Source organism: Pseudomonas sp. Mb7 (assembly GCF_054790525.1).
The window spans coordinates 2,501-60,171 of sequence record NZ_CP186501.1; the positions used below are offsets into that span (position 1 = coordinate 2,501).

Annotated in this window: 42 protein-coding genes and 2 rRNA genes (1 of these 44 cut by a window edge); 36 read left to right on the forward strand and 8 right to left on the reverse strand. The window is 59.7% G+C overall.

The window, feature by feature from the left end; genetic code table 11:
• Window positions 1-6 precede the first annotated feature (6 nt).
• The 8 genes from ACOYXH_RS00020 (at window position 7) to ACOYXH_RS00055 (ending at window position 15,025) form a co-directional block, all read left to right on the forward strand.
• Window positions 7-2,900 (forward strand): 23S ribosomal RNA (locus tag ACOYXH_RS00020).
• A gap of 151 nt (window positions 2,901-3,051) precedes the next feature.
• Window positions 3,052-3,167, forward strand: a 5S ribosomal RNA gene (gene rrf / locus ACOYXH_RS00025).
• A gap of 154 nt (window positions 3,168-3,321) precedes the next feature.
• Window positions 3,322-6,774: an exodeoxyribonuclease V subunit gamma gene (gene recC / locus ACOYXH_RS00030; protein WP_460067044.1), complete on the forward strand. Its 3,453-nt coding sequence runs from the start codon at window positions 3,322-3,324 to the stop codon at window positions 6,772-6,774.
• Entirely contained in the window at window positions 6,771-10,460 is a 3,690-nt protein-coding gene (gene recB, locus ACOYXH_RS00035) for an exodeoxyribonuclease V subunit beta (RefSeq protein ID WP_460410155.1), read from the forward strand. The genes recC and recB overlap by 4 nt, the downstream gene beginning before the upstream one ends.
• A complete protein-coding gene (gene recD / locus ACOYXH_RS00040; protein ID WP_095126606.1) occupies window positions 10,457-12,565 on the forward strand; it encodes an exodeoxyribonuclease V subunit alpha in 2,109 nt (702 codons plus the stop codon). The genes recB and recD overlap by 4 nt, the downstream gene beginning before the upstream one ends.
• 119 nt (window positions 12,566-12,684) lie before the next feature.
• Entirely contained in the window at window positions 12,685-13,260 is a 576-nt protein-coding gene (locus tag ACOYXH_RS00045; protein WP_095051048.1) for a YfiR family protein, read from the forward strand.
• Window positions 13,257-14,525 carry a diguanylate cyclase domain-containing protein gene (locus ACOYXH_RS00050; protein ID WP_460410156.1) on the forward strand — a complete coding sequence of 423 codons (1,269 nt, stop codon included), beginning with the start codon at window positions 13,257-13,259 and terminating at the stop codon, window positions 14,523-14,525. Before ACOYXH_RS00045 ends, ACOYXH_RS00050 begins: the two co-directional genes overlap by 4 nt.
• 47 nt (window positions 14,526-14,572) lie before the next feature.
• Window positions 14,573-15,025 carry an OmpA family protein gene (locus tag ACOYXH_RS00055; protein ID WP_095051054.1) on the forward strand — a complete coding sequence of 151 codons (453 nt, stop codon included), beginning with the start codon at window positions 14,573-14,575 and terminating at the stop codon, window positions 15,023-15,025.
• On the opposite strand, the gene ACOYXH_RS00060 is transcribed toward ACOYXH_RS00055, so the two are convergent.
• A complete protein-coding gene (locus ACOYXH_RS00060; RefSeq protein ID WP_095126604.1) occupies window positions 15,022-15,969 on the reverse strand; it encodes a LysR family transcriptional regulator in 948 nt (315 codons plus the stop codon). The two genes, ACOYXH_RS00055 and ACOYXH_RS00060, sit on opposite strands and share 4 nt — an antisense overlap.
• A gap of 149 nt (window positions 15,970-16,118) precedes the next feature.
• On the opposite strand from ACOYXH_RS00060, the gene ACOYXH_RS00065 reads away from it, so the two are divergent.
• Window positions 16,119-17,645: a CoA-acylating methylmalonate-semialdehyde dehydrogenase gene (locus ACOYXH_RS00065; RefSeq protein ID WP_460410157.1), complete on the forward strand. Its 1,527-nt coding sequence runs from the start codon at window positions 16,119-16,121 to the stop codon at window positions 17,643-17,645.
• A 10-nt stretch (window positions 17,646-17,655) separates the two neighbouring features.
• Entirely contained in the window at window positions 17,656-18,558 is a 903-nt protein-coding gene (gene mmsB / locus ACOYXH_RS00070) for a 3-hydroxyisobutyrate dehydrogenase (protein WP_320413862.1), read from the forward strand.
• A 163-nt stretch (window positions 18,559-18,721) separates the two neighbouring features.
• Here the strand turns inward: mmsB and ACOYXH_RS00075 are convergent, their stop codons facing one another.
• Window positions 18,722-19,066 (reverse strand): cupin domain-containing protein, encoded by a 345-nt coding sequence (locus tag ACOYXH_RS00075; protein ID WP_003177747.1) that lies wholly within the window; start codon window positions 19,064-19,066, stop codon window positions 18,722-18,724.
• A gap of 511 nt (window positions 19,067-19,577) precedes the next feature.
• Between ACOYXH_RS00075 and ACOYXH_RS00080 the strand changes: the two genes are divergently transcribed.
• From ACOYXH_RS00080 to ACOYXH_RS00130, 11 genes are all read left to right on the forward strand, one after another.
• Window positions 19,578-20,147, forward strand: coding sequence for an acyl carrier protein (locus ACOYXH_RS00080; protein WP_095126602.1), 570 nt, complete (start codon window positions 19,578-19,580; stop codon window positions 20,145-20,147).
• Window positions 20,148-20,155: 8 nt separating this feature from the next.
• Entirely contained in the window at window positions 20,156-21,430 is a 1,275-nt protein-coding gene (locus ACOYXH_RS00085) for a beta-ketoacyl-[acyl-carrier-protein] synthase family protein (RefSeq protein WP_095051042.1), read from the forward strand.
• Window position 21,431: 1 nt separating this feature from the next.
• Entirely contained in the window at window positions 21,432-22,490 is a 1,059-nt protein-coding gene (locus tag ACOYXH_RS00090) for a beta-ketoacyl-[acyl-carrier-protein] synthase family protein (RefSeq protein WP_095051041.1), read from the forward strand.
• Window positions 22,487-23,782: a beta-ketoacyl-[acyl-carrier-protein] synthase family protein gene (locus tag ACOYXH_RS00095; protein ID WP_258709205.1), complete on the forward strand. Its 1,296-nt coding sequence runs from the start codon at window positions 22,487-22,489 to the stop codon at window positions 23,780-23,782. The genes ACOYXH_RS00090 and ACOYXH_RS00095 overlap by 4 nt, the downstream gene beginning before the upstream one ends.
• Window positions 23,779-24,987, forward strand: a complete 1,209-nt coding sequence (locus ACOYXH_RS00100; protein ID WP_320413863.1) for a beta-ketoacyl synthase N-terminal-like domain-containing protein — start codon at window positions 23,779-23,781, stop codon at window positions 24,985-24,987. Before ACOYXH_RS00095 ends, ACOYXH_RS00100 begins: the two co-directional genes overlap by 4 nt.
• Before the next feature lie 54 nt (window positions 24,988-25,041).
• A complete protein-coding gene (locus ACOYXH_RS00105) occupies window positions 25,042-27,912 on the forward strand; it encodes an aminotransferase class III-fold pyridoxal phosphate-dependent enzyme (protein WP_460410158.1) in 2,871 nt (956 codons plus the stop codon).
• 9 nt (window positions 27,913-27,921) lie between these two features.
• Complete coding sequence (locus ACOYXH_RS00110) at window positions 27,922-28,659, forward strand: 3-oxoacyl-ACP reductase family protein (RefSeq protein ID WP_258709207.1); 738 nt, start codon at window positions 27,922-27,924, stop codon at window positions 28,657-28,659.
• Complete coding sequence (locus tag ACOYXH_RS00115; RefSeq protein ID WP_095126599.1) at window positions 28,656-29,420, forward strand: SDR family NAD(P)-dependent oxidoreductase; 765 nt, start codon at window positions 28,656-28,658, stop codon at window positions 29,418-29,420. Before ACOYXH_RS00110 ends, ACOYXH_RS00115 begins: the two co-directional genes overlap by 4 nt.
• 68 nt (window positions 29,421-29,488) lie before the next feature.
• Window positions 29,489-30,721, forward strand: a complete 1,233-nt coding sequence (locus ACOYXH_RS00120; RefSeq protein ID WP_371857766.1) for a DUF1302 family protein — start codon at window positions 29,489-29,491, stop codon at window positions 30,719-30,721.
• 57 nt (window positions 30,722-30,778) lie between these two features.
• Window positions 30,779-31,615, forward strand: a complete 837-nt coding sequence (locus ACOYXH_RS00125; RefSeq protein ID WP_093442334.1) for an outer membrane lipoprotein-sorting protein — start codon at window positions 30,779-30,781, stop codon at window positions 31,613-31,615.
• A 33-nt stretch (window positions 31,616-31,648) separates the two neighbouring features.
• Window positions 31,649-34,264, forward strand: coding sequence for an efflux RND transporter permease subunit (locus tag ACOYXH_RS00130; RefSeq protein ID WP_220557625.1), 2,616 nt, complete (start codon window positions 31,649-31,651; stop codon window positions 34,262-34,264).
• Window positions 34,265-34,333: 69 nt separating this feature from the next.
• On the opposite strand, the gene ACOYXH_RS00135 is transcribed toward ACOYXH_RS00130, so the two are convergent.
• From ACOYXH_RS00135 to ACOYXH_RS00145, 3 genes are all read right to left on the reverse strand, one after another.
• Entirely contained in the window at window positions 34,334-34,744 is a 411-nt protein-coding gene (locus ACOYXH_RS00135) for a MerR family transcriptional regulator (protein WP_034154373.1), read from the reverse strand.
• A 198-nt stretch (window positions 34,745-34,942) separates the two neighbouring features.
• On the reverse strand, window positions 34,943-35,518 hold the full coding sequence (locus ACOYXH_RS00140) for an NAD(P)H-dependent oxidoreductase (protein WP_095051034.1): 576 nt from the start codon (window positions 35,516-35,518) through the stop codon (window positions 34,943-34,945).
• A 55-nt stretch (window positions 35,519-35,573) separates the two neighbouring features.
• Window positions 35,574-36,455 carry a LysR substrate-binding domain-containing protein gene (locus tag ACOYXH_RS00145; RefSeq protein WP_116256487.1) on the reverse strand — a complete coding sequence of 294 codons (882 nt, stop codon included), beginning with the start codon at window positions 36,453-36,455 and terminating at the stop codon, window positions 35,574-35,576.
• A gap of 233 nt (window positions 36,456-36,688) precedes the next feature.
• On the opposite strand from ACOYXH_RS00145, the gene ACOYXH_RS00150 reads away from it, so the two are divergent.
• A complete protein-coding gene (locus ACOYXH_RS00150) occupies window positions 36,689-37,453 on the forward strand; it encodes a sulfite exporter TauE/SafE family protein (protein ID WP_095126597.1) in 765 nt (254 codons plus the stop codon).
• On the opposite strand, the gene ACOYXH_RS00155 is transcribed toward ACOYXH_RS00150, so the two are convergent.
• On the reverse strand, window positions 37,443-37,757 hold the full coding sequence (locus ACOYXH_RS00155) for a putative quinol monooxygenase (protein ID WP_460410159.1): 315 nt from the start codon (window positions 37,755-37,757) through the stop codon (window positions 37,443-37,445). The genes ACOYXH_RS00150 and ACOYXH_RS00155 overlap by 11 nt on opposite strands.
• Window positions 37,758-37,941: 184 nt before the next feature.
• Between ACOYXH_RS00155 and ACOYXH_RS00160 the strand changes: the two genes are divergently transcribed.
• From ACOYXH_RS00160 to ACOYXH_RS00195, 8 genes are all read left to right on the forward strand, one after another.
• On the forward strand, window positions 37,942-38,532 hold the full coding sequence (locus ACOYXH_RS00160; protein WP_460410160.1) for an NAD(P)H-dependent oxidoreductase: 591 nt from the start codon (window positions 37,942-37,944) through the stop codon (window positions 38,530-38,532).
• 124 nt (window positions 38,533-38,656) lie between these two features.
• Window positions 38,657-39,568 carry a LysR family transcriptional regulator gene (locus ACOYXH_RS00165; RefSeq protein WP_095126595.1) on the forward strand — a complete coding sequence of 304 codons (912 nt, stop codon included), beginning with the start codon at window positions 38,657-38,659 and terminating at the stop codon, window positions 39,566-39,568.
• Between the two features lie 103 nt (window positions 39,569-39,671).
• The gene (locus ACOYXH_RS00170) at window positions 39,672-40,565 is read left to right on the forward strand and encodes an NAD-dependent epimerase/dehydratase family protein (protein ID WP_095051029.1); all 894 of its coding nucleotides are present in this window, start codon (window positions 39,672-39,674) and stop codon (window positions 40,563-40,565) included.
• A 140-nt stretch (window positions 40,566-40,705) separates the two neighbouring features.
• Window positions 40,706-41,323 (forward strand): Fic/DOC family protein, encoded by a 618-nt coding sequence (locus ACOYXH_RS00175; RefSeq protein WP_258709213.1) that lies wholly within the window; start codon window positions 40,706-40,708, stop codon window positions 41,321-41,323.
• Window positions 41,324-41,985: 662 nt separating this feature from the next.
• On the forward strand, window positions 41,986-43,335 hold the full coding sequence (locus tag ACOYXH_RS00180) for a GntP family permease (RefSeq protein WP_095051052.1): 1,350 nt from the start codon (window positions 41,986-41,988) through the stop codon (window positions 43,333-43,335).
• Between the two features lie 16 nt (window positions 43,336-43,351).
• The gene (locus tag ACOYXH_RS00185) at window positions 43,352-44,212 is read left to right on the forward strand and encodes a MurR/RpiR family transcriptional regulator (protein WP_093442302.1); all 861 of its coding nucleotides are present in this window, start codon (window positions 43,352-43,354) and stop codon (window positions 44,210-44,212) included.
• Between the two features lies 1 nt (window position 44,213).
• Entirely contained in the window at window positions 44,214-45,671 is a 1,458-nt protein-coding gene (locus ACOYXH_RS00190; protein ID WP_460410161.1) for an N-acyl-D-amino-acid deacylase family protein, read from the forward strand.
• 198 nt (window positions 45,672-45,869) lie between these two features.
• Window positions 45,870-46,238, forward strand: coding sequence for a glyoxalase superfamily protein (locus ACOYXH_RS00195; RefSeq protein WP_095051026.1), 369 nt, complete (start codon window positions 45,870-45,872; stop codon window positions 46,236-46,238).
• A gap of 540 nt (window positions 46,239-46,778) precedes the next feature.
• On the opposite strand, the gene ACOYXH_RS00200 is transcribed toward ACOYXH_RS00195, so the two are convergent.
• Window positions 46,779-47,144: a DUF6124 family protein gene (locus ACOYXH_RS00200; RefSeq protein WP_460410162.1), complete on the reverse strand. Its 366-nt coding sequence runs from the start codon at window positions 47,142-47,144 to the stop codon at window positions 46,779-46,781.
• A 584-nt stretch (window positions 47,145-47,728) separates the two neighbouring features.
• Window positions 47,729-48,745: an AraC family transcriptional regulator GliR gene (gene gliR, locus ACOYXH_RS00205; protein WP_095049682.1), complete on the reverse strand. Its 1,017-nt coding sequence runs from the start codon at window positions 48,743-48,745 to the stop codon at window positions 47,729-47,731.
• Window positions 48,746-48,956: 211 nt separating this feature from the next.
• On the opposite strand from gliR, the gene ACOYXH_RS00210 reads away from it, so the two are divergent.
• The 6 genes from ACOYXH_RS00210 to ACOYXH_RS00235 form a co-directional block, all read left to right on the forward strand.
• Window positions 48,957-50,552: an FAD-binding oxidoreductase gene (locus ACOYXH_RS00210; RefSeq protein ID WP_460410163.1), complete on the forward strand. Its 1,596-nt coding sequence runs from the start codon at window positions 48,957-48,959 to the stop codon at window positions 50,550-50,552.
• A gap of 5 nt (window positions 50,553-50,557) precedes the next feature.
• Window positions 50,558-52,153, forward strand: a complete 1,596-nt coding sequence (locus ACOYXH_RS00215) for a glycerol-3-phosphate dehydrogenase/oxidase (RefSeq protein WP_095126589.1) — start codon at window positions 50,558-50,560, stop codon at window positions 52,151-52,153.
• Window positions 52,154-52,173: 20 nt separating this feature from the next.
• Window positions 52,174-53,742 (forward strand): FGGY-family carbohydrate kinase, encoded by a 1,569-nt coding sequence (locus tag ACOYXH_RS00220; RefSeq protein WP_460410164.1) that lies wholly within the window; start codon window positions 52,174-52,176, stop codon window positions 53,740-53,742.
• Between the two features lie 240 nt (window positions 53,743-53,982).
• On the forward strand, window positions 53,983-55,272 hold the full coding sequence (locus ACOYXH_RS00225) for a phospholipase (protein ID WP_460067076.1): 1,290 nt from the start codon (window positions 53,983-53,985) through the stop codon (window positions 55,270-55,272).
• Between the two features lie 49 nt (window positions 55,273-55,321).
• Window positions 55,322-57,280 (forward strand): DUF1302 domain-containing protein, encoded by a 1,959-nt coding sequence (locus ACOYXH_RS00230; RefSeq protein ID WP_095049687.1) that lies wholly within the window; start codon window positions 55,322-55,324, stop codon window positions 57,278-57,280.
• 163 nt (window positions 57,281-57,443) lie between these two features.
• A protein-coding gene (locus ACOYXH_RS00235; RefSeq protein WP_095049688.1) for a DUF1329 domain-containing protein crosses the window boundary here: on the forward strand, window positions 57,444-57,671 show its start. Its footprint extends 1,146 nt past the window's final position; the window shows 228 of its 1,374 coding nt (coding positions 1-228); it begins with the start codon at window positions 57,444-57,446; its stop codon lies off the right edge, out of view.

Genomic DNA, 57,671 nt, shown 5'->3' on the forward strand with positions numbered 1-57,671 from the left:
TTATATGGTCAAGTGAAGAAGCGCATACGGTGGATGCCTTGGCAGTCAGAGGCGATGAAAGACGTGGTAGCCTGCGAAAAGCTTCGGGGAGTCGGCAAACAGACTTTGATCCGGAGATGTCTGAATGGGGGAACCCAGCCATCATAAGATGGTTATCTTGTACTGAATACATAGGTGCAAGAGGCGAACCAGGGGAACTGAAACATCTAAGTACCCTGAGGAAAAGAAATCAACCGAGATTCCCTTAGTAGTGGCGAGCGAACGGGGACTAGCCCTTAAGTGGCTTTGAGATTAGCGGAACGCTCTGGAAAGTGCGGCCATAGTGGGTGATAGCCCTGTACGCGAAAATCTCTTAGTCATGAAATCGAGTAGGACGGAGCACGAGAAACTTTGTCTGAATATGGGGGGACCATCCTCCAAGGCTAAATACTACTGACTGACCGATAGTGAACTAGTACCGTGAGGGAAAGGCGAAAAGAACCCCGGAGAGGGGAGTGAAATAGATCCTGAAACCGTATGCGTACAAGCAGTGGGAGCAGACTTTGTTCTGTGACTGCGTACCTTTTGTATAATGGGTCAGCGACTTATTTTCAGTGGCGAGCTTAACCGAATAGGGGAGGCGTAGCGAAAGCGAGTCTTAATAGGGCGTCTAGTCGCTGGGAATAGACCCGAAACCGGGCGATCTATCCATGGGCAGGTTGAAGGTTGGGTAACACTAACTGGAGGACCGAACCGACTACCGTTGAAAAGTTAGCGGATGACCTGTGGATCGGAGTGAAAGGCTAATCAAGCTCGGAGATAGCTGGTTCTCCTCGAAAGCTATTTAGGTAGCGCCTCATGTATCACTGTAGGGGGTAGAGCACTGTTTCGGCTAGGGGGTCATCCCGACTTACCAAACCGATGCAAACTCCGAATACCTACAAGTGCCGAGCATGGGAGACACACGGCGGGTGCTAACGTCCGTCGTGAAAAGGGAAACAACCCAGACCGTCAGCTAAGGTCCCAAAGTTATGGTTAAGTGGGAAACGATGTGGGAAGGCTTAGACAGCTAGGAGGTTGGCTTAGAAGCAGCCACCCTTTAAAGAAAGCGTAATAGCTCACTAGTCGAGTCGGCCTGCGCGGAAGATGTAACGGGGCTCAAACCATACACCGAAGCTACGGGTATCATCTTCGGATGATGCGGTAGAGGAGCGTTCTGTAAGCCTGTGAAGGTGAGTTGAGAAGCTTGCTGGAGGTATCAGAAGTGCGAATGCTGACATGAGTAACGACAATGGGTGTGAAAAACACCCACGCCGAAAGACCAAGGTTTCCTGCGCAACGTTAATCGACGCAGGGTTAGTCGGTCCCTAAGGCGAGGCTGAAAAGCGTAGTCGATGGAAAACAGGTTAATATTCCTGTACTTCTGGTTATTGCGATGGAGGGACGGAGAAGGCTAGGCCAGCTTGGCGTTGGTTGTCCAAGTTTAAGGTGGTAGGCTGAGATCTTAGGTAAATCCGGGATCTTAAGGCCGAGAGCTGATGACGAGTGTTCTTTTAGAACACGAAGTGGTTGATGCCATGCTTCCAAGAAAAGCTTCTAAGCTTCAGGTAACCAGGAACCGTACCCCAAACCGACACAGGTGGTTGGGTAGAGAATACCAAGGCGCTTGAGAGAACTCGGGTGAAGGAACTAGGCAAAATGGCACCGTAACTTCGGGAGAAGGTGCGCCGGTGAGGGTGAAGGACTTGCTCCGTAAGCTCATGCCGGTCGAAGATACCAGGCCGCTGCGACTGTTTATTAAAAACACAGCACTCTGCAAACACGAAAGTGGACGTATAGGGTGTGACGCCTGCCCGGTGCCGGAAGGTTAATTGATGGGGTTAGCTAACGCGAAGCTCTTGATCGAAGCCCCGGTAAACGGCGGCCGTAACTATAACGGTCCTAAGGTAGCGAAATTCCTTGTCGGGTAAGTTCCGACCTGCACGAATGGCGTAACGATGGCGGCGCTGTCTCCACCCGAGACTCAGTGAAATTGAAATCGCTGTGAAGATGCAGTGTATCCGCGGCTAGACGGAAAGACCCCGTGAACCTTTACTATAGCTTTGCACTGGACTTTGAATTTGCTTGTGTAGGATAGGTGGGAGGCTTTGAAGCGTGGACGCCAGTTCGCGTGGAGCCATCCTTGAAATACCACCCTGGCAACTTTGAGGTTCTAACTCAGGTCCGTTATCCGGATCGAGGACAGTGTATGGTGGGTAGTTTGACTGGGGCGGTCTCCTCCTAAAGAGTAACGGAGGAGTACGAAGGTGCGCTCAGACCGGTCGGAAATCGGTCGTAGAGTATAAAGGCAAAAGCGCGCTTGACTGCGAGACAGACACGTCGAGCAGGTACGAAAGTAGGTCTTAGTGATCCGGTGGTTCTGTATGGAAGGGCCATCGCTCAACGGATAAAAGGTACTCCGGGGATAACAGGCTGATACCGCCCAAGAGTTCATATCGACGGCGGTGTTTGGCACCTCGATGTCGGCTCATCACATCCTGGGGCTGAAGCCGGTCCCAAGGGTATGGCTGTTCGCCATTTAAAGTGGTACGCGAGCTGGGTTTAGAACGTCGTGAGACAGTTCGGTCCCTATCTGCCGTGGACGTTTGAGATTTGAGAGGGGCTGCTCCTAGTACGAGAGGACCGGAGTGGACGAACCTCTGGTGTTCCGGTTGTCACGCCAGTGGCATTGCCGGGTAGCTATGTTCGGGAAAGATAACCGCTGAAAGCATCTAAGCGGGAAACTTGCCTCAAGATGAGATCTCACTGGAACCTTGAGTTCCCTGAAGGGCCGTCGAAGACTACGACGTTGATAGGTTGGGTGTGTAAGCGCTGTGAGGCGTTGAGCTAACCAATACTAATTGCCCGTGAGGCTTGACCATATAACACCCAAGCAATTTGCGTCGAAGAGACCAGATTGCGGTGTGTGAAGACGAAACGAACCGAAAGTTCGATGTTCACAAACGCCGAAAGCTATCACATACCCAATTTGCTGAAGCGAGGCCACAAGGCCACGAGTCAGTACCCGAATTTCTTGACGACCATAGAGCGTTGGAACCACCTGATCCCATCCCGAACTCAGCAGTGAAACGATGCATCGCCGATGGTAGTGTGGGGTTTCCCCATGTGAGAGTAGGTCATCGTCAAGATTAAATTCCGAAACCCCAATTGCGAAAGCAGTTGGGGTTTTGTTTTGCCCGCGGGAAAGTTCGTACAGCATTCAAGGATGTCGTCCGGCTGTCATACCCTGTCGACAATGCTAAGGTTCTGCCCTGGCTTTTGTACTTCTCCAAGGAAACCCTTATGCCGGACTCCCAGTCCCTCAACGCTGCATTCATGGTGGTCCAGAGCAATAGTCTGGACGAACTGCGCAGCCTTGTGATCAGCATAATGCGGCGCTATCCACTGGCCCCGCTGGAAAACGAAATCGCTCTGGTGCAGAGCAACGGTATTGCGCAGTGGCTCAAACTGGCCTTGGCTGAAGATCCAGAGGACGACGACCTCGGAGGTTGCGGTATTGCTGCCGCGATAGATGTGCAACTGCCGGGCAGTTTCATGTGGCAGCTTTACCGCATGGTATTGGGTCGAGATGAAATTCCTCCCAAATCCCTGCTCGATAAGGCCCCGCTGACCTGGCGCCTTATGCGTCTGCTGCCACAGGTCATTGATCGCCCGCATTTCGAGCCGTTGCAACGCTTCCTTACCCATGACACCGACCTGCGCAAGCGCTATCAATTGTCCGAACGCTTGGCGGATCTGTTCGACCAATATCAGGTGTACCGGGCCGACTGGCTGGAAGACTGGGCCGAAGGCCGGCATCAATTGCGCACTGTCAGAGGTGAAGTAAAACCACTGCCCCCGACCAGTTGCTGGCAGGCAGAACTGTGGCGTGCGCTGCTGGATGACGTGGGTGAGCAAGGTATGGCGCAGAGTCGTGCCGGCGTTCATCAACGGTTTATTGAGCGCATCAACAACCTCAACGAAGCACCTGCGGGATTGCCTTCGCGAGTGATCGTTTTCGGGATTTCTTCGCTGCCAGCCCAAGTACTTGAAGCGCTGGCCGGGCTCGCGCGTTTCAGTCAGGTTCTGCTGTGTGTACACAACCCGTGCCGGCACCATTGGGCCGACATTGTCGCCGACAAGGATCTGCTGCGCCATCAATACAAACGGCAATCGCGCAAGACCGGAATGCCAGCAGTGCTGGATCCTGAAACACTGCATCAACACGCCCATCCACTATTGGCTGCGTGGGGCAAACAGGGCCGGGACTACATCAACCTGCTCGACAGTTATGACGATCCCAATAGCTATCGGGCGGCTTTTCGCGACGGCCGCATAGACCTGTTCAGCGAAACTCAGCCGCACAATCTGCTCAATCAACTCCAGGACGATATCCTGGAGTTGCGCCCACTCAACGAAACCCGTGAGCACTGGCCTGCTGTCGATCTGGCACAGGACGAGTCGATCCGCTTTCATATTGCCCACAGCGCACAACGTGAAGTCGAAATACTGCATGACCAGCTCCTGGCACGCTTCAGTGCCAACCCGGATCTGCGTCCGCGCGATGTGATCGTCATGGTGCCTGACGTCGATAGCTATGCCCCGCATATCCGCGCAGTATTTGGTCAGCTTGACCGGCATGATTCGCGGTTTATTCCCTTCACGTTGGCGGATCAGGGGCAACGTGGCCGTGATCCACTGCTGATCGCGGTCGAACACCTGCTCAAGCTTCCCGACAGTCGTTTCCCGGTCAGTGAAATTCTCGACCTGCTCGACGTTCCTGCACTCCGCGCTCGCTTTGGTGTAGAAGAGCGCGACCTGCCGACACTGCATCGCTGGATCGAAGGCGCGGGCGTGCGTTGGGGCATGAATGCCGAGCAGCGAGCGGGTCTGGGTTTACCCGACGAGCTTGAGCAAAACAGCTGGCATTTCGGTCTGCGTCGCATGCTTCTGGGCTACGCCGTCGGCAGTGCCAATGCATGCGAAGGGATTGAACCCTACGATGAGATCGGCGGACTCGACGCCGCACTGATCGGGCCGTTGGTGGCTCTGCTCGATGCGCTGGAACTGGCCCACCAGCAGCTCACCCAACCCGCTCAACCCAAGGAGTGGGGATACCGTTTGCAAGCGCTGATGCAACTGTTCTTCAAGGCCAGTAACGAGCATGACGACTACTTGTTGACCCAACTCGAAGAGCTGCGCGAAACCTGGCTGGAAACCTGTGAGGCTGTAGGTCTGGCGGATGAGCTACCACTGACCGTGGTTCGTGAAGCCTGGCTCGCCGGCCTGGACCAAGGGCGTTTGTCTCAGCGGTTTCTGGCCGGTGCCGTGAATTTTTGTACGCTGATGCCCATGCGCGCCATTCCATTCAAACTGGTCTGCCTGCTGGGGATGAACGACGGCGACTATCCCCGCGCGCAGCCGCCGCTGGACTTCGACCTCATGGGCAGCGACTACCGTCCGGGAGATCGCTCACGACGTGAAGATGACCGTTATCTTTTGCTTGAGGCGCTTTTGTCGGCGCGCAATCAGCTGTACATCAGTTGGGTGGGGCGCAGCATCCGCGACAACAGTGAACGACCGGCCTCCGTGTTGATTGGCCAACTGCGCGATCACCTCGCCAGCGGTTGGCGATTGCTCGACGAAAATCGCGATCTGTTGAGTGCCATGACGCAAGAGCACCCGCTGCAACCGTTCAGTGCGCGCTATTTTCATGAGGGCGACCAACTCTTCAGCTATGCCAGCGAATGGCAGGTTCTGCATCAACAGCATGAGCCTCAAAACGAAGCGCAGTTACTCACTCCTTATGTGCAAGAAGACCCGTTGAGCCTAGCGTTGTTGCAGGACTTTTTGCGCAACCCGGTCCGGCATTTTTTCACGCAACGCCTCAAGGTGTATTTCGAAGCGGCCGAAGCCCCCCTGGCCGATGAAGAACCCTTCGTGCTGGACGCATTGCAGCGTTACACGCTCAGCGACAGCCTGCTCGAAGCTGCTCTCAGGCAACCGGACAATGTCGAACAGGCGCTGACTGCCCAGGCACGACGTCTGCAAGACAGCGGTCTGTTGCCAATGGCCGGGTTTGGCGAGTGCCTGCAGCGAGAGCTGATCGAACCTCTGCCGGATCTACTGCAGCGTTATCAGCAACTGCTGACATTGTGGCCGACCCCGTTGAGCAGTGCCACGCCGGTCAACCTTGAATTGCAGGGCTTGCGACTCGAAGGCTGGCTCGCCGGTTTGCATCAGCGCGCCGACAGTGGCCTGTTGTCGGTCACGACCATTCCCAACAGCATTGGCTCGATCAAAAGCCGAAAATGGCATCGCCTGACCAAACCCTGGGTCAATCATCTGGTGGCCTGCGCCAGTGGACTTTCCCTGAGCACCGCATTGGTGGCCAGCGATGACACGCTGCTGCTTGAACCGATGGAGCCGGATCGAGCGGTACGTTTCCTCGGTGATTTGCTCCTCGCCTGGCAGGCCGGGATGCGTCAGCCACTGCCGATCGCGGTAAAAACTGCCTTCGCGTGGCTCGCTCAGAGCGACCCGCTGAAGGCCGAAGCGGCCGCGCGTAAAGCCTATGAAGGTGACGGGCAGACCAGCGAAGGCGAGCGCCGCGAGAGCCCGGCGTTGTCACGGCAATTTGCCGATTTTGAGGCATTGCTTGCCGATGAGACGTTCTCCGGTTGGTGTGACGCCTTGTATCGCCCGTTGTTTGAAGCGCCCTGGCGTTCGCTGTCCACCGAAGGGGCTCGCGCATGAGTACCAAGACACCCCTCGCACTGGCATTCCCGCTACAGGGCAGCCAGTTGATCGAAGCCAGTGCCGGTACCGGTAAAACCTTTACCATTTCGGCTTTGTATCTGCGGCTTATCCTCGGGCATGGTGACGAGGCGTGTGGATTCGGCCGAGAATTGTTGCCACCACAGATTCTGGTGGTGACCTTCACCGATGCCGCGACCAAGGAACTGCGGGAGCGCATACGCACGCGTCTGGCTGAGGCCGCTCGATTCTTTCGTGACGAAACGCCTGCGCCCGACGCGCTGATCGCCGAATTGCGTGATCAATTCGACTCCCCACAATGGCCCGGTTGCGCCAACCGCCTCGATGTCGCCGCGCAATGGATGGACGAGGCAGCTGTCTCGACGATCCACAGTTGGTGTCAGCGCATGCTGCGTGAGCATGCGTTCGACAGCGGCAGCTTGTTCACCCAATCCCTGGAAACCGATCACAGCGAGTTGCTCGGCGAAGTGCTGCGCGATTACTGGCGGCTGTTCTGTTACCCGATGCAGGGCGATGCCTTGAATTGGGTTCGCAGCAATTGGGGTGGGCCGGCGGCGTTGTTGCCTCGCGTGCGCGGCCTGTTCGCCAGCGAGCGTGACAGCGACGAGGGCAAGGCGCCTGCGGAGCTGATCGATGAATGTCTGCAAGAACGCCGTGCCGCGCTGATCGAGCTGAAAATGCCATGGCGTCAGTGGGCAGACGAATTGCTCGCCATCTGTCATCAAGGTGTTGCGAGCAAAACTGTCGACGGTCGCAAGATGCAGGCGCGTTACTTCGAACCGTGGTTCGAAAAGCTCAAGGCATGGGCCGAAGATGAGTCCCTGGAGCAACTGGATATCGGCACCGGTTTCACCCGACTGACTCCCGACGGGATGGCCGAAGCGTGGAAAGGCCAAGCTCCCAGTCACCCCGGCCTGGACGCGATGCCAAAGCTCAAGTCGAGCCTCGATGCATTGCCAACCCCTGATGCCGCAGTGTTGCAACATGCCGCCAAATGGGTAGGCGCGCGCTTTGAAGAAGAGAAGCGGCGTCGCGCCGAGATGGGCTTCGACGACATGTTGTTGCGCCTGGATGCCGCTCTGCAATCCGACGGAGGCGAACGTCTTGCGACGTTGATTCGCGAGCAGTTCCCGGTCGCGCTGATCGATGAGTTTCAGGACACCGACCCGGTGCAGTATCGAATCTTCGAAAGCATCTATCGCATCGAAGACAATAGTCCTGAAACCGGCCTGTTCCTGATTGGTGATCCGAAGCAGGCGATCTACGCTTTCCGCGGTGCAGACATCTATACCTACCTGCGTGCGCGTCAGGCCACCACTGGCCGGCTGCATACGCTGGGCACCAACTTCCGTTCCAGCCACGGCATGGTCAACGCGGTCAATCATGTTTTCGCACGCGCCGAGTCCCGAGAGCAGGGCCGCGGGGCGTTTTTGTTCCGCGAGAAAAACGGCGACAACCCGGTGCCGTTCCTCCCCGTCGAATCTCAAGGTCGCAAGGAACAGCTGCAAGTTGCCGGGCAAGCTGTCGCGGCGTTGAATGTCTGGCACTTGTCCACCGACCAGCCACTGTCGGGTGCGGTCTATCGTCAGCAGTTGGCGGCAGCGTGCGCCAGCGAAATCACCTCGCTGCTCAATGGTGGGCAAAACGCTAGCGCAGGGTTCATTCAGGACGGTAAAGATTTCAGAGGCCTGAGGCCGTCCGACATCGCGATTCTCGTGCGCGACGGCAAAGAAGCCCAGGCCGCGCGCGGAGAACTCGCCGCCCGTGGTGTGCGCAGCGTTTACCTGTCGGACAAGGATTCGGTATTCGCGGCACAAGAAGCCCACGACCTGTTGTCCTGGCTCAAGGCCTGTGCCGAGCCGGATGTCGAACGCTCCCTGAAAGCCGCATTGGCCTGCATCACCCTGAACCTGCCATTGGCTGAACTGGAACGTCTGAACCAGGACGAACTGGTCTGGGAAACCCGGGTCATGCAGTTCCGTGGCTATCGCGAGCTATGGCGCAAGCAAGGCGTGCTGCCGATGTTGCGCCGCCTGCTGCACGACTTCCATCTGCCGCAAACCTTGATGACACGCAGCGATGGCGAGCGTGTCCTGACCAACCTTTTGCACCTGTCGGAATTGATGCAGCAAGCAGCAGCGGAGCTGGACGGTGAACAAGCGCTGATTCGCCATCTGGCTGAACTGCTGGCAGTGTCTGGCCAGGCCGGCGAAGAGCAGATTCTGCGTCTGGAAAGTGATGAGCAATTGGTCAAGGTCGTGACCATCCACAAGTCCAAAGGCCTGGAATATCCATTGGTGTTCTTGCCGTTCATTTGTTCGGCAAAACCCGTGGATGGCAGTCGCCTGCCACTGCATTACCACGATGCAGAGGGCAAGGCTCAAGTGAGTTTGAAACCAACTGCCGAGTTGGTAGCGCAAGCGGACGATGAGCGTCTGGCCGAAGACTTGCGCTTGCTCTACGTTGCGTTGACTCGCGCACAACATGCCTGCTGGTTGGGCGTGACGGATCTCAAACGGGGCAATAACAACAGCTCGGTGCTGCACCTCTCGGCGCTGGGTTATCTGCTTGGTGGCGGCGCATCGCTTGGCGAGTCCAGCGAACTGAAACGCTGGCTGCAAGACCTGCAACTAGACTGCCCGGCTATCCATATCAATGAAATGCCCCAACCTACCGACGAGCATTACCAGCCGCCACGCAATGACGCCGTGCTGAGTGCCACACTGTTGCCCAAGCGCAAGGCCAGCGAGAACTGGTGGATCGCCTCCTACAGCGCTCTGCGCATCAGCGACGTGTTGAGTGGCGGCAGCGATGAAGCACCGGACAGCCCACAAGCGCAAAAGCTGTTTGATGACGAACGCCTCGACCCCGATGCGCCGCGGGAAATCATTGCCGGCGGCGCCGATATCCACCGCTTTCCGCGCGGTCCCAATCCGGGAACATTTCTCCACGGTTTGCTGGAATGGGCGGGAGATGACGGCTTTGCCGTTTCCCGCGAGGCGCTGGAGGATGCGATTGCCCGACGCTGCAACCTTCGCGGTTGGGAGGGTTGGATCACCACCTTGAGTGACTGGTTGCAGCATTTGCTCAAATCGCCACTACCGATTGCCGGCGGGCAGCCACCGGTTGTACTCGAACAGCTGAAGCAATATCGGGTCGAAATGGAATTCTGGTTCGCCAGCCATAAAGTCGATGTACTCAAACTCGACGAACTGGTGCGTCAGCATACGCATCGGGGCGTGGCCCGCGTGGCAGCCGAACCGGTGCAACTCAATGGCATGTTCAAAGGCTTCATCGACCTGACCTTTGAACACGATGGCCGTTATTACGTGGCGGACTACAAATCCAACTGGCTCGGTGTGGATGATCAGGCCTACACGGAGCAGGCCATGGAACAGTCGATCCTCGACAACCGCTATGACCTGCAATACGTGTTGTACCTGCTGGCGTTGCATCGCCAGCTCAAGGCGCGGCTGCCTGATTACGATTACGACCGACATGTCGGCGGCGCGTTGTATCTGTTCCTGCGTGGCACGCGTGCTGACAGTCGTGGTGTGTATTTCGCCCGTCCCCCTCGTGAACTGATCGAGCGTCTCGACCGTATGTTTCAAGGAAAACCCGAACCCAAGTCCGAACCCGCCTGGGAACAGGGAGTCCTGCTATGAGCCGCACCTTTGCCGATCTGCTACCCATACCGCTCGCAGCCGACAGCCTGTCGAGGCTTTCGCCGCTGACCAGCGCCGATGACCTGTTGATATTGCTGACTCGTTGGGTCGAGCGTGGCTGGCTGCGTGCGCTGGACAAAGCGTTCGTCGCGTTCCTGCACGAACTTGAGCGCGACACGGATCCGCTGGTGCTGTTGGCTGCCGCCCTGACCAGCCATCAACTGGGCCACGGTCATGTCTGTCTTGATCTGTACGAAACCCTTAAAGCTCCTGACTTCGCGCTGTCACTGCCCCCCGAAGGCGACGTGCAAGGCGGTGTGCTGTTGCTGCCGTCGCAATTGCTTGAGGCGCTCGACGGTGCTCATTGGTGCAGGGTGCTGGCGGGCAGCTCCTTGGTCGCGCTGGCGGCGGATTCCAGCGATTTCGCACAGCAACGCCCGCTGGTATTGTCGGGCAAACGTCTGTATCTGCGACGCTACTGGACCTACGAGCGGCGCATTGATACGGCGTTGCGCCAGCGCCTGGAGCAAGTCGAACCAACACCGGACGATCTGCCGCAGCGCTTGAACGAACTGTTCGGATCAGCCAGAACCGGCGAGGTAATCGACTGGCAGAAACTCGCCTGCGCCCTTGCCACTCGCGGTGCCTTCAGCATCGTCACCGGCGGTCCGGGTACCGGCAAAACCACCACGGTGGTGCGTTTGCTGGCCCTGCTTCAAGCGCCCGCAGTCGCTACCGGTCATCCGCTGCGGATTCGTCTGGCGGCACCGACAGGCAAGGCCGCGGCGCGGTTGACCGAGTCCATCAGCCAGCAGGTGCAGTCGCTGAAAGTTACCGAAGAGGTGCGGGCGAAGATTCCTTGTGACGTCACCACCGTGCATCGCTTGCTGGGCAGCCGTCCCGGCACCCGCCATTTCCGCCACCACGCCGGCAATCGCTTGCCACTGGATGTGCTGGTGGTCGACGAAGCCTCGATGATCGACCTGGAAATGATGGCCAATCTGCTCGATGCCTTGCCACCCCATGCACGCCTGGTTCTGTTGGGCGACAAGGACCAACTGGCCTCTGTGGAGGCCGGCGCTGTACTGGGGGATTTGTGCCGTGACGCCGAGGGTGGCTGGTACAGCCCGCAGACCCGACAGTGGCTGGAGTCGGTCAGCGGTGAGTCGTTGCAGGGCAGCGGCTTGCATGAAGACGTCGATGGCGCCCACCCGCTGGCCCAGCAGGTGGTCATGCTGCGCCACTCCCGGCGCTTCGGCGAGGGCAGCGGGATCGGTCAGCTCGCGCGTCGGGTCAATCAACAGTTGCCGGATGAAGCGCGTCAGTTGCTCACCGCCGGACACCATGACGATGTGTATTCGTTGCCACTCAAGGGTGAACACGATCACAAGCTGGAGCGCCTGCTGCTGGAAGGGCACGGCGACGGCCCGCAGGGTTACCGCCATTATCTGAGTGTGCTGCGTGATCAGCGCCCACCCTCGGCTCGGCCCCTCGAACATCCGGACTGGGTCGTTTGGGCCCGCGAGGTCTTGCAAGCTTTCGACACTTTCCAGTTGCTGTGCGCCGTGCGCAAAGGGCCATGGGGTGTCGAAGGTCTGAATCAACGAATCACCGCCGCATTGCTCAAAGCACGTCTGATTGAAAACGATCAGCAATGGTACGAAGGCCGTCCGGTTCTGATGACTCGCAACGATTACGGTCTGGGCTTGATGAACGGCGACATCGGGATCGCCCTCAAGCTGCCCGAGCGCGAAGGGCCGGACGCGGGCAAACCGGTGTTACGCGTGGCGTTCCCGCGCAACGATGGGCAGGGTGGCGTGCGTTTTGTATTGCCAAGCCGCCTCAACGACGTCGAAACCGTCTACGCCATGACGGTGCACAAGTCTCAGGGCTCGGAGTTTGCCCACACCGCGCTGATCCTTCCCGATGCCTTGAACCCGGTGCTTACCAAAGAATTGATCTACACCGGCATCACCCGCGCAAAGCACTGGTTCACCCTGATCGAATCCCGCCCGGGGGTGTTCGAGGAGGCAGTGCAGCGCAAGGTCAAACGCCTGAGCGGGCTGATGCTGGAACTGGAAGAGGGTGCCGTGCCTCGGGGGTGAAAATCCAGACGATTGACGGCGATTACTGACCAGCCGGTCAGAGGTAGCTGTCTCGCTGGCGTTCCAGTGCTGTGCTATCGTTGCGGCATCATTTCGCTACGATCCAAGAGAATCCCTGCATGAAGGTGTCTGTCTGGGCGACAGGGCGCGTAGTTGTCTGCAAGCACGCGTTGCTTGTCGGTCTGCTCTGGTTGTTGACGGGTGCGGCTGTCGCACAGTCGCAAGCGCCGACGGGCATGGCCGAACAACGGGCCAAATCTGTCACTCAGGTTGTTCTTGGCATTCTCAGCTACGCGCGCTGGCCGGTGGAACCGGCGCAATTGCGCTTGTGCATCGTCGGCCCCACCGAATACACCGATGATCTGGTCAAAGGCACCACTCAAGCCACCGGCCGGCCGGTGACCGTACGTCGCCTGCTGGCCGACAACCCGGCCATCATCAGCGAATGCGATGCGGTGTACATCGGCAAACTCACGACGGATGAACGCGCTCGCTTGTTCTCTTCGCTGATCGGTCACCCGGTATTGAGCATCAGCGAAGGCGGCGATCAATGCACGGTCGGCAGTCTGTTCTGTCTACGCATTGGCGATGAACAGGTGTCTTTCGAGGTCAACCTCGACTCCGTTGCCCGCAGCGGCGTGCGTATTCACCCAAGCGTGCTGCAATTGTCGCGTCGCAAACCGGCGGCGCCATGAAACTGTTCCGAGCGGAAAAACGCCCGACGTTGGGGTCGGTCATCGGCCGAGGGCATTTGATTGTTGCGCTGGTGGGCGTGGCGATGGCCAGTGTTTCGCTGACGTTGCTCGGCGTACTGGCTTTACGGGTGTACGCCGATCACAACCTGCACTTGATCGCCCGTTCGATCAGCTACACCGTGGAAGCTGCGGTGGTGTTCAACGACAAGACGGCCGCCAACGAATCGCTGGCGCTGATTGCTTCCGCCGAAGAGGTCGCTGATGCCCAGGTGCTGGACAGCCAGGGACAACTGCTCGCGCATTGGCAGCGACCGGAAAACGGCTTGTTCTCTGAGCTGGAAATGCAGATCACCCGCGCCGTCCTGGAGAAACCCATCAGCCTGCCGATCGAGCATCAGGACCGTGAAATCGGTCGCGTATTGCTCACGGGTCATGGCGGTAGCCTGATGCGCTTTCTGCTCAGTGGTCTGGCGGGGATCATCCTCTGTACCGCGATTAGCGCCTGGGTCGCGCTCTACCTGGCGCGGCGCCAGTTACGCTGCATCACCGGCCCCCTGCGCAGCCTGGCCGCCGTCGCCCACGCCGCACGCAGTGAACGCGCGCTGGACCGCCGTGTGCCGCCGGCGAAGATCGCCGAACTCGACAACCTCGGCAATGACTTCAACGCCTTGCTCGACGAACTGGAATCGTGGCAAACCCATCTGCAAAACGAAAATGAAACCCTCGCTCACCAAGCCAGTCACGACAGCCTGACCGGTTTGCCAAACCGCGCCTTTTTCGAAGGGCGGTTGATCCGCGCGTTGCGCAATGCCGGCAAACACGATGAGCGCGTGGCCGTGTTGTTTCTCGACAGTGACCGTTTCAAAGGCATCAACGACAACTTCGGCCACGCCGCCGGTGATGCGGTGTTGGTGGCCGTGGCCAACCGCGTCCGTGCGCAATTGCGTGAAGAGGATCTGGTGGCGCGACTGGGCGGTGACGAGTTCGCGGTTCTGCTCACGCCGCTGCACAAGGTCGAAGATGCCGAGCGAATTGCCGACAAGATCCTCGCCAGCATGGACATGCCCATCGCGTTGCCGGGCGACACCAGTGTGGTGACCTCGCTCAGTATCGGCATTGCGGTTTTTCCCGATCATGGTGCCACGCCGGGGGCCTTGCTCGATGCCGCCGATGCGGCGATGTATCAAGCCAAGCGCCTGTCGCGCGGCGCCCAATTCACGGCCGGGGCGGAGCACCCGGTCGATTCCGTGCAAACCAGGAGCTGACTCTCGTGTCCACACTGACCATTCGATCTTTTTACGCTGTGCTGTTGATGGCCGTACTGGCCCTGACCGGTTGCCAGACAGCGCCGCAAAAAGGCCTGACCCCGGCGCAAGTTGCGGTCCTCAAACAACAGGGCTTTGAATTGACTGACGAGGGCTGGGAGTTTGGCCTGTCCGGCAAAGTGCTGTTTGGCAGCGACGTCGAAAGCCTGAACACGCAAAGCACCGAGATCGTTGAACGCATCGGCAAGGCATTGCTGGGCGTCGGTATCGAGCGCGTGCGCGTCGATGGTCACACCGATGCATCGGGCAAGGAAACCTACAACCAGCAACTGTCCCTGCGCCGTGCGAAAAGTGTCGCCAACGTCCTGCGCACAGTCGGCATGAAGGACGAGAACATCCAGCTGCAGGGCCTGGGCAGCAAAGAGCCGGTGGCGTCCAACGATACGGCAGCGGGTCGCACGGAAAACCGCCGGGTCTCGATTGTGGTCAGCGCCGACTAATCGGCGAACTGCATGTCGCGGGTTTGCCCCATCAGCAGGCCCTGATTACGCTCGGTCACCTCGCGGATGTAATCCCACAACAGGGTGATCCGCTTGAGCTTGCGCAGGTCCTCCCGGCAGTACATCCAGAACTGCCGGGTGATGTCGATGTCCTCCGGCAACACCGGCAGCAGGCGCGGGTCCTGCGCGGCGAGGAAGCACGGCAGAATCGCCAGAGAACGCCCCTGCTGTGCGGCGACGAACTGTGCAATCACGCTGGTGCTGCGCAAATGCGCACTGGCGCCTGGCAGCACGTTCGCCAGGTACAGCAGCTCCGAGCTGAACGCCAGGTCATCCACATAACTGATGAATTGATGCTTGCTCAAATCGGCCGGGCGGCGGATCGGTGGGTGTTGGTCCAGATAGTCCTGGGTTGCGTAGAGCTGCAAACGGTAGTCGCATAATTTGCAGCAGACGTACGGTCCATGCTCCGGGCGTTCCAGGGCAATGACGATATCGGCCTCGCGCTTGGACAGGCTGATGAAGTGCGGCAGCGGCAGGATGTCCACCGAGATCGCCGGGTAGGCGTCGACGAAATGGCTCAGCTGCGGGGTGATGAAAAAACTGCCGAAGCCTTCGGTGCAGCCCATGCGCACGTGCCCGGAGAGTGCCACACCAGAGCCGGATACCTGCTCGCAGGCCATGTGCAATGTGCTTTCAATCGACTCGGCATAACCGAGCAAGCGCTGACCTTCGCTGGTCAGGACGAAGCCACTGGTGCGCGACTTTTCAAACAACAGCGTGCCGAGTGCCGCTTCCAGCGAACTGATCCGCCGCGACACCGTGGTGTAGTCGACAGCCAGCCGTTTGGCCGCGGTGCTGGCCTTGCGGGTGCGGGCGACTTCGAGGAAAAACTTGAGGTCGTCCCAGTTCAGCGAACCGAGGGAGGTGATGTTTTTTTGCATGATGGACGGGCTTATATGTGCGTTCTTATTAGAAGTTTGCACATCTATACTCCAAAAACAGTCCGACAACCAATTCGTGACACACGCCTCATCTCAAGGCGAACCTTTCGCCTTGGCTCCTACGATAAAAACAAGTTTCGGAGACCAGCATGAACGCATCGCTTACGCCCAACGAAACCACGGTCCAGAAGGTCAAACTGCTGATCGACGGCGAGTGGGTCGAGTCGCAGACCACCGAATGGCACGACATCGTCAACCCGGCCACCCAACAGGTGCTGGCCAAAGTGCCGTTTGCCACCGCCGCTGAAGTCGATGCCGCCGTCAGCGCCGCCCAGCGCGCTTTCCAGACTTGGAAACTGACTCCGATCGGTGCGCGCATGCGCATCATGCTCAAGCTGCAAGCGCTGATCCGCGAGCACTCCAAACGTATTGCCGTCGTCTTGAGTGCCGAGCAGGGCAAAACCATTGCTGACGCCGAGGGCGATATTTTCCGTGGCCTGGAAGTGGTCGAGCACGCGTGCTCCATCGGCACGCTGCAAATGGGCGAGTTCGCCGAAAACGTCGCCGGCGGCGTCGATACCTACACCCTGCGTCAGCCGATCGGTGTATGCGCCGGCATCACCCCGTTCAACTTCCCGGCAATGATTCCGCTGTGGATGTTCCCGATGGCCATCGCCTGCGGCAACACCTTTGTCTTGAAGCCTTCGGAGCAGGATCCGCTGTCGACCATGCTGTTGGTCGAGCTGGCAATCGAGGCCGGTGTACCGGCGGGCGTGTTGAACGTGGTTCACGGCGGTAAAGATGTGGTCGATGGCCTGTGCACGCACAAGGACATTAAAGCCGTGTCCTTCGTCGGTTCGACGGCCGTCGGCACCCACGTTTATGACCTGGCTGGCAAGCACGGCAAACGCGTGCAATCGATGATGGGCGCGAAGAACCACGCCGTGGTGCTGGCCGATGCCAATCGCGAGCAAGCGCTGAATGCGCTGGTCGGCGCCGGTTTCGGTGCCGCCGGGCAACGTTGCATGGCCACCTCGGTGGTGGTGCTGGTCGGCGCGGCGAAACAATGGCTGCCAGATTTGAAAGCGCTGGCGCAGAAACTCACCGTCAACGCCGGTAATGAGCCGGGCACCGATGTCGGCCCGGTGATCTCGAAGAAAGCCAAGGCGCGAATTCTCGACCTGATCGAAAGCGGCATCAAGGAAGGCGCCAAGCTTGAACTGGACGGCCGCGACATCAAGGTGCCGGGCTACGAGCAAGGCAACTTTGTCGGCCCGACCCTGTTCTCGGGCGTGACCACCGACATGCAGATCTACACCCAGGAAATCTTCGGCCCGGTACTGGTGGTGCTGGAAGTCGACACCCTTGATCAGGCGATTGCGCTGGTCAACGCCAACCCGTTCGGCAATGGCACTGGCCTGTTCACCCAGAGCGGTGCGGCGGCGCGTAAATTCCAGACGGAAATCGACGTCGGCCAGGTCGGCATCAACATTCCGATTCCAGTGCCGGTGCCATTCTTCAGCTTTACCGGTTCGCGCGGTTCGAAACTCGGCGACCTTGGTCCGTACGGCAAGCAAGTGGTGCAGTTTTACACGCAGACCAAAACAGTCACGGCGCGCTGGTTCGATGACGACAGCGTCAACGACGGCGTGAATACCACCATCAACCTGCGCTGAGGAATCGATCATGAAAATCGCATTTATCGGTCTGGGCAACATGGGCGCGCCAATGGCGCGCAACCTGATCAAGGCCGGCCACTCGCTGAGTCTGGTCGACCTGAACAAAACCGTGCTGGCGGAACTGGAGCAACTGGGCGGCAGCATTCGTGCTTCGGCCCGTGAAGCTGCTGAAGATGCCGAACTGGTGATCACCATGCTGCCGGCGGCGGTGCATGTGCGCAGTGTCTGGCTCGGTGAGGACGGTGTGCTGGCTGGCATTCGCCAAGGTGTGCCAGCGGTGGATTGCAGCACCATCGATCCGCAGACCGCTCGCGATGTAGCGGCCGCTGCGGCGAAACAAGGCGTGGCCATGGCCGACGCGCCGGTGTCCGGTGGCACGGGCGGTGCCACTGCCGGCACGTTGACCTTCATGGTCGGCGCCACCCCGCAACTGTTCGCCACCCTGCAACCGGTGCTGGCGCAAATGGGCCGCAACATTGTGCATTGCGGCGAAGTCGGCACCGGGCAGATCGCCAAGATCTGCAACAACCTGCTGCTGGCGATCTCGATGGTCGGCGTCAGTGAGGCGATGGCGCTGGGTGATGCGCTGGGGATCGACACCTCGGTACTGGCCGCGATCATCAACAGTTCGACCGGGCGTTGCTGGAGTTCGGAGATGTACAACCCGTGGCCAGGTATCGTCGAAACGGCGCCGGCTTCGCGTGGTTATACCGGTGGGTTCGGTGCGGAACTGATGCTCAAGGATCTGGGGCTGGCGACCGAAGCGGCGCGTCAGGCGCACCAACCGGTGGTGCTCGGCGCGGTGGCGCAGCAGTTGTATCAGGCGATGAGCCAGCGCGGTGACGGCGGGAAAGACTTCTCGGCGATCATCAACAGCTATCGCAAGCCTGCAATTGAAGGGCAGCGCTGAACAAACTGTGGGAGCGAGCCTGCTCGCGATGACGGCGGTTGCTTCAACAAGGAAGTGACTGACGGTCCGCTTTCGCGAGCAGGCTCGCTCCCACAGGGGAATTGCGTATATCAGAAATTGTTTGCCGGGAAATCACGTCGGGTGATCTCCCGGCTTTTTTGCATCAGGCAAACACGAAATATTTACGCACGGTCTCGACCACTTCCCACGTGCCTTTCATCCCCGGCTCAACCACGAAAATATCGCCAGCACGCAGGTGGATCGGCGCCATGCCGTCCGGAGTAATCACGCAGTAGCCTTCCTGGAAATGGCAGTACTCCCACTTCACATAATCGACGCGCCATTTGCCCGGGGTGCAGATCCACGTACCCATGATCTTGCTGCCGTCTTCGCTGGTGTAGGCGTTGAGGTTAACGGTGTGCGGGTCGCCTTCGAGTTTTTCCCATTTGCAGGCATCGAGTACCGGCAGCGGATGAGTGTCGCGTAGAACGGTAATAGGGGCGGTCATGTGTCGGCTCCAGACAAGGCGATCAAACGGAAGCTGCACCCTATAGCGCCGTGCTTCTGCCCAGATGTCTGTGCTCGACATGCAGATATCCATAAACGCTGCCAGGTTTATGGATGGAGACGTAAACCTTCCAGCAAAATCAATTAACGGCAGTATTGATCTAAAACAAAGGCTATGAAGTTATAACTATTTTACTTGTCTGGTTTTTACTTTTAGTACGTCTGTTCCGTTGCGTCCTTAGTTGCTTTCGATAGTCAGCCTGCCCGATAGCGCGGGCGCCCCACCATACCCCGTCTTTGTTAAGTAAATAAGTCGTTCGCCGCACCAAGGAGGTGCGGTGTCTGTGGGGTTTTGCAGACTTTTTTCGAGTTGTAAAAAAACCTTGAATAGTTCGTTGACTCTCCCCTTAAGGGCAGAGTTTAGATTCCCGCCGCGTGAGAAGTTGCTGTGGGAAAAGTTACTTTTCATAAGTCGAATTCATGAAGTAGTCACGACATATAGGGAGATAGAAATGAACAATCCATTGGACTTGGAACATGTCGTTGCCAGCACTCGCGAAATCCTCGCACAGCTGTTGGTGATGGATGCGAATGACATCGAAGAAAACAGCAGCATCGTCGAAGACCTCGGTGCCGACTCGCTGGACATCGTCGACCTGAGCTTCCAACTGGGCCGCCAATATGGCTGCACACTGCCGAAAACCAGCGTGCTTGACCATGCGGTGGCGGTTTGCGGGGATGCCAGCGAGTTTCTCGCCAACGGTCGCATTACCGAAAGTGGCAAGCACCTGCTTGAGCAAAGCCTCAGCGCCTACACCCCGGATCAACTGAAGGCGGGCATGCAACCGGCTCAGGTGTTCGCCGCGACTACCGTGCGTAACTGGGCCAACCAGTGCCGCAATCTTTTCAACTACCTGCCGGCCACCTGCCCGGATTGCAACGCTCACCAAGCGGTTCTGAACGAACGTCAACAAGTGGTCTGCGGTGCGTGCAGTGCACGTCTGGTGCCGGCGGATGGCGATGAAGTGTCGCGTCAATTGGTTGAGCAGTTTGTCACCACTCACGCCAAAGAAGCGGTGTAGGAGTTCTCATGCGGGCACGAGAAGTCTATGTGGGCGGGTTCGGTCTGGTGGCGCCGATGGCGCTGGACGCTGCCACGTTGTTCGAGCGGATTTGCCGGAAGCAATCCTGTGTCCGCGAACATCCTCGGTTCAAGGCGCTGGGATTCAACAACAGCGCCGCTGGTTTTATCGACGATACGCAGTGGCAGCGGATCGGGGCCGGTTTCGGTGGCAACGCGGCGCTGCACCCACGGCAAAGTGTGCTGGCCGAATACGTTGCCCGACAGGCGCTGGAGCATGCCGGTCTGACACCGGCAGACTTTGCCCACAGTCGCAGCGGTCTGTTTCTGGGCGCCAACAAGTACTGTGCCGACAGCCACGACCTGCAGCGGCTCAGCCGGTGCATGGATGAGGCCGGACGCGTCGACCTCGACCGTCTGCTGGACAGTCCGGCAGCGTCCAGCGCGACTTTCACCCGGCGGGTCGATCAACAGACGCAGCACCTGGCCGATCGGCTCGGCATCCGCGATCACATCTCGACCCATTCCGATGCCTGTGCCGCCGGCACCATGGCCATCGGCAGTGCTTACCGGGCGATCGAGCGCGGAGAGATCGATCTGGCTATCTGCGGCGCCGTCGAACTGATGGCCAACGAACTGCCTTATTACATGTTCAACAGCCTCGGCGCGCTCTGTCAGGCCGACTTGCCGGCGAGCGAACAAAGCCGCCCGTTTATGCCTGACCGTAGCGGTTTTGTCCTCAGCGAAGGCTCGGCGATGGTCATTCTCGAATCCGCTGAACACGCCCAACGGCGCAAGGCTGCGCCACTGGGCCGGGTGTTGGGTTACGCGAATGTCTGCGAGGCGCAGAAAATGACCTCCAGCAGTCGCGACGGCAGTAAATACGAGGAATGCATGGAAGCCGCAATCGAAGACGCCGGGCTGCTGCGCAGCGCCGTGCAACACGTCAACACCCACGGCACCTCCACGCAGGCCAATGACAGTTGTGAAGCGTTGGCGCTGCAGCGTCTGTTCGGCGGCTGCCAGGACTTCATGACCTTCACCGCCAACAAGTCCGCCATCGGGCACTCCCTGGCAGGCAGTGGTGCGATCGAAGCGGTGCTGTCGCTGATGAGCCTGCGTGATGGTGTGCTGCTGCCGACCCTGAATTACGACTCCGAGCGTGCCGAATACCCTTCGCTGAAGTTCTTGAGTGAGCCGGTGCGACAGCCGATCAGCGTGGTGATGTCCAACTCGTTCGGCTTTGGCGGCATCAACAGCTCGCTGGTTCTGGGGAGGGCATGACATGAACCGAGCCATCTACCTGAATGCCGCTGCGGTGCTGAATGTGGCGGGCAGTGAATGCGCTGACTTGCTCGGCACACCCTGTGCGGCGCAACCGTTGGCATTTGACGCACAGCGTCAGGCGTTTGCCTTGCCGACACCGCGACTGGCCAGTGACCTGTTTGATCGCAAGATCCAGCGCAGCGTCGAACCGCAGGGCTTACGGCTGTTGCATTGCGCTGCACGGCTGGCGCCAGCACTGGCGGCGCTGCAATTGCCCGCTTCACGCATTGCCCTGACAGCGGCCATTCCTGAAGTCGACGCGCCGAGTCCTTGCTGGGATGCGGTGCAGGCGATCATCGAACAGCCGCAAAAACAACTGGCGCAGTTATTGGCCAACACACCGCCCCTGCATGCGCTGACCCTGCTCAACAGCAGCGTCATGGCCTATGTGGCTGAAGCATTGAATTGCCATGGGCCAATGGGTGGATTTTGTTCTCAGGACAACGCCGGGCTGGATGCGCTGATCGAAGCTTGCCAGCAGATTGGCGAGCGACATGCCGACGCCGCGTTGGTGGTCAGCAGCAGCCCGAACCTGACCCCGGCCCTGTATCTGCGCGAGCCCGATCAGGCGAACGAAGCGATTTTCGGTGAGGGCGCCGCCGCGCTGTTGCTGGCGTCGACACCGCCGCCGGGTGCGGCACACGCCGTGCGCATTGCCGGATTTGCCCGCGGTTACAGCAACGATCCGCAACGCTCTGTGGCGGTGGGTCGGCGCGTCATCGATCAGGTCCTGAGCGTCGAAAAACTGCGGGTCGGCGACGTCGAGCATATCGTCGGCAATTGCGCTGACGGGCAAGTGATGAAGTTGCTCGAAGCTTTCCCGCGCGAGATTCGCAGTACCCGCGCCATGACCGGCGAACTGGGCGCCAGCGGCTTGCTGACAGAGGCCGCACTGACTTTGCATCTCAGCGGTGATACGGCGGCGGCACCGGGTTACACGCTGCTCGTCAGCCACACTCGCGCCGGTCACTGGGGCGCATTGCTGTTGGCCAGTGAAACCATGGAGAAGCACGCATGAGTGCGACACGGATTGTGATCACCGGCATGGGCGCCGTCACCGGTTTCGGTTTCGAATGGCAGACCCTCTGGGAAAAAATGCTCGGCGCCGAACATTGCGTGCGGCCATGGCAGCCGGACGACTTGCAAGAGGCGTCGTTCGCGGTGCGTTATGCCGCGCCTGTCGACATGCGCCTGTTGCCGGAAAAACTGCACAGCCATCCGGCCTGGACGATGCCGCTGGAAAAGCGCAGTCGGTTTGGCTGGGTGGCTGCCACGCAGGCAGTCGGTGACAGCGGCTTGCAGCCAGAACAGTTGCGTGGCGCGGCGGTGCTGTGTGCCTCGGGAGCACCGCAGCACATGCTCGCCGACATGCTGCTGACCGAAGCCCCGAATGGTGGCACCCCGAGTTGGTCGTACCTGATGCCACGGGCCGGGCAAGTGAATGCCGATGGCTCACTGCGCCAGAGCAACGATCGTCTGGCGCGGGTAATCGCCGACGACCTGGGCTGTGAAGGACCGGTGATCAATATCAGCAGTGCCTGTGCCGGTGCTTCACAAGCCATTGGCAATGCCTTCCAGATGATTCGTCGCGGAGAAGTCAGCGTTGCGCTGGCGGGTGGCGCCGACTCGGTGCTCAACCTCGACACCATGGCCGCGTTGTATCTACTCGGTGCCGCGTCGGGCGAGCAGCGCTGGGGCGCGGATCTGTGCCGTCCGTTCGATCGTGACCGCAGCGGTCTGATTGCCGGCGAGGGCGGTGGTTTTGTCGTGCTGGAAAGCCTCGAACATGCCTTGGCCCGTGGCGCCACGCCGTATGCCGAGGTGTTGGGTTTCGGCAGCAGTCTGGACGCCTACAAAGTCACCGCACCGCAGCCGGAAGGACGCGGTGCGGCACTGGCTATGCAGGCCGCGCTGGACGACGCCGGTTTGCGTGCACAGCAGATTGATCTGATCAACGCCCACGGCACCTCGACACCGCTCAATGACGTGGCCGAGACCCTGGCGATTAAAAGCGTGTTCGCCGAACACAAGCACTATCAAGCCTTGGCTGTCAGCGCCAACAAATCACAGTTCGGTCACCTGATCGCAGCCGCTGGCGCACCGGAATGCATCGTCACCGCGTTGGCCTGCCTCAACGATCTGGTCACGCCAACAGTGAACCTGCATGACGCCGACGAACAGTGCGATCTGGATTACTGCGCCGGGCAAGCCGTCAGTCGCCGAGTGGATTACGCGCTGAGCAATTCCTTCGGTTTCGGTGGCCTCAATACTTCGCTGGCCCTTGGCAAATATCGGGAGCAGGGACAATGACTGACACCACTGTACGTGTCGCGATCGCCGGCAGCGGCTGTGTCTTGCCCACCGGCTGGGGCGTTGAGGGTTTCTGGTCGTCGGCCCGCGGAGGGCGTAGCGCGATCTCGCCCCTGAACTCGTCGTTGTTCCACAGCGAGCGGGTCATTGCGTTCGGGCACATCGCTGATCGAGATCATCAACGTAGCCGTCAGGACGTTGCGCAAAACCTCCAACGTTACTGCCCGCCGGCGGTGATCTGGGGCGTCAGTGCGGTGCGCCAGGCGTTGGCCGAGGCCGAGCTTGAACCGGGCCGCGACAACGTGCGTTTTGGTCTCTATTGCTGCCAGGGCGGTTACACCCATCCGTCGCTCGCGTCTTACGGCGAACTGTTGCACGAGTGTCAGACCGAGAGCGGTGCCGACATGCAGCGTCTGGCCAAACGCGTGTTGCAGGAACGTGCACTCGATCCGTTCCTGGTGCTCAAGAGCCTGAGCAACGGTTTGCTCGGCGTCGTCAGTCTGGCCTTGAAGCTTGAGTGCGAATGCAACGCCTACATGCAAGGCGTGGCCGGCAATCTGGCGGCGCTGCGCGAAGCCTGCGCGGCGTTGCAGAGCGGGCGGATCGATGCGGCCATTGTGGTGGGCGCGGGCAGTGAACTGGATCCGCTGGCCCTCGCCGCACTGGCCGAGGCGGGGGTGATCAGCACCGACGGTTCGCCAAGCCTGCGTGCCTTTGATCGCCAGGGCCGTGGCGGCATTGCTGGCGAAGGTGCGGCGGCGCTGGTTCTGCGCCGCGCCGATGACCTGCCGGCTGGGCCGCAAACTTGCCTGACAGCACTGTTCGCCCATCCGCGTCTGGACTCGCTGAGCTTGCCCGACAAACAGGTGGATCTGCTGATCAGCAGCGCCACTGGCGATCCGCACAAGGATGCCGATCTGGCCCGCACGCTGGCGCGAACCGGCGCCGCGCACATCACCAGCAGCACGCCGCTGACCGGCATGCTCAGTGGTGCACCGAGCCTGGTTGACCTGATCTTTGCCCGGCAGGCTTTGCAGGCGCAAAGCATCCCGCCGGTCAGTGGTCTGGAACAACCTGTGGATGCGCATCTGCCGTTCGTTATCGGCGGGCCGCGCGATGCCGTGCTCCACGATTGCCTGGTCATCAACCGCGACGACAACGGTTTTAGCGCCGGTTACCAACTCGAATTTCACGCGGCCGACTGACCGTCGGCACGCAACGAAACGCAGCTGATTTTTTACTCAAGGGATAGAACTGTCATGGATTACCGCGATTACGTACGACCGAAATTCGTTGAATTGATGCAGGCCCTGGGCCTGGAATGCCAGTTCCACAGAGCGCTGGGCAGCAAACTGTTTTACCGCGACCGCCAGGGCGAAGAGGTGACGGTTACCGACTTCCTCGGCGGTTACGGCGCCGCGCTGTACGGCCACAACGATCCGCAATTTGTCGATCAACTCGTCGACCTGTTGCGCGCCGATGTGCCGTTCAACGCGCAGATGTCGGTGCGCGGTGCGGCTGGTCAGTTGGGGCGTGAACTCAGTGAAGCGTTCAACCGTGAGCTGAACAACAGCGAACGCTACATTTCGACCTTTTCCAACAGTGGCGCCGAGTCGGTGGAAATCGCCGTCAAGCACGCCGAATACCGTCGTCAGAAAAACCTGCAGAAGCAATTCGACGAGCGTGATTTCGCCCTCGCCAATCTGGTTGCCAGCGACAAGGCTTACGTCGAACTGGACATCGACGATCTCGATTTGCCCGCCGGTCTGCTGCCGCAGAATCTATCCTGCGTCACCGTGCGCCAAGTGGCCGAAGCGGTGCGTCAGCACAACCTGGCGCAGTTGCATGTCGAGCCGGTGTTCCTCGCTGTGCGCGGCAGCTTCCACGGCAAACTGGTGAACACCGTTCAGCTGACCTACGGCAAGCAGTACCGCAAGCCGTTCGCCCGTTTCGGCCTCAACGTCGAGTTCATCGACCCGCAGCAACCCCAGCAATTGCAAGAGCTGCCGGCCCGTCATATCCGTTATTGGTTGAGCCTGGAATGGAGCGGCGAAACCCTGCAGGTTCGCCGTGAGGCGTTCAGTGCGATCACCGCTGTATTGCTGGAGCCGATCCAGGGCGAGGGCGGCATCAACGAGTTTGCCAATGAGTTTTATCTGGGCCTGCGGCGTCTGTGCAACGAGCAGCAATGCCCGCTGATCATCGATGAAGTGCAATCCGGTTTCGGCCGCACCGGCACTTTGCTTGGCGCCAGCCATTTCAACTTGCAGGGTGATTACTACTGCCTGTCGAAAGCCTTGGGCGGTGGCCTGATGAAGATTGCCGCGACGGTGATTCGCGCCAGCCACTACGAAAACGATTTCAGCTACATCCACAGTTCGACCTTTGCCGAAGATGACGCGTCCTGCCATATCGCCCTGTCGGCCTTGCGCCGTCTGTTCGAGAACGACAGCGCGATGCTCAAGGACGTGAACAAGAAGGGCGAGTACCTCAAGGCTTCGCTGCTGGAACTCAAAGCAGCGTACCCGGACGTCATCGCCGACGTGCGTGGGCGCGGCTTGCTGCTGGGCTTCGAACTGCACGACCTGACCGGCACCAGTTCACTGGTTCAGGCATCGGCGCAGTACAACGATGCGCTGGGCTACATCATCGCCGGCTACCTGCTGCAATTCGAATCCCTGCGCGTGGCGCCGTCGGGCAGCAACGCCAATGTGATTCGTCTGGAACCGCCGGTGTGCATCACCTTCGAAGAAATCGACGGCTTGATCGGTTCTTTGCAGAAAGTCTGCGACATGTTGCGCCGCCGCGATGCCTTCCCGCTGGCGGCTGGTGTGTGTGCCGACAGCATCGCGCAAGTGCCGGCCCGCGAGGTCAGCTTCAAGGAGGATGAAAGCCTCCCAAAGTCTGATGAGAACGTGCGCGTGGTGGCGCGCGTGGCGTTCATCAACCATCTGATTGATTCGGACATGCTCAGCGACGTCGATCCTTCACTGTCGACCCTGAGCGCTGAACAGAAACGCGAGTTCATCAAACGCATGGCCCCCGAGCGCCGTGCCGCGCCAATCGGACCGGTGCAGATTCGCTCGAAACTCGGCACCGCCGTGGAATTCACCCTGTACCCGCTGTGCATGGATTCCGATGCGATGGCGGCGTACATCGCCAGCGGTGATCTGCAAACCATCCGCGAAGAAGTCGGCAACCGCATCAAGGATGCCCGCGCCGATGGGTACACCGTCGCCGGGCTGGGCATGTACACCTCGATCGTCACCAACAACTGCCAGGCCCTGCAGATTCCTGACATGGCGCTGACTTCCGGTAATGCACTGACCATCGGCATGGGCCTGGAAGCCATCGAACAGGGCTGCAAGCAACAGGGCCTTGAGCTGGGCGAGCAGACTGCAGCGGTAGTCGGCGCTGCCGGCAACATCGCTTCGACCTATGCCTCGTTGTTGTCGACCAGTGTCGAGCACCTGATCCTCATCGGCAGCGGTCGCGACGGTTCGCTGCGCCGTCTGGAAAAAACCGCGCAACAGATTTACGCCGAAGCCGCCCGCGCGATTCTCAAGGGTGTCGCCGAACACGATCGCCTCGCCCGTCGCCTGCAGCAAATTGATGGAATCGGTGGACTCTTGCAGGCCCACGGCAGCAGTGCCGATCTGGGGCTGCGCGTAGCGAAACTGGTCGAAGAACGCTTGGGCGCGAACGCCTTCATCACCGTCAGCAACGATCTTGATGTGCTGAAACAGGCACGCATCGTGCTCTGCGCGGCGAACGCACCGCAGCCGTTTCTCTTTGCCGAACACTTCGCCGAAAACAGCGTGATCTGCGACATCGCCGTGCCGCTGAACGTTGACCAGAACCTCGCTAGCCAACGCTCCGACGTGCTCTACATGCACGGCGGCATCGTGCAGACGCCGCTGGGCGATGGCCTGGTGAAAAACGTTCGCGCCTATCTCAAGCAAGGTCAGTTGTACGCGTGCATGGCCGAGTCGGTGCTGATGGGCCTGTCCGGTATGAAACAGCACTACTCCTACGGCGACATCAGCCGCGAGCAAGTGCAGCAGATTCGTGCACTGGCGGCGACTCACGGCTTCAGCCTCGCGCAGTTCAAAACCGACAACTCGCTTTAAGGAACGGTCATGCCGAATAAAGTAGCAGTAGTGACCGGTGGCAGTCGCGGCATCGGTCGGGCGATTGTCCAGACCCTGGCCGGGGCGGGTTATCAGATCGCGTTCAGTTACGTGCGCGATGAAGTCGCGGCGATGGCTTTGCGCGATGAGGTTCAGGCGTCGGGCATCGATTGCCTGGCGTTGCAGTGCGATGTCAGCAGCGGCGACAGCATCAAGGCGTTTTTCGAACGGGTCGAGGAGCATTTCCAGCGTATCGATCTGTTGGTCAATAACGCCGGCATCACCCGTGATGGCTTGCTGGCGACGATGTCGACGCGCGACCTGGTCGAGGTGATCCAGACCAACCTGATCGGCACGATGCTGTGCTGTCAGCAGGTGGTGCCGGGCATGTTGCGCCAGCGCAGCGGTTGCATCGTCAACATCAGTTCGGTGGCGGCGCAGAAACCCGGTAAAGGCCAAAGCAACTATGCCGCCGCCAAGGGCGGAGTCGAATCGTTGACCCGTGCCTTGGCGGTGGAGCTGGCGCCGCGCAACATTCGCGTCAACGCGGTCGCCCCGGGCATCGTCAAGACCGAGATGAGTACGGCGCTGATTGGCAGTCAGGAGGAAGAAATCCAGTCGCGTCTGTTGATCAAACGCTACGCCGAACCGGAAGAAATCGCCGAAGCGGTGCTGTACCTCGCCGATCGCGGTTTGTACCTGACCGGGGAGGTCCTGTCGGTTAACGGCGGGTTGAAAATGCCATGAGCCGGACGATTCTGATTACCGGAGCGGCGAAAGGCATCGGTCGCGCGGTCGCCGAAAATTTTGCCGCCGACGCCGGCAATCGCCTAATCCTGCTGGATCTCGATCTGGCCGAACTGCAGCGCTGGGTCGACGAGCAGCAGGAGCAGATCAAGGCGCGGGTCGAAACCCATGCGGCGAACATTGCTGACCTGCCGGCCATGGAGGCGTTGTTCAAGACCCTCGGTTCGCAAGTCGAATACGTTGATGTGCTGGTCAACAGCGCCGGCATCTGCAACGAGAACGAACCGGAAGATCTGCACAACTGGCACAAGGTGATTTCGGTCAACCTCAATGGCACGTTCTACGTGACCTCGTTGTGTCTGGCGCTGATGCCTGACCGTGGGCGGATTATCAACATGTCGTCGATCCTCGGCCGTGCCGGCAAGGTGCGCAACACCGCGTACTGCGCCTCCAAGCACGGCATCGTCGGCATGACCAAGGCGCTGGCGCTGGATCTCGCTTCGCGGCAGATCACCGTCAACGCGATTCTGCCAGCGTGGATCGACACGCCGATGTTGCAGGGTGAACTGGCGACGCAAGCGGCGATTGCCGGGCTGACCCAGGAACAGATCGTACGCAACGCGAAGAAGAAACTGCCGATGCGCCGTTTCATCCAGAGCGAGGAGGTGGCGGCGATGGTGCGTTACCTGGCCAGCCCCGAGGCTGGCGGGGTGACCGCGCAGAGTCTGGTGATCGATGGCGGTGTCGGGTTGGGAATGTAGCGATGCCTCGATTTCACAACAGTCACATCGTGTGTGCGGTATGGGCGTGCATGGCTGCGCCCACCGCGATGGCCGAATTTACCGTCGCTGATCTGAAGCCCGATTACGCCGACGGTGAAGTCGGCGTGGCCACGGCCATGCGTCTGCACGGCGACGACCAGATCACGCAAAAAGCCGTGTATTTCAAAGCCAACCTGGAAGACAACTGGGAGGGCGGTTACTACAAGGCCAAGGGCCGCGTGCGTTACGACGCGCGCTACGACGGCAACAATCCGTACAGCGAACGGGCACGCGACAAATACCGTTTCGACGCCGATTGGCGGCACCTCTACGTCGGCCATTCGCTGGGTGACGGAGAGGTGACAGTGGGCTGGCAGCAAGTGGTCTGGGGCCGCGCGGATGAATTGCGTGTGCTCGATCAGATCAACCCGCTGGACTATCGCGACGGTCTGACGCCGCTGCTCGAAGACAGCCGCATCGCCGTGCCCATGGTGCGCTTTGCGCAACCGGTGGGCGAGTGGGAACTGGAGGCGCTGTGGATCACTGACTTCGTGAAAAACCAGGCGCCGGTTGAGGGCAGTGAATTTGCCGCGCCACTGTTTGCTACGCCGGACCCGCAGTATTTCCTGCTCGATTCCAAGCCCGGCTATGACGGCGACAAAGGCTATTCCTATGGCCTGAGCGCCAACGGCCGGATCGGTGCGGTGGACACCAGTTTTGTCGCCTTGAGCGCCCGTCAGCAAGACCCGGTGTACGCGGTCGAAGGCCTCGCCGACGACGGCCGCACGCGGCTGGAACGGCAGTTTCCCCGTTACACCATGGGCGGTGCCGGGCTGGCGATCGACGCCGGGCACAGCATCGTGGTGCGCAGCGAGGTGGCGTATTTCGACAACTGGCGCGTGACCAATCCGACCCGCGCCTACGGTGCCGACAGTACGCCGATGGTCAAGTCGCTGCTGGGTGTCGACTACCTGTTGCGCGACTGGCTGATCTCCGCGCAATGGCAGGAACAAGTGCTGCTCGACTGGCAGGACGGCATGTTGCAGGACAAACACGAACCGCTGTTCACCCTGTCGGCCGAAGGCACTCATTGGCAAGACCGCCTCAAGAGTCGTCTGGTGGTCGCTGGCTCACCGCCGTTTCAGGACGACGCCTTGCTGCAAGGCATCTTCACCTACAAACCGGTCGACTACATCAAGCTCGGGCTGGAAGTGGATGTGTTCTTCGGCAAGCCCGAGAAGACTTTCGGCGAGTACAGCAAGCGCGATCAAGTACGGCTGTCGGCCGGTTATCTGTTCTGACCCATCACGCCTGCCGCTCTCGCGCAGGTGCACTCATCCAACGAAAAGGAAGTTGTTATGTTGCCGTTTTTGAAAAGTCTGACCACCGCCGCACTGATCCTCGGTAGCGCCTGCGCCAGTGCCGCCGAGGCTGGCAATGCCGATGAAATCATCCGTCAGGTACGCGATCGCAATGACGGGAACAGCTTCATGTCCCAGGTCTCGCTGATCCTGCATGACAAGAAAGGCAATACCCGCGTTCGCGAGTTCACCTATCTGCAAAAGGATTACCCGGACAGCGACAAGTTCAGCATGTACTTTTCTGCGCCGACTGACGTGCGTGACGTGGCCTTCCACATCGAAAACCCGCACGAAACCCTTGGCCTTGAAGACAGCCAGTGGATGTACTTGCCGGTCAGCCGCCAGACCCGCCGCATCTCCACCACCGACAAGCGCGGCTCGTTCATGGGCAGCGAGTACTCGTACGCCGATCTGGACAAGATCCGCGTTAAAGACTACTCGCAGAAACTCGTCGGCGAAGAACAGATCAAGGGCCGCGACTGCTACGTGATCGAGCGCGAACCGGCGTCTCCCGAGGTGCTGGCCAAGACCGGTTACAACAAGCTGAAGGTGTGGATCGACAAGCAGAATTTCCTGGTCATGCGTCAGGATTTCTTCGACGTCAAAGGCGTGTTGATCAAGCAGATGCGCACGCAGAAAGTCGCGACCATCGATTCGATCGACAGCATCGTGCTCAGTGAAACCGAGCACTTCATCGACGGTACGCGTTCGGAAATGCGCTTCAACCAGTTGCAGTACAACGTTTCTCTGGAAGACCGCCTCTTCACCCAGACCGCCATCAAACGCGGGCTGAAAACCGGTGACCTGCCGGACTTTGCCGTGTCTGCCCGCTAAGCGCCGACCCCGACGACCTGGAACCGCATGATCATGGAAAGATATCTGAATTTCGTCGAGCGCTATGCGCGGGCGATTGTTTTCCTGCTGGTGGCGATTACGGCGTATTTCACTTATACGCTGGGCGCGCTGGTGTCCGACACCAACCCTTATCTGCTCAAGGAAAGCCACCCGGCGCGCAAGACCATCATCGATTTGCAGGGTGAGTTCACCGGCACGTTCGACTCGGTCATGGTGGCGCTGAACAACCCGCAAACGGTGTTCAACAAATCGACGCTCAACGCGCTGTTTTCGATGTCGCAATCGGTGCGCAAGATGATTCTGGCCAACGATGCCGACAAGGAGCAGTTGGCGCAAATCGTCGCCCGGCATGCAGGCGACAGCCGTGCGCAGTTGTTGACCCGGGATATTCTCGAGGATGGCTTTTCGCAGAACGATTACGCCAACGCCAAGGCATTGCGTGATCATGCCCAAAGCCAGAACTGGGACGCCCATGATCAGTTGTTCCTGACCTTTCTCGCCGAGCGGATCAACCCGATCCGCGAAATGGCCTCGATGGGCGACCTGGAAAACATCGTCCTGACCGACGACGGCGAGCTATTGATCCACAAAACCCTGAATGCCTATGACATGGACCCGGCGCTGGTCGAGTCGCAGATCATGGGCAACGAACTGATGGTCGACGGGGTGGTGTCCAAGGACAAGAAAGTCGCGATGCTGGTGGCCGAACTCGGCACCAAGCAGGACGACGCTCAGGCGCAACTGCGGGCTTATCAGATCGTGCGCGGCATCGTCGCGCAATATCAGGCCGAACACCCGGAGTACAAGGACGAAATCTTCATTGCCGGCATGCCGATCTTCATCGCCGCGCAACAGGAAATCATCGATCACGACCTGGCCGTGCTGTTCCCGATCGTGTTTTTGCTGATTACCTTGCTGCTGATTTTCTTCTTCCGCAAACCACTGGGCGTGCTGTTGCCGCTGTTCAACATTCTGTTCTGCACCATCTGGACCTTGGGCCTGATGGCGCTGTTGCGGGTGCCGTTCGACCTGCTGACCAGTGTGCTACCGGTGTTCCTGTTCACCATTTGCTGCTCGGATGCGATCCACGTGATGGCTGAATATTACGAGCAGAAAAACGCGGGCAAGAGCAATCGTGAGGCCAACCGTGAAACCCAGCGCTTGATGGTGGTGCCGGTGGTGTTGACGACCGTGACGACCATCGCCACGTTCATGATTTCCACCACCAACAACATTGTCAGCATCCGCAATTTCGGCGTGTTCATGTCGATCGGTCTGACCGCGGCGCTGATCATTTCGCTGTTGCTGATTCCGGCGTGGATTTCCATCTGGGGCAAGGATCAGCCGCAGCAGGCCAAGGCTGAGGTACACAAGGAATCGATCATCTCGCGGTATCTGGTGGCGTTCTGTGCCTGGATGATCCGCTTTCGCAAACCGATCCTGATGGTCATGCTGCCGCTGTTGGCGCTGGCCACCGTGTTCACCTTTCGCGTCGATATCGAAGACTCCGGCATCGCTTACTTCAAGCCGGAAAGCCACATTCGCGTGTCCGATCAGTTCATCAACCACGCCAAAGTAGCGGGCACGGCGCCGGGCTGGATCGCGATCGACAGCAAAGAACCACGCGGCGTGCTGACCACCGAAGTGGTGCAGTTCATCGACAAGCTCGACCACTTCATCAAACAGCAACCGAACGTCAGTTACGGCTACTCGCTGGCCACTTACGTCAAGCGCATGAACCTGGTGCTCAACGACATGAACCCGGAGTATCTGCGGGTGCCGAATGCCGTTGAGAAGGTCTCGTCGGTCAATGACGACGGGCAGGTCGAGCAGTTTGAAGTGCCGGGCAATTCGCTGATCGAGCAACACGTGATGCTGTTCGAAAACGGTGGCGGTTCGGACCTGAACAACGTGCTCAACGCCGATTTCTCCAAGGCCTTGACCCTTTACACCATGACCTCGTCGGTCGCCAGCGACTATCAGGGCATGCTCGACCGCCTCGATGCCTGGTTGCTGGTCAACAAACCGGCCAACCTGGAGGTGACCCACGCCGGCACGCCGTTGATCTGGACGGGCGTCCTGCAGGAAATCACTCAGGGCCAGGTGCTGAGTTTTTCCCTGGCCTTGCTGGTCGTCACGCTGATGATGATGTACTGGCTCAAATCGGTGCGCCTCGGTGTGCTCGGCATGCTGACCTTGCTGACCACGTCGGTGACGGTCTATGGCTTCATGTTCCTGTTCGGCATTGAGCTGAACATCGGCACGACGCTGGTGACGTTCCTCGTGGTCGGCGTGGTGGATTACGCGGTGCACCTGCTGTCGCGGATCAAGTTGCTGGTGCAGCAGGGCAATGAGATCGACGCGGCTATTTTGCAGGCGATGCACAGCGTCGGCCGTTCGACGGTGATCAACGTGGTGATCTTCTCCGTGGGCTTCATGGCGCTGCTGTTTTCCGACTTCAAGCCGATTGTCGATCTGGGTGCACTGGTGGCGATGGCGCTGTTTTCCAGCGGAGTCATGACCATTGTCCTGGTGACGCTGGTGTCACCGTGGTTCTTTGCGGCGATAGCACCGGTGCATGCGCCGGTTCAAGCGCTGCGCACAGAAGGGGAGGCGGTACCGGGCTGATTCGCCAACGACCGGGCGCGCCTGCCCTGAGACGACAGGCGAACCCGGTCATGCGGCGCAGCAGGGTTTTCAGTTCAGTGTATTGACCGGGTTTTTTTCGCCATAGCGGGCGATGCGTTCGAACTGACATTCCTGGCGGGCGTCGTTGAGGTTGTGTTCAAACGCCTCAAGGCCATCATGCAATTGCTGCAAATCGCCGATCTGGGTCACCAGTTCGGCTTTTTTTTCGGCAATGGCTCGTTGCGCCATGTCCCACGGGAATTCGTCGCCGCGGTAGTTGTTGAGGATCACCTGCAGCTCTTTGAGCTTGAAGCCCAATTGCTGGGCGCACTTGATGAACGTCAACACCTCGACACTTTGCTGGCTGTAGATGCGGTATTTGCCTTCACGCTTGGGCTCGGGCAACAGGCCGATTTCTTCGTAATGGCGAATGCTTTTGACTGTGGTGCCCGACAGTTGGGCGGCTTTGCCGATATACATAAGGTCCGTCTCGATGATCAAACATAGCGTAGCGCGATCAGGCGTCATGCCGGATCGGCGGCGATTATATGTCCAATACCATCAGAAAATGGCAACTGCGCGTAAATGACGTGCACAGGCGACGGACGGGCTCGAGAAGGAGCCCGAAGAGGCACTGACGGCGGCTTGTGCGCCGTCAGTTGAGGCGGCAGGAAAGCCTTAGACGGCGGCGGTCACGCGCGCCTGTTCCAGCCAGGCATCGCGCTGGTTTGGCTTGGAGCCAAGGATCGGCCCGAAGGTCAGCGTCTTCAGTGGCTTGATGCCGCAGAATTCCAGCGTGGTCTTGCGCATCTGATTCAGCCCCGGCATCCCATAGATCCATTTGTAGTACCAGTACGGCGTGTCCATGGTCACCAGCAAATGCGCGGTACGGCCCTTGAGCAGCTTGTCGGGGAAGGCTTTGCCTTCGCGATATTTGAAGGCGAAACCCGGCAGGAAAATCCGGTCGACGAAGCCTTTCAACAGTGCCGGAATCCCGCCCCACCAGATCGGATAGACGAATGTCAGGTGCTCGGCCCAGGTGATATCGGCCTGGGCTTGCAGCAGGTCCGGCTCCAGTGGCTGCACCTTGTTGTAGCCTTCGTGCAGGACCGGGTCGAACTCCAGCGCATCCAGACGCAGCAGCCGCACGTCATGCCCGGCGTCCTTGGCGGCCTGAACGTAAGTCTCACTCAATGCCCCGCAAAAGCTGTCGGTGGAGGGGTGACCCAGTATCACGAGCATTCGTTTGCTCATTGTGTGTACTCCTGAAATGAAGCTCGCAGGATAGAGTCTGCCCCTAGCGGTAGAGTCAAGGCACCAGCGCATCAAACAAGGCCCGGGCGTAACCGGGCAGGTGGTCGAAGTCCCGCGCACACAGTTGCAAGGTGCGATGCGCCCAGACTTCGTCCAGCGGCCGGCACGTTACCGAGTGCACCGCCGCCCAGCGCTCGATGGCCACCTTGGGCACGATGGCCAGCCCCGCACCTCGCGCCACCATGCGCATGACGCCCTCGAAGCCATCGGCACGGATCCGGATCGACATGCGCTGGCCGATGTGCAGCGCTTGTTCCTCCAGGTGAATCGCCAGCGCGCTGTGGCTGCCAAGCGCAACATAGTCGTGCGCCAGGGTTTCACCAAACGTCAACGACGCCTGACTCGCCAAAACATGCTCAGGGGGCAGGATCAGCACCAATGGATCGTCGCGAAAGGGCCGGGTCTGCAGACCGTGGGTGTCGACCGCATCGGAGACGATCCCGAGGTCCGCCGCGCCTTGGCGCAAGGCATGGGTGATGCGCGCGCTGGGCAACTCCTGCAAGTCGATGTCGAGATTGGGATGATCGCGCAGGAAGTCCGCGAGTACTTCCGGCAGGTATTCGGTGATCGCCGTGGTGTTGCACAGCAAACGCACCTGACCTTTGACGCCTTGGGCATAGTCGGCCAGATCCTGCTGCAGGCGTTCGGCCTGTTGCAGGAGGATGCGCGCGTGCTGGGCCAACGCTTTACCGGCCGGCGTCGGGGTGACGCCACGACGGCCGCGCTGAAGAAAATCGACGCCAAGCGAGGCTTCCATGGCGCGGATTCGGGCGCTGGCGGCGGCCAGGGATAAATGGCTGCGGACGGCGCCAGCGGTGATGTTGCCGGTGTCGAGGATGTGCAGGTAGAGGCGCAGGTCGGTGAGATCGAAGTGCATGATTGGCAGCCTCTGGTTTTTGTGGTGTCTGGGCTGGCCCCATCGCTGGCAAGCCAGCTCCCACAGGTTTCAGGGTTGATCTCTAAATGTGTGAACAACAAAAATACTGTGGGAGCTGGCTTGCCAGCGATGAGGCCAACAGCTTCAAAAAAATATCAGCCTCTTGTCCAGTGAGAGGCACCCTCAGTATATGGCAGATTTTCAGCCAACCCCGACTGGCGCACAGTAGCGCCATGCACACACTCACAGATTTCTACCAACACCTCGGCCTAGCCCTGTCCCTGCTGGTCATCGTGACGTTCATGCTCGCCGGCCTGATCAAAGGCGTGATCGGCCTCGGCCTGCCTACCGTCGCCATGGGCTTGCTCGGTCTGGCTATGGCACCATCGCAGGCAGCCGCATTGCTGATCATCCCGGCAACCCTGACCAATGTCTGGCAACTGGCTTTCGGCGGTCATCTGAAAGGACTGATCAAACGCCTCTGGCCGATGCTGCTGATGATTTTCCTCGGCACCGGAATAGGCACGTTATCGATCGGCATGGCGGGCGGGCATTGGGTGGTGCGCGGGCTCGGCGCGGCCCTGTTCCTCTATGCGTTGAGCGGTTTGTTTCTGCCAACGCTGAGCGTCAATCCACGCCATGAAGGTTGGCTGGGGCCGGCGTGCGGTTTGATCACCGGTGTCATCACCTCGGCCACCGGCGTCTTCGTGATTCCGGCGGTGCCGTACCTGCAAGCGCTGGGCTTGAATCGCGATCAACTGGTGCAGGCACTGGGCCTGTCATTCACCGTTTCGACGCTGGCATTGGCCGCAGGATTGCTCTGGCGTGGCGCCCTCGGTGGCGGCGAACTGAGTGCTTCGCTACTGGCGCTGATCCCGGCCATTCTCGGTATGTTGCTGGGCCAATGGCTGCGCGAACGGATCAGCGCCGTGTTGTTCAAACGGGTGTTCTTTGTCGGTATGGGCGCGCTCGGCGCCCACTTGTTGATCAGCGGTTAGCCGAGGCTTCGCTGAGCATTTCGATCTGGCGGATATCGAAATCGCGCTCCAGATAGTCCATGCGCTGTTCAAAGAAAGCCTTCATGTGCGGCAAATTCGAATGCACGTCCAAGTGCGCCTGGGAGGCCCAGATCTCGTAGAAGATAAACAGCGTCGGATCTTCCTTATCACGCAGCATGTGGTACTCGATGCAACCTGGCTCGGCGCGGCTCGGTTCGACGTAGGCGCGAAACAGCGCTTCGAGAGCCTCGGCTTGTTCCGGGCGGGTCTTGGCGTGCAGGATAAAACCCAAGCGTTCACTCATCACAACGACTCCTCACATTCAGAATGCCGCGGATGTTATTGCAACAATCGGCGATGGATTCGTGCTTTTTGATCAAATGTATTTTGCGCAATCAGGCCTTATTCCGCGCGAGGCGGATCGTTAATCTGCCGCCATTCCAGTTTCCCTTCTCCATCCAGCCCAATGGCTGCGCCGAGGCTTTCTCATGAAAAAAGTGCTGTTGCTCAATGGCGGTAAAAAATTCGCCCACTCTGACGGTCGCTACAACGCCACCCTGCATGAAGCCGCGTTGAGCGTGCTGGATCGCGGCGGTTTCGATATGAAAACCACCTTTATCGACGAGGGCTACGACGTTGCCGAAGAAGTGGCGAAATTTCTCTGGGCCGACGTGATCATTTATCAGATGCCGGGCTGGTGGATGGGCGCGCCATGGACGGTGAAAAAGTACCTCGACGAAGTCTTCACCGAAGGCCACGGCAGCCTCTACGCCAGCGATGGCCGCACCCGTTCCGATGCGTCGCAGAAGTACGGCAGCGGCGGTCTGATTCAGGGCAAGCAATACATGCTGTCGCTGACCTGGAATGCACCGCAGCAGGCCTTCGATGACCCGACTGATTTCTTTGAGGCCAAAGGTGTCGACGCGGTGTACTTCCCATTCCACAAGGCCAACGAGTTTCTCGGTATGACCGGGTTGCCGACGTTCCTTTGTGTGGATGTGATGAAACGGCCGAATATCGAGGCTGATGTGGCGCGTTATGAGCAGCATCTGACCGAGGTGTTTGGCCTCAAGGCTTGAGTGTTTCAAGCTACTATCGGTGGTAATAGCAAAAGATCGCAGCCTTCGGCAGCTCCTACAGGAACCCATTTCCATGTAGGAGCTGCCGAAGGCTGCGATCTTGGCGATTTCAAAGAGGACACCCGTGAAAGCCAGATCCGATGAGTTGCAGATTTTCGTCTGCGTGATCGAATGCGGTTCGATTTCCGCCGCCGCCGAACAGGTCGGGCAAACGCCTTCTGCGGTCAGTCGCACATTGTCGAAGCTGGAAGCCAAGCTCGACACCACGCTGATCAACCGCACCACGCGGCGCATGGATCTGACCGAAGAGGGCAAGTATTTCTTCGAACAGGCCAAGCTGATTCTCGATCAGATGGATCAACTCGAAGAACGCCTGTCCTCGCGCCAGCAAACGCCGTCCGGGCGCCTGCGGATCAACGCCGCGTCACCGTTCATGCTCCACGCAGTCGTCCCCTACATCGACGAGTTTCGTCGTCTCTATCCGGACATCCAGCTCGAACTCAACAGCAATGACCTGATCATTGACCTGCTGGAACAAAGCACCGACATCGCCATCCGTATCGGCACCCTCGCTGACTCGACGCTGCATGCGCGCTCGCTCGGTTGCAGTCCGCTGCTGATCGTCGCCAGCCCCGCCTACCTGGAAAAACACGGCGCGCCACAGCAAGTCGCCGATCTGAGCGAGCACACTTTACTCGGCTTCACTCAGAACGAAGGCCTCAACCAATGGCCGCTGCGCTATGTGCACGGCGATCGCTGGCCAATCACCCCGGCCATCAGCGCCTCCAGCGGCGAGACCGTGCGGCATCTGGCGCTGGAAGGGCAGGGCATCGCTTGCTTGTCGCACTTCATGACCATCGACGACATTCGTGCCGGGCGCCTGAAAGTCTTGCTCGCTGAATTCAACAGCGGTTATCGCCAGCCGATCAACGCCGTGTACTACCGAAACTCGCAACTGGCGCTGCGCATTCAGTGCTTCCTCGACTTTATCCAGAGCAAACTCGCCGCTTACGCCAGCGCCGATTTCAAGGGCTGATTCGTGACCTCTGCGCAAGAGTGAATTGGTCGAGGGCGGGTTTTTCCCTCGGATCCACAGGCCGATACTCGTCCCATCACTTATTCACGCAGGGAGTTTCTCCATGAACGTATTCGTCACCGGCGCTGCCGGTTTTATCGGCGGCTCCATCGCTAGCGGTCTGGTCAAGGCCGGGCATCAAGTCACCGGTCTGGTGCGCAACCCTGAACAAGCGGCTGAGCTCAAGGCACTGGGCATGACCCCGGTCATCGGCACCCTCGACGACAAAGCATTGCTCGCCGAACAGGCCCGTGCTGCCAACGCAGTAATCAACGCCGCCAGCAGCGACCATCGCGGCGCCGTCGAAGCATTGCTCGATGCTTTGCGCGGTTCCAACAAAGTGTTCCTGCACACCAGCGGTTCGAGCATCGTCGGCGATGCATCGGGCGGCAAGTCCAGCGATGTCATCTACTACGAAGACAACTTGCCAGAGCCGACTGTCGACAAAGCTGCGCGCGTGGCAATCGATAACCTGATCCTCGCAGCGGCGCAGGACGGCGTGAACTCGGCGGTGATCTGCAACACGCTGATCTACGGCCACAGCCTGGGCGTTATCCGCGACAGCGTGCAATTGCCGCGTCTGCTCAAACAGGCGCGTAAAAGCGGCGTGGTGCGCCACGTCGGCACCGGCCAGAACATCTGGTCCAACGTGCACATCGAAGACGTCGTCGCCCTGTACCTGCTGGCGCTGACCAAGAACGTACCGGGTACTTTCTACTTCGTCGAAAGCGGCGAAGCATCGTTCATCGACATGACCACCGCCATGGCCGAAGCCCTGAACCTGGGTCAACCACAAGACTGGCCACTTAAAGACGCCGAAGCCGAATGGGGCTACGAAATGGCCAATTACGGCCTCGGCTCTAACAGCCGAGTGCGCGGCAAACACGCTCGCGAACTGCTGGGGTGGGCACCAAAGCGCACGTCGGTGGTTGAATGGATTCGTAACGAAATGGTGTGATTGCAGTTTGAGCCCCGCCGGGCTTTGTGATCACCCTTTAGAACGGCTGCCATCGTGCAGCCGTTTTCGTTTCGGGCTTTGCGCTTGTGTCACGTCAGACCTATGGTGCTCTGAACATTGCCAGTTCAGCAGGTACAAGGATGATTAACCGTTATGACGCAGAAGGGGCGCAAAGCAGCTTTCAGCCCGGCTCGAATGAGCAAGTGCTGAGCAATAAACTGGGAGTTATCGAACCCGAAGACATGGATGATGCAGAGCTGGTTTTGTTGGAAAAGCTCTACCAATCTGTGCTCATCGAGCATTTGCCTGATCGGTCAATCACTGTTCAGGATCTGAAGGATTGGCATCGACACTGGCTCGGGAACATCTATCCATGGGCGGGCGATGTCCGTGCGGTAAATTTGGGCAAGGATGGATTTTTCTTCGCCGCTGCGCCGCAAATTCCTCGGTTGCTCGACGTATTTGAAAGGGACTGTCTTTCCAAATACACGCCATGTCGGCCCGATCTGGACGAGAACCTGATTCGCGCCATTGCTGTCACGCACGTCGAGTTCATCCTGATTCATCCCTTTCGTGAAGGTAACGGACGCTTGTCGCGATTACTGGCGGATGTCATGGCCGTGCAGGCGGGCTACGTGCCGCTGGACTACAGCAGTTGGGAGCGGAATAAAGAGGCTTATTTTGCAGCCATCAACCAAGGGCTGAAATGCAACTACGAACCCATGGAGTATTGGGTACGACAGGCGTTGTGGACTTGAGGCGGGGCTACTTGGCCAGGGACAAATGCAGAAATTTACTGGATCTGAGTTTGAGTTTGCGCTCAATGGTCTCCACGCTTTGACCCGTCTCGATGGCTGTCGAACTGGCAACTGCGCGGATCAACGTTTCGGTTGTCAGTTTTTTTTTGGTGCGAGGTGTGGGGCTCATGGCAGGGACTCCGCGGAGGTTGTCAGGCGAGTATAGCGCTTGGCTGGATTTGAAAAATATAACGTATGGCTGGACACCGAACCGGTGGGAGCTGGCTTGCCAGCGATAGCGGTCGGCCAGTCAGCATTTAAGTTGAATGTGCAGCCATCATCGCTGGCAAGCCAGCTCCCACAGGTTTTACGCATTCTGTCTGGAGGAATGCGATCAAAACTGTGGGAGTGAGCCTGCTCGCGAAAGCGGTGGATCAGTCGGCAAAGATGTTGAATGTGAAGCTGCCTTCGCGAGCAGGCTCGCTCCCACATTGGTTTCTCGTTCACCGAAAAGCCATGTAAATCCCGGCCTACGATTTTCATTAATCACGACAAGACATATCCGTTAGCGACACGCCTTGCCTCTCCACGAAAATTACTTTCATGTGGTTTGAAATCTCGATCTCGAAATGATTTATGAGTTTCACAACCCATTCGAACGTGACCCTTTCGAGGAGTACCGCATGACGCCTTCCTTCGGCTATTGGCTGCTGGTCTATGCCGCCGTCGCCATCATTGCGCTGATCGTGTTGATTGCCCGTTACCGGCTCAACCCGTTCATTGTCATCACCTTGATTTCCATCGGCCTGGCACTGGTGGCGGGGATGCCGCCGTCGGGTGTGGTAGGGGCGTATGAGGCCGGGGTGGGCAAGACGCTGGGGCATATTGCGCTGGTGGTCGCGCTGGGGACGATGCTTGGCAAGATGATGGCCGAGTCCGGTGGCGCCGAGCAGATGGCGCGTACGCTGATCGACAAGTTTGGCGAGAAGAACGCGCATTGGGCGATGGTCTGCATCGCTTTTCTGGTCGGTCTGCCGCTGTTCTTCGAAGTCGGTTTCGTGTTGCTGGTGCCGATCGCGTTCACCGTGGCACGGCGCGTTGGCGTGTCGATTCTGATGGTCGGTTTGCCAATGGTCGCCGGCCTGTCGGTGGTGCATGCGCTGGTGCCGCCGCACCCGGCGGCGATGCTCGCGGTGCAGGCCTATCAGGCGTCGGTCGGGCAGACCTTGCTGTATGCGATTGCCATCGGCATTCCCACCGCGATCATTGCCGGGCCGCTGTACGCCAAATTCATCGTGCCGCGCATTCAACTGCCGGCAGATAACCCGCTGGAAAAACAATTTCTCGACCGCGAACCCCGCGACAAACTGCCGGGTTTCGGCATCACCATGGCGACCATTCTGTTGCCCGTGGTGCTGATGTTGATCGGCGGTTGGGCCAATCTGATTTCTACCCCAGGCAGCGGTTTCAATCAGTTTCTGTTGTTCATCGGCAACTCGGTGATTGCGCTGCTGCTGGCGACCTTGCTGAGCTTCTGGACGCTGGGCATCGCCCAGGGCTTCAACCGTGAATCGATCCTCAAATTCACCAACGAATGTCTGGCGCCGACCGCCAGTATCACCCTGCTGGTGGGCGCTGGCGGTGGCTTGAACCGCATTCTGGTCGACGCGGGCGTCACCGATCAGATTGTCGGTCTCGCCCACGAATTCCACCTGTCGCCGCTGATCATGGGCTGGTTGTTCGCGGCGTTGATGCGCGTCGCCACCGGTTCCGCGACCGTGGCCATGACCACCGCGTCCGGCGTGGTCGCACCAGTGGCCATTGGTCTGGGTTATCCACACCCTGAACTGTTAGTGCTGGCGACCGGCGCTGGCTCGGTTATCTTTTCCCACGTCAACGACGGCGGCTTCTGGTTGATCAAGGAATACTTCAACATGACGGTCGCGCAGACGTTCAAGACCTGGACCGTGCTCGAGACGTTGATCTCGCTGGTCGCTTTTGGTCTGACCGTCGGCCTTTCTTACCTGCTGTAACCGGAGCCCGCCGCCCATGGACATCCTCTACCAGATCCGCGCCCGCCAGGATTCCTTCAGTGCCGGCGAAGGGCGCATCGCCCGGCTGATGCTCGACGACGTTGGCTTCGCCGCGAGCGCCAGCCTCGAAGACCTCGCGCAACGTGCCGAAGTCAGCACCGCCACGCTGTCGCGTTTTGCCCGCACCGTGGGCTGCCGCGACCTGCGTGATCTGCGCCTGCAACTGGCCCAGGCGAGCGGCGTCGGCAGCCGATTTCTCGACCCGGCGGGCACGCCTGAGCAGTCGGCGTTTTACGGGCAGATCGTCGGCGATATCGAAACCACGCTGCGCCAGCATCTGGCCGGATTCGACGAATCGCGCTTTGCCGATGCGGTGAAAATGCTCGGTCAGGCGCGGATGATTCACGCCTTCGGCATGGGCGGTTGCTCCACCCTGTGCAGCGACGAATTGCAGGTACGCCTGGTGCGCCTTGGCTACCCGATTGCCGTGTGCCATGACGCGGTGATGATGCGCGTCACCGCCGCCAGCCTGAACGCCGAGCAAGTGCTCATCGTCTGCTCGCTGACCGGCATCACCCCGGAATTGCTCGAGACTGTCGAGCTGGCGCGCAACTACGGCGCGCGCATTCTGGCGATCACCCGCGCCGACTCGCCACTGGCAGAACTGGCCGACATCGTCCTGCCGCTGCAAGGCGCAGAAACCTCGTTCATCTACAAACCGACGGCGGCCCGCTACGGCATGCTGCTCGCCATCGATGTGCTGGCGACCGAGCTGGCACTGGCCAATCCTGAAGACAATCAAGAGCGTCTGCGGCGGATCAAACTCGCCCTCGACGAATACCGTGGCGGCGACGATCACCTGCCGCTGGGAGACTGACATGCTGTACGACACGCTGATTCGCAACGCCCTGATCATCGATGGCAGCAACATGCCCGGTTACCGCGCCGACGTGGCGATTCGTGAGGGCCGCATCGAGCGTATCGGTGACTTGCACGACGCCACTGCAACCGAAGAAATCGACGCCGCCGGTCGCGTGCTGGCGCCGGGTTTTATCGACGTACATACCCACGACGACACCGTGGTGATTCGTCAGCCAGAGATGCTGCCCAAGCTCAGCCAGGGCGTGACCACGGTGATTGTCGGCAACTGCGGGATCAGCGCCTCGCCCGTGACATTGAAGGGCAATCCGCCCGACCCGATGAACCTGCTCGGTACAGCGGCGGCATTCGTTTATCCACGCTTCAGCGATTACCGCGCGGCGGTGGAAGCGGCCAATACCACGCTGAACGTGGCGGCACTGATCGGCCACACGGCGCTGCGCAGCAATCATCTGGATGATTTGTTCCGTACCGCGACGCCAGAAGAAATCGCGGCGATGCGCGAACAGTTACGCGAAAGCCTTGAGGCTGGTGCGTTGGGTTTATCCACAGGTCTGGCGTACGCCAGCGCCTACAACGCCTCCACCGATGAAGTGATGCAACTGACCGAAGAACTGACGGCATTCGGCGCGGTGTACACCACGCACCTGCGCAGCGAATTCGCCCCGGTTCTGGAAGCGATGGAAGAAGCGTTCAGCATCGGCCGTCATTCGCGTTCGCCGGTGATCATTTCCCACCTCAAATGTGCCGGCGTCGGTAACTGGGGGCGCAGTCCGCAACTGCTCGCGTCGTTGGAAGAGGTCGCCAAAACTCACCCGGTCGGCTGCGATTGCTACCCGTATGCGGCGAGTTCATCGACACTGGATTTGAAGCAAGTCACCGATGCGCATCGCATCACCATAACTTGGTCGACGCCGCACCCGGAAGTCAGCGGTCGCGACCTGATCGACATCGCTGCCGAATGGAATCTGCCGCTGCTCGATGCCGCCAAACGCCTGCAACCGGCCGGCGCGGTGTACTACGGCATGGACGAGGCGGATGTACGAAGAATCCTCGCCCACCCGTTATCGATGATCGGGTCTGACGGACTGCCCGAAGATCCGTTCCCCCATCCGCGTCTGTGGGGGGCTTTCCCACGGGTGTTGGGCCATTTCAGTCGTGATGTCGGGCTGTTTCCGCTGCACACGGCCGTACACAAGATGACTGGGCTGTCGGCGGCGCGGTTTGGTTTGAAGGAGCGCGGCGAGATTCGTGAAGGCTATTGGGCGGATCTGGTGTTGTTCGATCCGGCGACCGTGCGTGATGTCGCGGACTTCAGTGATCCGCAACGGGCTGCGCAGGGGATTGATGGGGTTTGGATCAATGGCGTGTTGAGTTACCGCGATGGACAGGCGAATGGCAGGAGAGAAGGGCGTTTTCTGGCACGCGAAGGTGATTTGCGCCAAGGGTTTCATTGATTCTGATGGCGCCAAAAGATCGCAGCCTTCGGCAGCTCCTATAGTGGAACGCATATACCTGTAGGAGCTGCCGAAGGCTGCGATCTTTTGACTCACGTCTCATAGTGGCACTCTGAGATTAAAGAAAGTCATCAACAGGCCGAATTGCTGACATCCACCCCGTCTACACTGTCGGGCTAATCAGTCAGGGAGCACCCCATGAGCTTCGGCAAAACCACCCCGATCCTGCGGATCTTCGATGAAGCCAAAGCCGTAGAATTCTACGTCGACTTCCTCGGCTTCAAGATCGACTGGCAGCACCGTTTCGAGGCGAACTTCCCGTTGTATCTGCAGGTGTCCCGTGGCGAGTGTGTGCTGCACCTGTCCGAGCACCATGGCGATGCGACGCCGGGTTCGGCGCTGCGTATCGAGACGGATGAGCTGGAGGCGTTTCAGCAGCAGTTGGTGGCCAAGGATTACAAGTTCTCCCACCCGGGTATCCAGGCGATGCCGTGGGGGAGTCAGGACATGACGATCGTTGATCCGTTTGGTAATCGGCTGGTGTTTACCAATGCGATTTGTCTCTGAGCTGAACAGCCCCTCACCCTAACCCTCTCCCCGGGGGAGAGGGGACTGACCGAGTTGTCTGGCGCTATGCACCGACCTGAAAGATCTGCAGCGATTATGGATTCACAGCAGCACTTTCAGGTCGGTGTATTTAGCGAACATCCCACTGTTGGCCCCTCACCCTAGCCCTCTCCCAGAGGGAGAGGGGACTGACCGAGTTGTCTGACGCTATACATCGACCTGAAAGATCTGCAGCGATTATGGATTCACAGCAGCACTTTCAGGTCGGTGTATTTAGCGAACATCCCACTGTTGGCCCCTCACCCTAGCCCTCTCCCAGAGGGAGAGGGGACCGACCGAGTTGTCTGGCGCTATACATCGACCTGAAAAATCTGCAGCGATTATGGATTCACAGCAGCACTTTCAGGTCGGCGTATCTAATCAAGATCCCCCGTTCGGCCCCCTCTCCCTCCGGGAGAGGGCTGGGGTGAGGGGGAAATGACACACCACAAAAAGAAGCCCGCCATCCAACCCTTCCAGTTGGGGTAGCGGGCTTTTTCGTTACTCGGTCGGCACTAACCTGTCCAACACGTGATTGACGGCCATTTCCGCCACCATCACCACTTGCGCAATACCCTGCAGTGTCTTGCGGTGTGTGCCTTCAACCTGCGCGGCATGGTTGTTGAGCATGACGGTCGCCGAGCCAAGAGTTTCGCTGGCGTCGGCCAGCAGGGATTCGGTGCCTGCCTCGGGGTTGGCCATGTACAGCGTGTTGGGGGAGTAGGGCGTTGCCATGAGGTCGGCGTTCGTCGGACCGAGGTAGTGGTCGAGCGCGCGCTCGGCGGCTTCGTGGAATTTCTTTGAATCGGGGGATTCGTAGGGGGAGGCCGGGTCGGTGACCGGCGGGTTTGGCGTTATCTTGAACATAGCTGTGTTCCCTTTGTTGAGCGGCAACCCTTTGGCTACTAAACGAAAGGGTGGCAGCTGTACGCAGGTTAGTAGACCGGGGAACTCAGCTAAAAGCCGGCGCGCCGAAGCGCCCTGCGTACAGCCACCATCAAGCTCAGGTACGCGAGTACCTGTGATGAATGTACGACCAGCAGAATTACCGCCGGGCTACTAAACCCGATCACTGGGAATCAGTGACGCAATCAAGTTACGCAGCATGCTCAGGGCGCACAAGCCGGCGGATTCTGGCTTAGGCGTAGGTTACGGCGCAAGGATTTGTGGGCTGTTTCGCGTAACGCTGAGTGTCTTTAAACACCTGTGGTGCGGGATGTTTATTGCGTTCAAGTATCGAAGATTTACCTGTAGGAATTCTGGGCTGCCACTGACGCCATCGCTGGCAAGCCAGCTCCCACAGGTTTATGTGCAAGCCATGGATTTTGTGGACGACTTGGGCACTATGGGAGCTGGCTTGCCAGCTCCCATAGGTTTATGTGCAAGTAATAGATTTTGTGGACGACTCGGACACTGTGGGAGCTGGCTTGCCAGCGATGGGGCCGGAATATTCACCCCCGATGCATCTGCCGAAACTCCCCCGGCGGCATCCCCCGCCGGCTCTTGAACGTGCGATGAAACGACCTCGGTTCGGTAAACCCCAGATACTGCGCAATGTCCTGAATCGGCAAGGTGCTATTGAGCAAATAATGCTCAGCCAGCTCCTGGCGCAAATCATCGAGAATCTGCTGATACGACGTCCCCGCCTGATGCAATTGCCGCTGCAACGTGCGCACGGAAACAGCGAGCTGTTCGGCGACCTGTTCTTTGCGCGGCAACCCCTCCTTGAGCAACTGCCGCAGGATGTTTTTCACCTGCTGCTCAAGCGACGCATCCTCCAGCGTCGCCATCAAGCCCAGCGCATGTTCTTCCAGCGTTCGCAGCAACTGCGCATCGGCCTGGCGCAACGGCAACTGCAAATACGCCAGCGGCACGACCAGTGCCGAATACGGCTGATCGAACAACACCGGGCAATCGAAAAACGCTTCATATTGCGCTGGTGTCGCTTCGGCCGGGCACGAATGTTCGAGCCAGACCCCGGCCGGCGACATCTGCGTGTCGGCGATCCAGCGCGCATAGTGCAGCCACGAACCGAGCACGTTTTCCACCAGATGCCGGCGGATTCGCGGGCGCTGATAACGGCAAGTCCAGATCAGATGCACATGGCCGTCCTGTACCTCGGCGCGGCTGACGCCCATGTCGCCGACCAGTTTCTCGAACGGCATGATCCGGCTCATCGCATCGCCCAACGTCGCGCAGTTCATGGTGATGTAACCGAGCACGCTCCACGAATTGGGCAGGACGAAATTCGCCGCGTTGAGCCCGAACAGCGGATCGCCCGAGTGTTCGCAGAAATAATCCAGCAAGCGTTCATGCGCTTCACCGGGCAAACGCAGGGTGTTGTCGCTCAACTGCTGCGCCTGCAAACCCGCTGCCGCCAACGCCGGCTCGATGGCCATGCCCAGTTGTTCGGCATGGCGCAGGTACTTGAGCAGTGGCGGAACCGAGGTGTAGCCGAGCGATTGCATGATCCCATTCCTTTGATCAACGGCAGCGGAGGCGGACGAAATAGCCTGAAAGGTAATTTGAAACCCCGACTAAAGTAAATGGCTGACGCTTGCGCGACGTTTGACTCAATTGGCTACACGAACTGGCCGGATGCGACCGTGACACTTGGCGGCCGCTGGCTAGTATGGAGGCCTGAAATATCACTGATCTGACGGCAAGAAGGACACACGCATGCGACGCTGGAACGGCTGGGGAGATGCAACCACGGTGGTCGAACTGCCGGCCCAGGGCGCGGAGTTTCTTCATGAGCGCCTGGGCGAGGGGTGCGCGCTGCCCGATGCGACGCTAGAGGCGGCGCTGGCGCGTGTGCCGAATTCGCGGTTGCAGGCGCACACTTTGTACAGCGTCGATGCCCATGACCGTTTACTGCATGCGCGGGGACAAAGCCTGCCGGACTGGCTGGCGTTGCGCGAAGGTGCGCTGGGTAATTATCCGGATGCGGTGGCGTTTCCCGAGACTGCTGAGCACATTCGCCAATTGCTGGCGCTCGCCCATGAACAGGACTTGTGCCTGATCCCCTATGGCGGCGGCACATCGGTGGCCGGCCACATCAATCCGCCGGATTCGGCGCGGCCAGTGGTGACGGTGTCGCTGGCGCGGATGAATCGCCTGATCGACCTCGATGAACAGAGCCTGCTGGCGACGTTCGGCCCCGGCGCGAGTGGGCCGCAGGTCGAAAGTCAGTTGCGTGCGAAAGGCTACACGCTGGGGCATTTTCCGCAGTCGTGGGAGCTGTCGACGCTGGGCGGTTGGGTCGCCAGCCGCTCAAGCGGTCAGCAGTCGTTGCGCTATGGCCGGATCGAGCAGTTATTCGCTGGCGGAACGCTGGAAACCTTCGCCGGGCCGATGCATATTTCAACCTTTCCGGCCTCTGCCGCCGGGCCTGATCTGCGCGAAGTGGTGCTGGGTTGCGAGGGCCGTTTCGGGATCATTTCCGAGGTCCAGGTGCGGGTCAGTGCGCTGCCTGCCGATGAGCGTTTCTACGGTGTATTTCTGCCCTCTTGGACCAAGGCACTGCAAGCCATCCGCCAATTGGCTCAGGCGCGCGTACCGCTGTCGATGCTGCGCCTGTCCAACGCCGTGGAAACCGAAACGCAACTGGCGCTGGCCGGTCATCCGCAACAAATCGCCTGGCTGGAAAAGTACCTGAAGCTAAGGGGGGCAGCAGAGGGCAAGTGCCTGCTGACCTTCGGCGTCACCGGCAATCGCCGACAAAACGCATTGTCGCTAAAACAGGCGCGCCAACATCTGAAAGCATTCGGCGGCGTGTTCACCGGCACCTTGCTCGGCAAGAAGTGGGCACAAAACCGCTTCCGTTTTCCTTACCTGCGCGAGAACCTCTGGAACGCCGGTTACGTGGTCGACACCCTCGAAACCGCTACCGACTGGAGCAACGTCGACCACCTGCTGAACCTCATCGAAAACAGCCTGCGCGATGCCCTGGCCGCCGAAGGCGAGCGAGTGCACGTGTTCACCCACCTGTCCCACGTCTACGGCGAAGGTTCGAGCATCTACACCACTTACGTGTTTCGCCCAGCAGCGGATTACCCCGCGACGCTGGCACGCTGGAAAGCGCTGAAACACGTGGCCAGCCAGACCATCGTCGACAACCACGGCACCATCAGTCACCAGCACGGTGTCGGCAAGGATCACGCGCCGTACCTGCTGCGCGAGAAGGGCGCATTGGCGATGGACACCTTACAGGCGCTGAGCAAGCACTTCGATCCGGCCGGGCGCCTCAACCCCGGCACGCTGCTGCCGGAGTGACGGCCATGAGTCAGGACTGGAACGCTGCGTGGCGCCAGCAGATTCTGCCGACGCTGGCCGAGGAAACCTGGGATCTGATCGTCATCGGCGGCGGTATCAGCGGCGCCGGCATCCTGCGTGAAGCGGCGCGTCGAGGCTGGCGCTGTCTGCTGCTGGAACAACGCGATTTCGCCTGGGGCACCTCAAGTCGATCGTCGAAAATGGTCCACGGCGGTTTGCGTTACATCGCCAAGGGCCAGTGGCGCCTGACCCGCGATTCGGTGCGCGAACGTCAGCGCTTGCTCGACGAAGCGCCGGGGCTGGTCGAGCCGATGAGTTTCCTGATGCCGCACTATCGCGGCGGCTTTCCCGGGCCTCGTGTACTGGGCGGTTTGCTGAGCGTGTACGACGCCTTGGCGGGACGGCGCAGCCATCGCTTTCATGATGCGCAACAACTGCGTTATCTGGCGCCGGGCGTGAGGGAAAACGACTTGCTCGGTGGCACCTGTTTTGTCGATGCGCTGACCGATGATGCGCGGTTGGTGATGCGTGTGTTGAGCGAAGCGCGGGCCGATGGCGCTGTCGTGGTCAATGGCGTGCGCGTCGAACAACTGCTACGTGAAAACGGCCGAGTGTGTGGCGTTCAGGTCGAGGATTGCGAGGCCGGTTCGTCACTGCAATTGCGCTGCGGCGTGCTCGCGGTGGCTACCGGCGCCTGGGCTGAACGCTTGCGCCCGGCAGCGGCGCCACGGCAATTGCGGCCGTTGCGGGGTAGTCATCTGTTACTGCCAGGTTGGCGTTTGCCGGTGGCGCAGGCGTTCACTTTCATGCATGAGCGCGACCGGCGTCCGGTGTTCGTTTTCCCGTGGGAAGGCGCGACGGTGGTCGGCACCACGGACCTCGATCATCGTGAGGATCTCGATCAGAGCGCGAGCATCAGCGGCGAAGAACTCGACTATCTGCTGGCGGCTTGCACGCAACAGTTTCCCGGAGCGCAAGTGAACGCTTCGGACGTGCTGTCGACATGGTCGGGCGTACGTCCGGTAGTCGGCAGTGCGGCGGGCAATCATCAAGACAAACCGTCGAACGAAACCCGCGAGCATGTGCTGTGGCAGGAGCCCGGTTGCGTGACCCTGGCTGGCGGCAAACTGACCACGTTTCGCCCGCAAGCCATCGAAGTGCTTAAGGCCTGCGCGGCGATGCTCGAGCGTCCTTTCGTTGACGACGCCGCGCCAGTGTTTGCCGCTGTGCCTGCGCTGGCGATCCCTGAATTGAGCAACCATCAGTGGCGACGCCTGGCCGGACGGCATGGCCGCGACCTGCCGAGGCTGGCGCAACTGATCAAAGAAGTCAGCCACGAAACGGTCGATGCTACGGACACGTTGTGGGCAGAACTGGCCTTCGCCTGCGAAGCGGAAATGGTCTTGCACCTCGACGATCTGCTGCTGCGCCGCACGCGTCTGGGCCTGCTGTTGCCGCGCGGTGGCGAAGACTATTTTGTCGCCATCCGCCAACTCTGCCAGCCTCGACTGGGCTGGAGCGACGAACACTGGCAGCAGGAAGAACAGCGTTATCGGGCGTTGTGGCAACGCCATCACGGTTTGCCGGATGCCACGCCTTGATGCCCCCAGAAGAGAGCTCCATGGATAACCACCCGAACAAGCGTTACCTGCTGGCCATCGACAACGGCACCCAGAGCGTGCGCGCGCTGCTCTTCGATTTGCAGGGCAATCTGCTCGGCAAAGGCAAGGTCGAGTTGCAGGCGTATTACTCGACGCAGCCGGGTTGGGCCGAGCAGGATCCGGAGTATTACTGGGCGAAATTGGGGGAGGCGTGCCAGCAAGTCTGGGCGCAGACCGGCATCGACCGTTCGCAGATTGCCGGCGTTTCCCTGACCACGCAGCGCGGTACGGTGATTAACGTCGATGCCGAGGGCAAGCCATTGCGTCCGGCGATTCTGTGGCTCGATCAACGGCAGAGCGAGGTCGAGGGCGGGATCAAAGGGCCGTGGGGCTGGCTGTTCAAACTGGTCGGCGCGCAAGCGACTGTGGATTATTTTCGCGCCCAGGCCGAGGCGAACTGGATCGCTCAGCATCAGCCGGAAGTCTGGGCGGCAACAGACAAGTTTTTGCTGTTGTCCGGGTTTCTCACCCATCGATTGTGCGGACGTTTTGTCGACTCGATCGGCTGTTGCGTTGGCTACCTGCCGTTCGATTTCAAACGGCTGAAATGGGCCGCACCGAGTGACTGGAAATGGCAGGCGTTGGCGGTACGTCCCGAGCAACTACCAACCCTGCACAAACCCGGTGAAACCCTCGGCTACATCACCGCTGAAGCCGCTCGCCATACGGGTATTCCCGAAGGCTTGCCGCTGATTGCTGCGGGGGCTGACAAGGCCTGTGAAGTGGTCGGGTCCGGCGTGGTCGATGCGAGCACGGTGTGCTTGTCCTACGGCACCACGGCGACGATCACCAGCACCCGCTCGCGCTATCTGGAAATCGTCCCGTTGATCCCACCATATCCATCGGCGGTGCCGGATCAGTACAACTGCGAGGTGATGATTTATCGCGGTTACTGGATGGTCAGTTGGTTCAAGAACGAGTTCGGTTTGCGCGAGATGCAGCAGGCCAAAGAGCAGGGTATCGAGCCTGAGCAGTTGTTCGATGCACTGGTTGAGGCGGTGCCGCCGGGCTCGATGGGCCTGATGCTGCAACCGTATTGGTCGCCGGGGATTCGTGAGCCGGGTGTCGAGGCGAAAGGCGCGATGATCGGCTTCGGCGATGTGCACACCCGTGCGCATATTTATCGGGCGATTCTGGAAGGGCTGGCGTATGCGTTGCGCCAGGGCATGGAGAATATCGAGCGGCGTTCGAAGGTCTCGATCAAGCGGTTGCGCGTGGCCGGTGGCGGCTCGCAGAGTGATGCGGCGATGCAGCTCACGGCGAACATTTTCGGCCTGCCTGCGGAGCGTCCGCATGTGTATGAGGCGTCCGGTCTGGGCGCGGCGATTTGTTGTGCGGTGGGGTTGGGGCTGCATGCGGATTTCCCTACGGCGATCGCTTCAATGACCAGAGTAGGGGCTGTCTTCACCCCACAACCCGATGCGCAAAAAATCTACGAGCAACTGTACAAAGAGGTCTACCTGCGCATGTATCGCCAACTCAAACCGCTGTATCAGAGCATCCGCAAAATCACCGGCTATCCCGCCTGAAAGAACACCACAAATCCCCTGTAGGAGTGAGCCTGCTCGCGATAGCGGTGTGTCAGCCAACATCTATTTGACTGACACACCGCTATCGCGAGCAGGCTCACTCCTACAGGGGCGGTGGTGTTTTTGATATCGGGTAATTGGCGCCATCGGAGACTTTTTCTGGTGAGATCGGACAGTGTCAGCGGCGGGGTCGGTTGTTAGGCTCATCCCCCACGGCACCGCCAATAAGAACGAAAAACAATGAAGCTGACCTTCCTCCTGTTGCTGCTTTGTGCAACCGCCCCGAGCGCCTGGGGCTGGTCGAACCATACGGTCGGCAGCTATCTGGCGTTGCAGGATCTGCCGGCGTTGCGCGATGCGCCAGCGGTCGAAGTCGAGCCACTGGAGCGGTTTCTCAGCGAGCAATACCCGGCCGTGCTGGCGCTGTTGGAGCAACAGGAAACCTTCGCCCGTGCGCACTTCGCACAATACCCACCACGCCCCGATAATCTGAAATTGCCAGCGGTGCCAAGTGACAATCTGCGCCACGACTTTCTCACGGCACTGCGCATCAACCCCGAGATTAATCTGGCGATGGTCATCCAGCCATTACCCGGTAAAGACCTCCCCGAACGTGAACATCTGCAGGCCAATCAAGTCATGGTCGAGCAGACCCTGTCACCGTGGAATCGCCAGCGTTTCATCGTTATCGCCGAGCACGAAAAGGTCGCGCCCCTCGCCGTGCTCGCCAGCGCTGCTGATGAGCCGGATTACGGCCACGACATCAATCTGTTCAGCGACAACCCTGGCGACGTCGGCGCGCTCTACGGCTTCGGCCCGCAACCGTTCGGCGATGCGCGTTTCCAGTACAGCTCGCAGGCGCCGTTTCATATGGGCTTCTTCCACGAAAGCGCGGTGGTGTATGCGGCTGCCGGTTTCCTCGAACGCAGCTGGCCGGACTGGCGCGCGTATCAGTACATGGGCCTGGCGCGACTGGCGTTTGCCAGCGGTCATCGGTATTGGGGGTATCGCTTTCTCGGCTGGGGACTGCACCACATTCAGGACCTGACCCAGCCGTATCACGCCAAACCATTGCCGGGCGTCAACCTTGCCAATCTTCTTCTGCTGGAAGGCAAGGCAATCGCCGGTTTCGCCGCCGACAAACAAGCCTCCATCGAGCGCGTCGCGACCCGGCACATGGAAGTGGAGAAATATCAGTCGACCTGGCTGCGCCGCGTGCTGCATGCCGGTCAGCCGCATCCGATGCTCGCGGCTTACGCCGATGTGGCTCAGGACAAAAGCTACCCGCCGTACTCGGTCGACTACCTGCGCGAAGTGGTCAGCGCCGAAGCCGTCAACGACTCCGCCGCCTTCGACGAAGCCATCGGCCAGTGGCTGGAAACGGCGCCCGTCAGCAGTGATTTCAGCAGCGGCAATCAGCTGCAACGCGAAGACTTCGACCACCCGGCACTCAACCAGCAGTTGTTCAGGTTGCTCGGACATTTCGGCGCTCACAGCCGGATTTACGTCAGCGCGGGTTTGGCGCCGTAGTGCGCCGCAACGCACACCACAACAATAAAAAACAGGCAAGGAGGAACAGATGATCAACACTCGATTGCGCCTGACGGGCGCCGCGCTCCCCGGTGTCGGCCTGGCAGGGCTGCTGCAGTTGTGCGCAGTCGATGCGGCGCACGCGGTGGAGTTCAGCCTGATGGACAAACAGGTCACCGGCTCCCTCGACACGACCTTGTCTTACGGTCGTTTGTGGCGGGTGCAGGGCCGCGACAAGACTAACGATGACGTCAACACCAACGACGGCAATCGCAACTTCGATACCGGGCTGGTTTCCGAGGTGTACAAGATCACCTCCGAGCTTGAGGCCAACTATCAGAACTACGGCGTGTTCGTGCGCGGCACCGCGTTCTACGACACGCAACTGATGGACAAGCGCAACGACTACTACGACAACAACAGCCCCTCGCAACCGAGCCAGAGCTACCCGCAGGACAACCATTTCACCAGCCAGACTCGCGACATCGCCGGCAGCCGCATCGAGATGCTCGACGCCTACGTGCACGGCAGCTGGGACGTCGCGCAGATGCCGGTGACAGCGCGCGTCGGTCGGCAGGTATTCAACTGGGGCGAGGGGATTTTCTATCGCGGCGGGATCAACACCACCAACCCGGTGGATGCCGCCAAGTACCGCTTGCCCGGCGCCGAAGTCAAGGAAGTGCTGGTGCCGGTCGAGGCGCTGAGCTTCAACATCGGCCTGACCGACTCGCTGACCATGGAGAGTTTCTACCAGACCAACTGGAAGGAAACCCGCATCGACCCGGTCGGCACCTTCTACTCGCAGACTGACCTGTTCGCCGACGGTGGCAACACCGGTTACAACAACTTCAGTGGCACGGCGCTCGACACGCCGGTTCCGGGGTTTGGCAACGTCATCGGTTTGTACAGCGCGCTGGGTAACAACCCGTTGCTCAACTCCGCCCTGCAAACCACAGGCCTGTACGCCAACGGCGTGACACCGGCCTACGGCAACACACTGAAAGTGGCGAGCATCGGCAAGGACTACAACGCCCGCAACGATGGCCAGTTCGGTTTTGCCTTTCGCTACATCGCCGAGCAGCTCAATAGCACCGAGTTCGGGTTGTACATGGTCAATTACCACGCCAAGGAACCGACCATCGCGGCGGATCTGGGCGGGTATAAAGGCATCGACATGGATGCGCTGACCAACCTGTTGTCCGGCGTTGCGGGCAGTCAGGCCGGGGCGCTGGCCAATGGGTTGGCGACTGCCGACGTGATGGGCAATATCCAGGCGCATCGGCGTTATGCCGAAGACATCCGCATGTACGGTTTCAGCTTCAACACCACATTGGGCGAGGCGTCGGTGTTTGGTGAAATTGCTTATCGGCCGAATCTGCCGATCGGCGTTGCGGCGACCAACGATTTGATTGGCGACCTGGCCAACGGCGCGGCGGCGGCAGTGACGGGCAAGTCGATCAACGTCGGCGGGCAGATGGTCACCCTCGACAGCCAGATCAATAACGCCGAGCGCGTCGAAGCGTTCAACACCTCGCTGGGGACCATCTACAACTTCGGCCCCACGGCTTCGTTCGACTCGCTGTTCGGCATCTTCGAACTGGCCTCCGAACACCTGCGCGGCAGCAGTCTGCAGTACACCGCATATGACGGCAGCCGTCGCTTCTACGCCGGCACCGGTAACTATTCCTATGTGTCTGGCGGTGATCGCGACGATCAGGTCAACCGCAATTCCTACAGCTACACGGCGATGCTCAACGGCACCTGGAACGATGTGTACGCCGGGGTCAACGTCTCGCCGTACATCGTTTACAAGGACGACTTCGAGGGCAACAGCTATCAGGCCGGCAACACCATCGAAGGTCGCAAGGCTTACACGCTGGGGATCAAGGCCAACTACCAGAACAAGCTCGAAGCCGAACTGCAATACACCGAGTTCTATGGCGGCGGGCAAAACAACGGCATTCGCGACCGCGACAACGTCGGGTTCAACCTCAAGTATTTCCTTTGATATCCAGAACACAGGCGCACCCCCTGTAGGAGTGAGCCTGCTCGCGATAGCGGATTTTCAGTCGCTGTAGATGTTGTCTGACACACCGCTATCGCGAGCAGGCTCACTCCTACAGGGGATCTACGGTGATTTGCAGACCTCACTCCCGTTTCGGAGATCGATTATGTTTCACACTTCAAGATTGACCAAAGCTTCGCTAGGGCTTGTGTTGGGCCTTGCCGCCAGCACCGCTCTGGCCGCCATCACCCCACAACAAGCCGAACAACTGAAAACCACCCTGACCCCCATGGGCGCCGAGCGTGCCGGCAACGCCGCCGGCACCATCCCCGCGTGGACCGGCGGCATCACCCAAGCCCCGGCCGGCTACAAACCCGGCCAGCACCACCCCGAT

What these genes read in the sequence shown, in the direction of transcription:
- recC (WP_460067044.1), top strand. Translation starts at nt 3,322, where the DNA reads ATGCCGGACTCCCAGTCCCTCAACGCTGCATTCATGGTGGTCCAGAGC.
- recB (WP_460410155.1), top strand. Translation starts at nt 6,771, where the DNA reads ATGAGTACCAAGACACCCCTCGCACTGGCATTCCCGCTACAGGGCAGC.
- recD (WP_095126606.1), top strand. Translation starts at nt 10,457, where the DNA reads ATGAGCCGCACCTTTGCCGATCTGCTACCCATACCGCTCGCAGCCGAC.
- ACOYXH_RS00045 (WP_095051048.1), top strand. Translation starts at nt 12,685, where the DNA reads ATGAAGGTGTCTGTCTGGGCGACAGGGCGCGTAGTTGTCTGCAAGCAC.
- ACOYXH_RS00050 (WP_460410156.1), top strand. Translation starts at nt 13,257, where the DNA reads ATGAAACTGTTCCGAGCGGAAAAACGCCCGACGTTGGGGTCGGTCATC.
- ACOYXH_RS00055 (WP_095051054.1), top strand. Translation starts at nt 14,573, where the DNA reads ATGGCCGTACTGGCCCTGACCGGTTGCCAGACAGCGCCGCAAAAAGGC.
- ACOYXH_RS00060 (WP_095126604.1), bottom strand. Translation starts at nt 15,969, where the DNA reads ATGCAAAAAAACATCACCTCCCTCGGTTCGCTGAACTGGGACGACCTC.
- ACOYXH_RS00065 (WP_460410157.1), top strand. Translation starts at nt 16,119, where the DNA reads ATGAACGCATCGCTTACGCCCAACGAAACCACGGTCCAGAAGGTCAAA.
- mmsB (WP_320413862.1), top strand. Translation starts at nt 17,656, where the DNA reads ATGAAAATCGCATTTATCGGTCTGGGCAACATGGGCGCGCCAATGGCG.
- ACOYXH_RS00075 (WP_003177747.1), bottom strand. Translation starts at nt 19,066, where the DNA reads ATGACCGCCCCTATTACCGTTCTACGCGACACTCATCCGCTGCCGGTA.
- ACOYXH_RS00080 (WP_095126602.1), top strand. Translation starts at nt 19,578, where the DNA reads ATGAACAATCCATTGGACTTGGAACATGTCGTTGCCAGCACTCGCGAA.
- ACOYXH_RS00085 (WP_095051042.1), top strand. Translation starts at nt 20,156, where the DNA reads ATGCGGGCACGAGAAGTCTATGTGGGCGGGTTCGGTCTGGTGGCGCCG.
- ACOYXH_RS00090 (WP_095051041.1), top strand. Translation starts at nt 21,432, where the DNA reads ATGAACCGAGCCATCTACCTGAATGCCGCTGCGGTGCTGAATGTGGCG.
- ACOYXH_RS00095 (WP_258709205.1), top strand. Translation starts at nt 22,487, where the DNA reads ATGAGTGCGACACGGATTGTGATCACCGGCATGGGCGCCGTCACCGGT.
- ACOYXH_RS00100 (WP_320413863.1), top strand. Translation starts at nt 23,779, where the DNA reads ATGACTGACACCACTGTACGTGTCGCGATCGCCGGCAGCGGCTGTGTC.
- ACOYXH_RS00105 (WP_460410158.1), top strand. Translation starts at nt 25,042, where the DNA reads ATGGATTACCGCGATTACGTACGACCGAAATTCGTTGAATTGATGCAG.
- ACOYXH_RS00110 (WP_258709207.1), top strand. Translation starts at nt 27,922, where the DNA reads ATGCCGAATAAAGTAGCAGTAGTGACCGGTGGCAGTCGCGGCATCGGT.
- ACOYXH_RS00115 (WP_095126599.1), top strand. Translation starts at nt 28,656, where the DNA reads ATGAGCCGGACGATTCTGATTACCGGAGCGGCGAAAGGCATCGGTCGC.
- ACOYXH_RS00120 (WP_371857766.1), top strand. Translation starts at nt 29,489, where the DNA reads ATGGCCGAATTTACCGTCGCTGATCTGAAGCCCGATTACGCCGACGGT.
- ACOYXH_RS00125 (WP_093442334.1), top strand. Translation starts at nt 30,779, where the DNA reads ATGTTGCCGTTTTTGAAAAGTCTGACCACCGCCGCACTGATCCTCGGT.
- ACOYXH_RS00130 (WP_220557625.1), top strand. Translation starts at nt 31,649, where the DNA reads ATGGAAAGATATCTGAATTTCGTCGAGCGCTATGCGCGGGCGATTGTT.
- ACOYXH_RS00135 (WP_034154373.1), bottom strand. Translation starts at nt 34,744, where the DNA reads ATGTATATCGGCAAAGCCGCCCAACTGTCGGGCACCACAGTCAAAAGC.
- ACOYXH_RS00140 (WP_095051034.1), bottom strand. Translation starts at nt 35,518, where the DNA reads ATGAGCAAACGAATGCTCGTGATACTGGGTCACCCCTCCACCGACAGC.
- ACOYXH_RS00145 (WP_116256487.1), bottom strand. Translation starts at nt 36,455, where the DNA reads ATGCACTTCGATCTCACCGACCTGCGCCTCTACCTGCACATCCTCGAC.
- ACOYXH_RS00150 (WP_095126597.1), top strand. Translation starts at nt 36,689, where the DNA reads ATGCACACACTCACAGATTTCTACCAACACCTCGGCCTAGCCCTGTCC.
- ACOYXH_RS00155 (WP_460410159.1), bottom strand. Translation starts at nt 37,757, where the DNA reads ATGAGTGAACGCTTGGGTTTTATCCTGCACGCCAAGACCCGCCCGGAA.
- ACOYXH_RS00160 (WP_460410160.1), top strand. Translation starts at nt 37,942, where the DNA reads ATGAAAAAAGTGCTGTTGCTCAATGGCGGTAAAAAATTCGCCCACTCT.
- ACOYXH_RS00170 (WP_095051029.1), top strand. Translation starts at nt 39,672, where the DNA reads ATGAACGTATTCGTCACCGGCGCTGCCGGTTTTATCGGCGGCTCCATC.
- ACOYXH_RS00175 (WP_258709213.1), top strand. Translation starts at nt 40,706, where the DNA reads ATGATTAACCGTTATGACGCAGAAGGGGCGCAAAGCAGCTTTCAGCCC.
- ACOYXH_RS00180 (WP_095051052.1), top strand. Translation starts at nt 41,986, where the DNA reads ATGACGCCTTCCTTCGGCTATTGGCTGCTGGTCTATGCCGCCGTCGCC.
- ACOYXH_RS00185 (WP_093442302.1), top strand. Translation starts at nt 43,352, where the DNA reads ATGGACATCCTCTACCAGATCCGCGCCCGCCAGGATTCCTTCAGTGCC.
- ACOYXH_RS00190 (WP_460410161.1), top strand. Translation starts at nt 44,214, where the DNA reads ATGCTGTACGACACGCTGATTCGCAACGCCCTGATCATCGATGGCAGC.
- ACOYXH_RS00195 (WP_095051026.1), top strand. Translation starts at nt 45,870, where the DNA reads ATGAGCTTCGGCAAAACCACCCCGATCCTGCGGATCTTCGATGAAGCC.
- ACOYXH_RS00200 (WP_460410162.1), bottom strand. Translation starts at nt 47,144, where the DNA reads ATGTTCAAGATAACGCCAAACCCGCCGGTCACCGACCCGGCCTCCCCC.
- gliR (WP_095049682.1), bottom strand. Translation starts at nt 48,745, where the DNA reads ATGCAATCGCTCGGCTACACCTCGGTTCCGCCACTGCTCAAGTACCTG.
- ACOYXH_RS00210 (WP_460410163.1), top strand. Translation starts at nt 48,957, where the DNA reads ATGCGACGCTGGAACGGCTGGGGAGATGCAACCACGGTGGTCGAACTG.
- ACOYXH_RS00215 (WP_095126589.1), top strand. Translation starts at nt 50,558, where the DNA reads ATGAGTCAGGACTGGAACGCTGCGTGGCGCCAGCAGATTCTGCCGACG.
- ACOYXH_RS00220 (WP_460410164.1), top strand. Translation starts at nt 52,174, where the DNA reads ATGGATAACCACCCGAACAAGCGTTACCTGCTGGCCATCGACAACGGC.
- ACOYXH_RS00225 (WP_460067076.1), top strand. Translation starts at nt 53,983, where the DNA reads ATGAAGCTGACCTTCCTCCTGTTGCTGCTTTGTGCAACCGCCCCGAGC.
- ACOYXH_RS00230 (WP_095049687.1), top strand. Translation starts at nt 55,322, where the DNA reads ATGATCAACACTCGATTGCGCCTGACGGGCGCCGCGCTCCCCGGTGTC.